At 39.9% G+C, this 46643-nt stretch carries 41 protein-coding genes; 17 read left to right on the top strand and 24 right to left on the bottom strand.

Annotated elements, in window-relative coordinates; genetic code table 11:
* From JWR87_RS07260 to JWR87_RS07270, 3 genes are all read right to left on the bottom strand, one after another.
* Nucleotides 1-851, bottom strand: an 851-nt coding sequence (locus JWR87_RS07260) for a glycosyltransferase family 9 protein (protein ID WP_297817597.1), incomplete at its 3' end; no start/stop codon positions are given.
* Between the two features lie 62 nt (nucleotides 852-913).
* The gene (meaB, locus tag JWR87_RS07265; protein WP_297817600.1) at nucleotides 914-1825 is read right to left on the bottom strand and encodes a methylmalonyl Co-A mutase-associated GTPase MeaB; all 912 of its coding nucleotides are present in this window, start codon (nucleotides 1823-1825) and stop codon (nucleotides 914-916) included.
* 127 nt (nucleotides 1826-1952) lie between these two features.
* The gene (locus JWR87_RS07270; protein WP_297817603.1) at nucleotides 1953-2840 is read right to left on the bottom strand and encodes a glycosyltransferase; all 888 of its coding nucleotides are present in this window, start codon (nucleotides 2838-2840) and stop codon (nucleotides 1953-1955) included.
* 96 nt (nucleotides 2841-2936) lie between these two features.
* Between JWR87_RS07270 and JWR87_RS07275 the strand changes: the two genes are divergently transcribed.
* The 4 genes from JWR87_RS07275 (at nucleotide 2937) to lptC (ending at nucleotide 6325) form a co-directional block, all read left to right on the top strand.
* The gene (locus JWR87_RS07275) at nucleotides 2937-3575 is read left to right on the top strand and encodes an LON peptidase substrate-binding domain-containing protein (protein WP_297817605.1); all 639 of its coding nucleotides are present in this window, start codon (nucleotides 2937-2939) and stop codon (nucleotides 3573-3575) included.
* Nucleotides 3576-3722: 147 nt separating this feature from the next.
* The gene (locus tag JWR87_RS07280; RefSeq protein WP_297817606.1) at nucleotides 3723-4457 is read left to right on the top strand and encodes a type III pantothenate kinase; all 735 of its coding nucleotides are present in this window, start codon (nucleotides 3723-3725) and stop codon (nucleotides 4455-4457) included.
* Nucleotides 4441-5757 carry a hypothetical protein gene (locus JWR87_RS07285; protein ID WP_297817608.1) on the top strand — a complete coding sequence of 439 codons (1317 nt, stop codon included), beginning with the start codon at nucleotides 4441-4443 and terminating at the stop codon, nucleotides 5755-5757. The genes JWR87_RS07280 and JWR87_RS07285 overlap by 17 nt, the downstream gene beginning before the upstream one ends.
* Complete coding sequence (lptC, locus tag JWR87_RS07290; RefSeq protein WP_297817611.1) at nucleotides 5750-6325, top strand: LPS export ABC transporter periplasmic protein LptC; 576 nt, start codon at nucleotides 5750-5752, stop codon at nucleotides 6323-6325. The genes JWR87_RS07285 and lptC overlap by 8 nt, the downstream gene beginning before the upstream one ends.
* A 109-nt stretch (nucleotides 6326-6434) precedes the next feature.
* Here lptC and JWR87_RS07295 read toward each other — a convergent pair whose 3' ends face one another.
* Nucleotides 6435-7316 carry a dienelactone hydrolase family protein gene (locus tag JWR87_RS07295; RefSeq protein ID WP_297817614.1) on the bottom strand — a complete coding sequence of 294 codons (882 nt, stop codon included), beginning with the start codon at nucleotides 7314-7316 and terminating at the stop codon, nucleotides 6435-6437.
* A gap of 350 nt (nucleotides 7317-7666) precedes the next feature.
* Between JWR87_RS07295 and JWR87_RS07300 the strand changes: the two genes are divergently transcribed.
* On the top strand, nucleotides 7667-9316 hold the full coding sequence (locus JWR87_RS07300) for a CTP synthase (RefSeq protein WP_297817616.1): 1650 nt from the start codon (nucleotides 7667-7669) through the stop codon (nucleotides 9314-9316).
* A 533-nt stretch (nucleotides 9317-9849) separates the two neighbouring features.
* On the opposite strand, the gene JWR87_RS07305 is transcribed toward JWR87_RS07300, so the two are convergent.
* Nucleotides 9850-13242 carry a hypothetical protein gene (locus tag JWR87_RS07305; protein WP_297817619.1) on the bottom strand — a complete coding sequence of 1131 codons (3393 nt, stop codon included), beginning with the start codon at nucleotides 13240-13242 and terminating at the stop codon, nucleotides 9850-9852.
* Between the two features lie 62 nt (nucleotides 13243-13304).
* Here JWR87_RS07305 and JWR87_RS07310 point away from each other — a divergent pair, with 62 nt between their 5' ends.
* From JWR87_RS07310 to JWR87_RS07320, 3 genes are all read left to right on the top strand, one after another.
* A complete protein-coding gene (locus tag JWR87_RS07310) occupies nucleotides 13305-13946 on the top strand; it encodes an MBL fold metallo-hydrolase (protein WP_297817622.1) in 642 nt (213 codons plus the stop codon).
* Between the two features lie 214 nt (nucleotides 13947-14160).
* Nucleotides 14161-16575: a hypothetical protein gene (locus tag JWR87_RS07315; protein WP_297817624.1), complete on the top strand. Its 2415-nt coding sequence runs from the start codon at nucleotides 14161-14163 to the stop codon at nucleotides 16573-16575.
* Nucleotides 16576-16756: 181 nt separating this feature from the next.
* Nucleotides 16757-17689 (top strand): TIGR01777 family oxidoreductase, encoded by a 933-nt coding sequence (locus tag JWR87_RS07320; RefSeq protein WP_297817627.1) that lies wholly within the window; start codon nucleotides 16757-16759, stop codon nucleotides 17687-17689.
* Nucleotides 17690-17752: 63 nt separating this feature from the next.
* Here the strand turns inward: JWR87_RS07320 and JWR87_RS07325 are convergent, their stop codons facing one another.
* The 5 genes from JWR87_RS07325 to JWR87_RS07345 form a co-directional block, all read right to left on the bottom strand.
* Nucleotides 17753-18541 carry an ABC transporter permease gene (locus tag JWR87_RS07325; RefSeq protein ID WP_297817630.1) on the bottom strand — a complete coding sequence of 263 codons (789 nt, stop codon included), beginning with the start codon at nucleotides 18539-18541 and terminating at the stop codon, nucleotides 17753-17755.
* A 15-nt stretch (nucleotides 18542-18556) separates the two neighbouring features.
* Entirely contained in the window at nucleotides 18557-19450 is an 894-nt protein-coding gene (locus JWR87_RS07330; protein WP_297817633.1) for an ATP-binding cassette domain-containing protein, read from the bottom strand.
* Nucleotides 19451-19573: 123 nt separating this feature from the next.
* Complete coding sequence (locus tag JWR87_RS07335; RefSeq protein WP_297817636.1) at nucleotides 19574-20455, bottom strand: phosphatidate cytidylyltransferase; 882 nt, start codon at nucleotides 20453-20455, stop codon at nucleotides 19574-19576.
* 166 nt (nucleotides 20456-20621) lie between these two features.
* Nucleotides 20622-20831 carry a DUF2007 domain-containing protein gene (locus tag JWR87_RS07340; RefSeq protein WP_297817638.1) on the bottom strand — a complete coding sequence of 70 codons (210 nt, stop codon included), beginning with the start codon at nucleotides 20829-20831 and terminating at the stop codon, nucleotides 20622-20624.
* A gap of 20 nt (nucleotides 20832-20851) precedes the next feature.
* Nucleotides 20852-21778: a CPBP family intramembrane glutamic endopeptidase gene (locus tag JWR87_RS07345; protein ID WP_297817641.1), complete on the bottom strand. Its 927-nt coding sequence runs from the start codon at nucleotides 21776-21778 to the stop codon at nucleotides 20852-20854.
* A gap of 127 nt (nucleotides 21779-21905) precedes the next feature.
* Here JWR87_RS07345 and dusB point away from each other — a divergent pair, with 127 nt between their 5' ends.
* The 3 genes from dusB (at nucleotide 21906) to JWR87_RS07355 (ending at nucleotide 23382) form a co-directional block, all read left to right on the top strand.
* Nucleotides 21906-22943, top strand: a complete 1038-nt coding sequence (gene dusB, locus JWR87_RS07350; RefSeq protein WP_297817644.1) for a tRNA dihydrouridine synthase DusB — start codon at nucleotides 21906-21908, stop codon at nucleotides 22941-22943.
* A gap of 195 nt (nucleotides 22944-23138) precedes the next feature.
* Entirely contained in the window at nucleotides 23139-23267 is a 129-nt protein-coding gene (locus tag JWR87_RS20260; RefSeq protein ID WP_366090297.1) for a DUF433 domain-containing protein, read from the top strand.
* Nucleotides 23242-23382, top strand: a complete 141-nt coding sequence (locus JWR87_RS07355; RefSeq protein WP_297817647.1) for a hypothetical protein — start codon at nucleotides 23242-23244, stop codon at nucleotides 23380-23382. Before JWR87_RS20260 ends, JWR87_RS07355 begins: the two co-directional genes overlap by 26 nt.
* A 318-nt stretch (nucleotides 23383-23700) precedes the next feature.
* Here the strand turns inward: JWR87_RS07355 and JWR87_RS07360 are convergent, their stop codons facing one another.
* From JWR87_RS07360 to JWR87_RS07375, 4 genes are read right to left on the bottom strand one after another with little or no spacing between them, the layout of a single operon-like run.
* Nucleotides 23701-24639 (bottom strand): L-histidine N(alpha)-methyltransferase, encoded by a 939-nt coding sequence (locus JWR87_RS07360; protein WP_297817650.1) that lies wholly within the window; start codon nucleotides 24637-24639, stop codon nucleotides 23701-23703.
* Nucleotides 24640-24644: 5 nt separating this feature from the next.
* Nucleotides 24645-25790 carry an ergothioneine biosynthesis protein EgtB gene (egtB, locus tag JWR87_RS07365; protein ID WP_297817653.1) on the bottom strand — a complete coding sequence of 382 codons (1146 nt, stop codon included), beginning with the start codon at nucleotides 25788-25790 and terminating at the stop codon, nucleotides 24645-24647.
* Nucleotides 25791-25794: 4 nt separating this feature from the next.
* On the bottom strand, nucleotides 25795-27366 hold the full coding sequence (locus tag JWR87_RS07370; protein ID WP_297817656.1) for an ABC transporter permease/substrate-binding protein: 1572 nt from the start codon (nucleotides 27364-27366) through the stop codon (nucleotides 25795-25797).
* Nucleotides 27363-28328, bottom strand: coding sequence for an ABC transporter ATP-binding protein (locus JWR87_RS07375; protein ID WP_297817659.1), 966 nt, complete (start codon nucleotides 28326-28328; stop codon nucleotides 27363-27365). The genes JWR87_RS07370 and JWR87_RS07375 overlap by 4 nt, the downstream gene beginning before the upstream one ends.
* A gap of 441 nt (nucleotides 28329-28769) precedes the next feature.
* Here JWR87_RS07375 and JWR87_RS07380 point away from each other — a divergent pair, with 441 nt between their 5' ends.
* Nucleotides 28770-32384, top strand: coding sequence for a PKD domain-containing protein (locus JWR87_RS07380; RefSeq protein ID WP_297817662.1), 3615 nt, complete (start codon nucleotides 28770-28772; stop codon nucleotides 32382-32384).
* A 72-nt stretch (nucleotides 32385-32456) separates the two neighbouring features.
* A complete protein-coding gene (locus tag JWR87_RS07385) occupies nucleotides 32457-33476 on the top strand; it encodes a PorP/SprF family type IX secretion system membrane protein (RefSeq protein WP_297817665.1) in 1020 nt (339 codons plus the stop codon).
* Between the two features lie 101 nt (nucleotides 33477-33577).
* Here the strand turns inward: JWR87_RS07385 and JWR87_RS07390 are convergent, their stop codons facing one another.
* On the bottom strand, nucleotides 33578-34069 hold the full coding sequence (locus JWR87_RS07390; protein WP_297817668.1) for a hypothetical protein: 492 nt from the start codon (nucleotides 34067-34069) through the stop codon (nucleotides 33578-33580).
* Between the two features lie 357 nt (nucleotides 34070-34426).
* Here JWR87_RS07390 and JWR87_RS07395 point away from each other — a divergent pair, with 357 nt between their 5' ends.
* The 4 genes from JWR87_RS07395 (at nucleotide 34427) to JWR87_RS07410 (ending at nucleotide 38706) form a co-directional block, all read left to right on the top strand.
* The gene (locus tag JWR87_RS07395; RefSeq protein WP_297817671.1) at nucleotides 34427-35065 is read left to right on the top strand and encodes a hypothetical protein; all 639 of its coding nucleotides are present in this window, start codon (nucleotides 34427-34429) and stop codon (nucleotides 35063-35065) included.
* A 2-nt stretch (nucleotides 35066-35067) separates the two neighbouring features.
* Nucleotides 35068-36429 carry an alkaline phosphatase family protein gene (locus JWR87_RS07400; protein ID WP_297817674.1) on the top strand — a complete coding sequence of 454 codons (1362 nt, stop codon included), beginning with the start codon at nucleotides 35068-35070 and terminating at the stop codon, nucleotides 36427-36429.
* 483 nt (nucleotides 36430-36912) lie between these two features.
* The gene (locus JWR87_RS07405) at nucleotides 36913-37812 is read left to right on the top strand and encodes a hypothetical protein (RefSeq protein ID WP_297817676.1); all 900 of its coding nucleotides are present in this window, start codon (nucleotides 36913-36915) and stop codon (nucleotides 37810-37812) included.
* 54 nt (nucleotides 37813-37866) lie between these two features.
* Nucleotides 37867-38706 (top strand): hypothetical protein, encoded by an 840-nt coding sequence (locus JWR87_RS07410; protein ID WP_297817679.1) that lies wholly within the window; start codon nucleotides 37867-37869, stop codon nucleotides 38704-38706.
* A 75-nt stretch (nucleotides 38707-38781) separates the two neighbouring features.
* Here the strand turns inward: JWR87_RS07410 and atpA are convergent, their stop codons facing one another.
* From atpA to JWR87_RS07455, 9 genes are all read right to left on the bottom strand, one after another.
* Nucleotides 38782-40359 carry a F0F1 ATP synthase subunit alpha gene (gene atpA / locus JWR87_RS07415; protein ID WP_297817706.1) on the bottom strand — a complete coding sequence of 526 codons (1578 nt, stop codon included), beginning with the start codon at nucleotides 40357-40359 and terminating at the stop codon, nucleotides 38782-38784.
* Between the two features lie 206 nt (nucleotides 40360-40565).
* A complete protein-coding gene (gene atpH, locus JWR87_RS07420; protein WP_297817682.1) occupies nucleotides 40566-41165 on the bottom strand; it encodes an ATP synthase F1 subunit delta in 600 nt (199 codons plus the stop codon).
* A 36-nt stretch (nucleotides 41166-41201) separates the two neighbouring features.
* Complete coding sequence (gene atpF / locus JWR87_RS07425) at nucleotides 41202-41696, bottom strand: F0F1 ATP synthase subunit B (protein ID WP_297817685.1); 495 nt, start codon at nucleotides 41694-41696, stop codon at nucleotides 41202-41204.
* A 205-nt stretch (nucleotides 41697-41901) separates the two neighbouring features.
* Nucleotides 41902-42171, bottom strand: a complete 270-nt coding sequence (gene atpE, locus JWR87_RS07430; protein WP_297817688.1) for an ATP synthase F0 subunit C — start codon at nucleotides 42169-42171, stop codon at nucleotides 41902-41904.
* Nucleotides 42172-42201: 30 nt separating this feature from the next.
* Entirely contained in the window at nucleotides 42202-43350 is a 1149-nt protein-coding gene (gene atpB, locus JWR87_RS07435) for a F0F1 ATP synthase subunit A (protein ID WP_297817691.1), read from the bottom strand.
* A 441-nt stretch (nucleotides 43351-43791) separates the two neighbouring features.
* The gene (locus JWR87_RS07440; RefSeq protein ID WP_297817694.1) at nucleotides 43792-43938 is read right to left on the bottom strand and encodes a hypothetical protein; all 147 of its coding nucleotides are present in this window, start codon (nucleotides 43936-43938) and stop codon (nucleotides 43792-43794) included.
* A 61-nt stretch (nucleotides 43939-43999) separates the two neighbouring features.
* A complete protein-coding gene (locus tag JWR87_RS07445) occupies nucleotides 44000-44452 on the bottom strand; it encodes a GNAT family N-acetyltransferase (protein ID WP_297817697.1) in 453 nt (150 codons plus the stop codon).
* On the bottom strand, nucleotides 44452-45330 hold the full coding sequence (locus JWR87_RS07450) for an alpha/beta hydrolase (protein WP_297817700.1): 879 nt from the start codon (nucleotides 45328-45330) through the stop codon (nucleotides 44452-44454). The genes JWR87_RS07445 and JWR87_RS07450 overlap by 1 nt, the downstream gene beginning before the upstream one ends.
* 152 nt (nucleotides 45331-45482) lie before the next feature.
* A partial coding sequence (locus JWR87_RS07455; RefSeq protein WP_297817703.1) for a M28 family metallopeptidase occupies nucleotides 45483-46643 on the bottom strand: 1161 nt, incomplete at its 5' end.

Genomic DNA, 46643 nt, shown 5'->3' on the forward strand with positions numbered 1-46643 from the left:
TGTATCGGGCCGGTACCACTTGCTACCAGGCCGTCAGCAGCAGATATAAAAGATATGAATTCAGGCAAAGTCATTAAACCCGTGACGTCTGTTACACGATCTCCAAGCGCTTCGAAAATAGAGGCCAGTTGTGCTCGCTCTTTCTCAACTCCTGAAATAAAGATTTTAAATTTATCCCCGTCCAACTGACGTATAAGACCGATGAAGTTTTCAAGACCCCACTCGCGACCATTGCCTTGCGACTTGGGGTGCAAAATGAGATTGTATCGATGGTTGTCAAGCAAGTCTGACAACTTCTGCGGCAAGGGGACGATGTTGTTAAGAGCAAATGAACTACCAATCTCTTCAAGCGAAAAACCGGCTGAAATGCCTAAAGGTTCTAACAGCTTTATGTTGAGTTGAGCCTCGTGCAGTAGCGATCTTTTTCTGCTTAGTTTTACCAGGTAGTTACAAGTGAACCAATGATAGATGCGGTTAGTCGTTCCGATCCGCATTGGTATTTTCAACTCTTTAGCCCGTTGTGCAATTTTAGCGATAGGAAGTACATGAACAATTGCAGCGGGCTTCTCTCCAAAAATGGTTACCTCACCTGCCATAAAATCTTCCACATCAATAAACAGGTCAATGCTTGTACAAGCTTCTATAACCGGCCTGGTATAAGCCTTGCCCAGAAAGGCAATTTTAACTGCAGGAAAATGTTTTTTTAAAATCGTTGCAACGGGCAAGGTTAACACAACATCCCCAATGCTATCGGTACGGCTTATAATAATGTTGGTTGGAGTATCGGTCAATGGGTTTGAAATTGTGTTACGGGCAAGTGCAAGTTTTATCAACATCGTTGTGTCACTCACTTGTACTTTTTGTTATTTATCTGCTTTTTTTACGAATGGTAATATCTACAGTATGTTTCTGCTTACTTCAACTTATTTTCTTCTATCTCTTCAATAAACTGGTAAAGGTTAAACTCTTTTTCATCTGCTAATTGTGCTTTTATTAAATCGAAAATCCATTCTTTATGTATTCCTGCCATTCTCTTCGATGCTATAAGATAATATGCTTTCTCTGTTAACAGCCACAAATGCTTATCGGTTCGCTTATCGCTTTCGTTATGTAGTTTAATCTTGGCAAACAGTTCTGCTATCCCCACATGTTGTGATGCTATCGTTTTTACAACCGGCACAGCATAATGACTGTGAGAAGTTCTAAAGACTTTTTTAAGGGTTTTTTCAAAAGCATCTGCATCCGGTCGATCTGCTTTGTTTACTACAAAAATATCCCCGATTTCCATCAGTCCGGCTTTCATCGTTTGTACTTCATCGCCAGCTTCAGGTACTAACACGATAACAGTTGTATCTGCAAGCCCGGCTATCTCAATTTCACTTTGCCCCACACCAACAGTTTCAATAATGATGTAATCGAAACCAAATGCTTTCATTACATCTGTGATCTCAATGATGGACGGATGTAATCCTCCCAGAGATCCCCTGTTGGCAAGTGAACGAATAAACACATTTGCATGGGTGTACCATTTATTCATCCGAATTCTGTCGCCCAACAAAGCACCAAGATTGAATGGAGAAGATGGATCGACACACAAAACACCTACAGTTTTTCCTGCTGAAACGATCTCGCCGATCAACGCGTCTACCAAGGTGCTTTTTCCTGCGCCAGGAGGCCCGGTAATTCCGACGATGGCAGAGGGAGAAGTGGCAGGTAGATTTAGCAAAATATCCGCGAAGCCCCCTGCTTTATTTTCAACTAACGAAATAGCTCTCGATAATGCTTTAAAGGATCCTTTTGATATTTCAGAAACAAGTTCAGTCATTTTGTATAATTGATCTCTTTCAATACGCTGCGGGAAAGAGATGCCAAATGGTTTGCAGATGAACGAAATGCGACGCAACGATGGTGCACCCGGTACGAATGTTCGGTAACAAGACAAGCCACATTACTCACCTTATCAACTTGTAATTTTTGTATTCTCCAATCTTAAAACCTAAAATATCTTCAATCGGTTGCATTACTTTATCCTTTTTTTTCCAGACAGACTTTTTAGGGTCAAAGACAAAGTCACTTTTAGCAGAGGCCACTTTTTCCTGCATTACTGCCGGATGACTTCCTTTAAATATTTCTACCCGGTCTACATCCTGGTAATCAAAATTCTTATAATCATTCTGAGTCGTTTCTGCATTATGCAGAAAATCGAAAGTCTGCATTTTTTTCTTTTGTACGTTGTCTGGACGAACGCCGTTGTAATGATAGACGGGTGCATCAATTTTTCTTACCGTCAGTTTCTCACCTTTTTCTCCCTGCTCGTAAGCGTCATTTGTTGTATACTTTCTAAAACCCTGTGAGTCGGCATAAGACCTTACCAGTTTATCATTCCTGAAAATCCGTATCTCATGTTTGTGCATTCGTCGGGATGTGCGGATATAGTTATAGCTGCCCCAAAAGTGCAGGAAGGGTAATATGAAGCCTTCAACCTGTTCGTCGCCATCATATTTTTTAATAGCTGCAATAATTTTTGGCAGATCGTCCTGGTGTACCACTTCATCGGCTTGTATATGAAAAGCCCAATTGCCGGTGATATTATCCAGTGCAATATTTGCTTGTTGTGCGAAAACTTTTCCTCCTTCACGCAACTTCATGTCCCACTTTGTGTCAATAATTTTTATTTTTTGCGGGTCTAATTTTGCAATGGCTTCCCTGGTTCCATCGGTGGAGTCTCCTACGGCAATAACAAATTCATCACAAACAGGCAAAACAGATTGAATGGCTTCCATAAAGGGATAACCAAATTCAAATCCGTTTCTTACGTACGAGAAGCCCGAAATTTTCATTAACTAATTTTATATCATCAAAGAACAGAATTTTTTTTAACTCTGTGAACTTTTAGAACTTTTAGAGGGTCTTTATTACAAATAACAGCAGTATTTATGACGAATTTTATCCCAATATTTCCACTCGGCATAGTTGTATTTCCGGGCGAAGACTTAAACCTGCATATTTTTGAGCCGAGGTATAAGCAACTCATCACAGATTGTTTTGCAGAGGCGAGGCCCTTCGGCATCCCTACAGTTTTAAAAAATGGATTGAGTGAAAGAGGGACTTTGGTAGAGGTAAAAGAAATTGTAGAAGTATACGACGACGGCAAACTCGACATCAAGACTAAGGGTGTATCAATATTCAGGATTTTGGAAGTAGTTAAAAGTATTCCTGACAAGTTGTATAGCGGCGCGATTGTAAATTATCCTAAGAATGAGGAAAGTAAAAAATCGTTGCTTTTAGAAAAAGTGGTTAAAAGCATAAAAGATTTGCATGACCTTTTGAAGCTTAAAAAAGATTTTAAAAAAGCTGATGATGAACTGGTTGCTTACGATATAGCCCATCATGTTGGTTTGTCTTTAGAAGAGGAGTATGAGTTTGCAGGGTTATTTCGTGAAGAGCAGCGCCTTGAATACCTGAAGCGACATTTATTGAAAGTTTTGCCGGTTGTAAATGAGATGGAGGTTTTAAAAGACCGCATTAAGTTAAATGGCCACTTTAAGAATCTTTCAGGGAACTTTGATATTTAGAACCGCGATCTTCATGATGTTTTGGATTAGACTGAAATATAGAAGTTGCTTTATTCAGCCTGTTTTTGAAATCTTTTCCGTCATGGTTCTATTTATCCATTTAATTCTAATAATCCCTATCCTAACATCTTTTAAATCCCGGTTCTAATGACAACCTTATGTTTTGATTTTGGAAATACCCGGTTAAAATATGCAGTCTTTGTAAACAGGGACTTTGCAGAAGAGTGTGTTTTACAAGATGATTCAGTAGAAGAAATAGAGCGGGTTATAGAAAAACACCAACCGCGGCGCACCATTCTTTCCTCGGTGATAGATCACAATCCGGCTATTGAAGAAGTGTTAGGCGAGCGAACTGCTTTTCATAAACTTTCTTATGACAGTAAATTGCCAATTACTTCGCCTGTTGGCAAACCTCATACAATAGGTGCCGACCGTTTGGCAATGGTTGTAGCTGCGGTGGACTTGTTCCCCCGTCAGCATAATTTAGTTGTTGGACTTGGCACTTGCATTACTTACAACTTTGTAAATAAGTATCACCAGTTTATTGGTGGCAGTATTTCGCCGGGCATGGAGATGCGGTTTAAATCATTACAATATTATACTGCCAAGCTTCCCCTGGTTGAAGCGGACTGGAATTTCCCGCTGTTAGGTTATGATACAAAGACAAATATTCAGAGCGGCGTAATAGCAGGGATGGCCAAAGAAATAGATGGAATTATTGATTTATATAATGAAAGGTTTGTGAACTTTAACGTCCATTTAACCGGGGGAGATATAGGCATTTTTGGTGCGCTACTTAAAAATAAGATATTTGCAGACCCTTCTTTAATATACAAAGGGCTTTACGCCATCAGTGAGTACAATCATGAACCCAAAACTTAGCCTTATTGTTTTTCTTTTATTAGGATCACTTTATACAACTGCACAACAAAACTCTCCCTTTTCTCGCTATGGTCTGGGAGAAACTTCTCCCCGTCAAAACGTAATTTCGCGCGCAATTGGTGGTATCGGTAGTACCTACGGAAACGGTCAAAGCGTAAATTTTGCTAACCCGGCTAGTTATAGTGATCTAAAAATAGTTACTTACGACATTGGTATAACCTTAGATAGCCGCACACTAAAAAGTACTAGTCCTGTTCAAAAATACAGTGCTATTAACCTTACACCTGCTTATGTGGCTTTAGGAATGCCAATTAGTAAGAAACACAATCTTGGCCTTGCATTTGGATTAAGGCCCTTAACAAGGATTGGTTATTCTATCCAGGAAAATAGAAGAATAGCAGGTTCTGGTAGAGACAGTATGTTGTATATATATGAGGGCGACGGAGGATTGTACCAGGGCTTTGTCGGTATCGGCAAGCGTTGGGGTGGCTTACGTATTGGCCTGAATACAGGCTATATGTTTGGTAATAAAAATAATAACACCAGAGCAATTCCTATTGATAGTATGAACACTTACAAGTCAAACTCTGCCACTAATACAAGTTTTGGAAGCTTCTTTTTTAATGGCGGTTTGCAGTATGATGTTAACCTAAGCAAAACTTCGTTTTTGCGTCTTGGGCTAGCTGGTAACCTCAGGCAAAACTTAAAAGCAAGCCAGTCAGCAATCCGCGAAACCTTTACTTATGATGCCAATGGTACGCCCATTACTATCGACACCGTAGCAGTATCGCCGGAAGTTAATGGAACCATTAACCTGCCAGTCTCTTATACCGCCGGTATTAGCATAAACACAAGTCTCGTAGACCGCTTAGGTAATAGAATTGATAAAAGCTTAATTGCAGTTGAGTATGAAAGCACCCAATGGTCTAATTACCGCTTTTTCAATAATGCAGAACGATTTAATAACAGCTCACTTCTTAAAATAGGCGGCCAGTTTACACCCAACCCCTTAAGCCTTAGAAGCTATTGGAACCGGGTGACCTACCGTGCAGGATTTTATTTTGGACAAGAGGCTTTGACTGCGGATAGGAACAAGTTGCCTATTTATGCGGTTACTTTAGGTGCAGGGCTGCCAGTTCGTAAATGGAGATCCTTCGACAATCAATACACCATTGTAAATACAACTTTCGAAATAGGAAGCAGAGGTAATAAAAACAATAATATTTCAGAAGGCTTTTTTCGCTTTTCATTAGGACTAAACCTTAGCGATGTCTGGTTTATTAAAAGAAAGTATGAATAAGCGCTTAAACAAGTTAGCAAAAAGTATAGCAGTCATTACCATTGGCTGCTTTTTTGTTTGGTCCTGCGAAAATGATATTAGGGACGTACAAAATCTAAACAAAAAAGTAATCAATGTAGAGGAGGCCAGGCAAATAGAAAGTTATCTAAGCGAGAATGGAAAGGTTAAGGCAAAGTTGACTGCTCCTCTCATGTTAAGTTATCAAAAAGATACTCCAAAAATTGAATTTCCAAAATCTCTTCACGTCGATTTTTATAATGATAGCACAAAGATCGAAAGTAAGTTGTCGGCTAAGTATGGCAGATACCTGCAAAATGAAAATAAAGTTTATCTAAGAGATAGTGTGGTGGTGTTCAATATGAAAGGCGACACCCTTTTATGTAAAGAATTATATTGGGACCAGGCCAGGGCAGTTTTTTACAGTGATAAGAAGGTAATCATACGCAAGCCCGATTCTAAGATTTATGGCGAGGGAATGATTGCAGACCAAAACTTCAAATGGTTTACAATCACAAAGCCTCACAATAGTTATCTAAACATTCCTGACAGTTCGTTCCTTAGCCAATAAGGAATTTTAAGTAGTTTTTGGTAGCAAACCATTGTTCCCTGATTTATCTTTTGTTGCGGCGCTCCGTTCTACTATATTTCTTTACTCAGCAACTATCGCTGACTTTTCATCATTTTATTCGTGCCTTTAAAAACTCAAGTGTTTTTTGATGCGAGTCGTCTCTTGCTTGTTTGTTAAAAATAGGATTGCTTGGATTTGCAAAACCGTGCCCGGCATCGTAGCGATAAACGGTAAGCTTTTTACCCGCTGTTTTCATATTGTTTTCAAATTCAGTTACTTTTTCAGGCGTTATACTTCTGTCCTGGTTTGCAAAAAATCCTATAACCTCCGTGTTTAATTGTTGTAGTTTTAAAACATTTGTCTCGGGTCTGCCATAATACATTACACATCCAGCCCCTTGTTTACTGGCTAATATAGAGGCTTGTAAACTCCACATACCTCCAAAACACCAGCCAATAGTAAAAATCTTTGCATCACTTCCGGCATACGACATTGCTCCTTTAATAATACTTTCAAGCCGTTCGGAGTTTACTCCCGACATATATTTCATGGCGCTATCAGCGGTTGTAGCAAGTTTGCCGTCGTAGAGGTCAAGTGCAATAACGTTTACGTTGTCAAGCTCATTGCTTAATAGTTCAGCTTCCTGTTTTATGTAGTCATTCAGTCCGTACCACTCGTGAATAACAAATAGAAAGTTTTTTGTATCCTTATTGTTCCTGATTTCATAGCCGCTTCCATTATTACCGTCTGGTGTTTTAAATGAAACTTGCTTCCCTTTTGGATCTTTAGCTTTAAAGTAAAGGGGATCTGGATGTAGTGCCGCAAATTCCTTTGTTGCGGCTTCCATTTTTGCAACCTCCCGAATATCTTCAGCGTAACAACTTACTACTGGTTCCTGTTTTGCAGGTAGAATTTTGGTATCGGTCTTTAATGTATAGCTAAATAGTGCGGCGGTAATAAGGGTTGCTACAAAAAACAGAACAATTCTCATAATGTGACTTTATTTTATTAACAATTTATAGCCCTGTTCGTTAAGATTTTTCTCGTTTTTTTTTTCACCCACAAATAAAATGTAGGTTTGTACGACCTCTGGATGATTTCTATCTTTCTTCACGGTCACATTTGGTAATATTCTAAATTTTTTTAAGCTTTCAATCCCCGAGATAGAGGAACTATGATGAAAATAGGGGATGTGTTTTCAAAGATACATACAGTCATTATTGTAAAACAGTTGAATAATAAATTGCTGTAAAAGAGAGTGACACAACAATGCCGGGCCATTAAATACTGCCTAAAAATAAATCATTAAACCAATAATAAAATAACCTAACCTTATATACTATGGCCAAATTCATTTTTGTTACCGGCGGGGTAACAAGCAGCTTAGGGAAAGGAATTATTGCTGCCTCTCTTGCAAAGCTTTTGCAGGCAAGAGGATTACGTACGACAATTCAGAAGTTCGACCCTTATATCAATGTTGATCCGGGTACTTTAAATCCATATGAGCATGGGGAATGTTTTGTAACCGAAGACGGTGCGGAGACGGATCTCGACCTGGGCCACTACGAACGTTTTTTGAACATTTTTACTTCCCAGGCAAATAACGTTACTACCGGCCGGATTTACCAGACGGTAATCAACAAGGAAAGAGAAGGCGCTTATCTTGGAAAAACAGTGCAGGTAATACCTCACATTACCGACGAAATTAAGCGACGGATGTTATTGTTAGGAAAGGATGATAAGTACGATGTGGTTTTGACTGAAATAGGTGGAACTGTGGGCGATATTGAGGGACTGCCATTTATTGAAGCGGTAAGGCAGTTGCAATGGGAGTTGCCCGAAGAAGACTGTCTTGTAGTACATCTTACGTTGATACCGTTTTTGCGGGCAGCGAAGGAACTTAAGACCAAACCTACCCAACACAGTGTAAGGTTATTAAGCGAAAATGGAGTGCATCCTGATATTCTTGTTTGCCGTACAGAAGAACCGCTAAACAATGATATTAAGCGCAAGATTGCCCAGTTTTGTAATGTAAAGACGGAGGCTGTAATTGAGGCTGCAGATGCTTCAACTATTTATGAAGTGCCTTTAATGATGTTGCGCGAAAAGCTTGATGTAATCGCGTTAAAAAAGATGAAGATCACTGATTACAGGGAGCCCGATCTTACGAGGTGGAAAGGGTTTCTTGATAAATTGAAATATCCGAAAAGTAAGGTAACAATAGGTTTGATTGGAAAATATATTGAATTACAAGATGCGTATAAATCCATTTTGGAAAGCTTTATTCACGCCGGCGCAATGAATGAATGTAAGGTGCAGGTAGTGAATGTGCACAGCGAATTCATAAACCATGAAAATGTTTCTGAAAAACTTGACGGACTTGATGGATTATTAGTAGCACCAGGGTTTGGCCATAGGGGAATAGAAGGGAAAATTGTCGCTGTGAAATATGCAAGAGAACAAGGCCTTCCTTTCTTCGGCATCTGCCTTGGAATGCAAATGGCTGTTATTGAATTTGGACGAAATGTTTTAGGTCTTGAAGATGCTCATAGTACAGAAATGGACCCTCATAATAATAACCCTGTTATTAATATGATGGAGGAGCAAAAGAAGATTACTAAGATGGGTGGAACGATGCGACTGGGTAGCTACCCATGCGAGCTGAAAGAAGGTAGCCTGGCTCACGAAATATATGGAACGAGTGAAATATGCGAAAGGCATAGACATCGCTACGAGTTTAACAACGATTACCTGGAGCAGTATGAAAATGCAGGTATGGTAGCAAGTGGGGTAAACCCTGAAACAGGATTGGTTGAAATTATTGAATTGCCAAATCATCCTTTTTTTATTGGCGTTCAGTACCACCCGGAGTTAAAAAGCACAGTAGAAAATCCCGCTCCGTTGTTTGTACATTTTATTTCAGCAGCTAAAAAGTTTAATGAAAGCCGTGTGTCGCTGAAAGCCCCGGTCTTACACAGTGAGATGATATAAATAGAGCCTTGATTTTTAAAAAAGTAAAAACAGCCAATATGAAATTTCTATTGGCTGTTTTATTTTCGAAGCATCTGTTTAAAAAATAATCGCCAATTCAAAATAATCCTGGTTAAGCTTTTCCTGCCCGACGTAATATTGGCAAAATAATCTTCAAAAGAAAGAAGCGCAAAAAATAGCAGGAGCAGTAAAATTACCGTACCGTTTATAAAGTATGCCATTTGCGAAATTTTGTGTCAATCAATCCCGTAAAAATTAAGCCAGACACATCGTGAGTGTCTCCACCGCTGTAACATGAGGGTTATGACAAAAAAGATGAACTATTATCTTATTTCTAGTTCCAAAAAAGGGAAAAATTTTTTCGGTTTAGGAAGGATGAAATGAGCGCCATGGTAACCTGAAACTGCTTTAGCCTGGCATTATATTGCAGGTGTTGCCCAAACATTCTTCCTCTTTAGGAAGAAATGATTTTAAACAAAACTGCCCGGCCAAAAGCACGGGCAGTTTTGTTTTTTTATTTAGGCATCTCGTTTTTAAAAATCGAGACCAAGAGCAAAGTATAAAATAGGTTTGCCTTTAAATATTCCATTCATTTCCCAGGCTACATCTGCTTTTAAGAAATACCCTAATAACGTACTTCTTGCGCCAAAACCGTATCCTCCGGCAAAAGGACCTATGCCCCCTGCTTTTGTTACAAAAGAAACGGGGTTATTTCCTCCCTCGGTATATGCAACACCAGGACGAGCGAATTTGTCGTACTTACCATTCCATGCAGTTCCCAGATCGAGGAATTGAACCAGTTGAAAATTTCTTATAAATGCGTTATTTACAGGTTTATTTAAAAGTGTTGAAAAAACCGGCAATCTTAATTCACTATTAAAAACAAAAGCGTTGTTGCCATTTGCTACGTTTTGATTAAATCCACGTAGATTAACTGCAAGGGTTTGAAATGCGTAGGTTTGGTCAGGATCAGGCCTGTTCGCATTATTGAATTTAGGAGAAAGCCATCCGTCTACCCCCCCTAAATAATAAATAAGCTTTTGGTTTCCCCAGCTAAAATCTGCAGCCGCCCTTGTTGCCCAGACAAAGTTGCGATAGATGGGTAAGTAGTGCCGTGCATCAAATCCAAAATTGTAAGTGTATGTGTTGTTAACAGATTCGCCACTGACCGGCATGTTAACGTCCATATACACTTTGTACCGCAGCCCATGCCATATATTCATGGTAGGATTGATGGTATTATCATGAACGTATTCTAACCTCGTTAAAGCATATTGAGATAAAATGTCCGGGAAGGCAAGGGCAACTCTATCGGGTGGTAACTGTTGGCCGTTAACATAGGGAGTAGGCTTTATTATTATTCTATCCCGGCGATAAGCCACTGTTAACCTGACACTTTTTACTTCATTTAAAGGATAACTACCATTGAACTGGTAAATGTTTGTGTTGAAACGGGCGCTATAGGCACGGTTGGTTCCTTCAAATCCTGCTGCATTATTGTTATTGGTTCTGTAGTAGGTTAAGCCCCAATCAAAACGTTTACGAAAGTTTTGAAACCCGAAAAGGTAGTCATTGTCCCGCAGGTTAGTTCCTAATCGAAACCCTCCGGTAAACTTAATATCCTCCATCAGGTCGCTAACGCTTGTACGAAAAGTAAAGTTGAGGTTAGAACCATTACCTAGTTGGATTGGTCCATTTCCTCCTGCGTATGGCTGATAGCGATTAATAAGGATGTTGTTAGAAACACCTCCAACAATATAATCGTTGCTAAATTTCCATCGGTAATTCAAAAGTTTAGATTGTTGTAAGACGCTTTCCTGTACAATGCGCGGTACTGCTTCCATTGCCCGCGTTAAAGAGTCCTTTTTCTCATTTTCAAACTCGCTCTGAAATACAGCGCCGGGGTTAGCTGTAGCCGTATCTACACTATTAGCGATTGTTGCTTTACCTTCTTCAGCCTTTCGTTCCGACATCATCTTTCGCATATAATCCGTTGGCCTCGCATTTACATTTCTTTTACGAAGAAGGGTAGAATCTACTCTTAACTTATATAAGAATTTATCATCTCCCTGACGTGTTACTTCTGTTACCTGGCCACGGTCACCCGCAATCCTGGTTTCAAGAAGACTACTTTGATAGTTTGTCATAGGAAAAGTATAGGTAGAGTCTTTAGTAACCTGGAACATACTAATGCTGTCAGGCTCATTTTTCTGCCACGCAACCATTGTAGAGTCTAATTCTTTGTCTGATGGATTACGCAAAACTTCATCTCCTATGTAAAACAGGGTATCTAAACCTTCTCTCTGAGTCGTAAAAAACCCGGCCCACCTGTTGCCTACACCATTCTCATCGGACACATAGGTAAAGTGATTTACGTTGTATTGCATCGGAAAACGGGCATTTCCAAACTTAAGATTAGTTAACTGTGTTATTTGCTTTTTGGTAATGTAGTCGAGCATGAAAATGTTGTAGCGATGGTTACTTGGCAAGGCAGTATCAGAAGTTACTTCTTCAGGACCGGGTCGGTTACTGGCGAAAATAATACCTGTCTTGTTTGGAAAAGCTACGAAGGATGCATCAAGATCGTCGTACACATCGTTAGTCAGTTGCTCCAGTTTTTTGCTCTCAATTTTGTAAGAGAAAATGTCTGTATGGCCATTTTTGACTGCCGTAAGCAAAAAAGTATTTGCATCCAACATAAACTGCACGTCTAATATTTGGTCCAGACCTTCAATTTCCTGTTTGTAGTTTTTGTAACGCCCTATAACGTCATAAACAAACATTTTGATCTTTCCATTTTCCCAGTAGATTACTCCTACACGGGTTCCTTTTCCATCCCAGGCCATAAGGGGGTAAGTAGGATTAATATCAGTTTTCTGTGTTCTAACGCCATAGTTTAATAATGTTGCACTGAGTTCGTAGTTTTCGTACAGCCCTACTGAGTAAACCCCCTTATTATACCTACCAACTACATAGCTCTGATTACGCGGATTAGGATTAGCCTGGAAACGGAAGTAGTCTTTTCTTGTAGACACCGGTTCAACCACAGAAACTGTTCCTTTTGGCACATTTCGGCGCTGGCGAATATCTTTATAGTACTTCTCCTGCTCGTAAGTCATGAAGTCTTTGAGAACCTCTTTAAACTTCTTCTTTGCGATGCGCTGGGCTGCACTATTTAAACTTTTATAAATTCGGGCGAGGTATAAAAAGTATGCAACGTTCTCCTTCTTGTATTTTTCTTCCATATAAAACCAAAACGAAGCGCCGGCTAATTCAGGCTTTTCAAAAGCGAACTGGTAAAAATTTTTGTAGCTGTCACTAAGCATGGCACTTTTTAAGTCATCGTCTTTTTTGGTGCTCCATCTTTCAGCAACATAACTTACATAGCCATCGGTAAGCCACGTAGGAAGGTCGAGTAAAGCCTGGTTGCTTGCAAACTCGCCTATGTCTTCACCAAACAACTGGTTGTCAAGAAGTACCCTTGCAATTCCCTGCCGCACCTGTAAATTTAAATTAGCATGATCGCCGTTGAAATAGACAATCATTTTGTTATTAACCAATTTAGTAAGGCCACCACCTGCGTTGTTAATTAGTTCGTTTCCAAGACCAATATTAGTGCTGCGGAAGTCATTGTAATTATTATATACTACAATATTTATCTGCCTTTGCAGCGAGTATTCCATTTGTGTTTCAATAGATTTCAACTCCTTTTCTGCTGCCTGTGCTACAAATTTTCCAAGCTCAAGACCTCCCTGGTTGAAGTAGGTATTAAAATTTGGCGACTCGTAAAATTTCCAAATAAATTTTTTATGCTGAATCCTATTTTTTCCAAATTCTACTGCATTTACCTGTGATATTCCTTGAAAGCAAAAAAGACATAAACCTAAAAAAGTAATAATCCTGTTACTCATACTATTATCTTGCATATCCGTTCTTTAGAGCTTTAAAATTAAGATAAATACATTGTAATTCTAGTAAATTTACGAATATGCTAACAGTTAAGATTTTCACCTTTAACCCCGTTTCTGTAAACACATATATAATTTATAATAATGCAAAAGAAGCCCTGATTATTGACCCTGGGTGTTACTTTGAAGAGGAGAAACAAACCCTTAAAAGCTTTATTGATAAGGAGCAACTTCTGCCGGTTCAACTGCTAAATACGCACTGCCACCTCGATCATATTTTTGGTAATAAATGGGTTTTTGAAAATTATGGATTAGAGTTATTTCTGCATCCAAACGAAGAACAAGTGCTAAGCTTTGGTCCGCAATCAGGAAAGATGTGGGGATTGCCTTTTGAAAATTATGAGGGACCGCTTCACTTTCTCGAACAGGATGATGTTATAAAACTAGGCCAGCACACCTTGAAGGTATTACTTGCCCCCGGGCATTCACCCGGAAGCGTTTGTTTTTACTGTCACGACCAGAACTTTATTATTGGCGGAGATGTATTGTTTCGTGAAAGTATAGGTCGTACAGATCTACCCGGAGGAAGTCACCAGGCACTGCTGGCCAGTATTAGAGAGCAGTTGTTTCCATTGCCCGATGAGGTAATTGTATACCCCGGACATGGAGAACCAACAACTATTGGACATGAAAAAAAGTTCAATCCTTATTTACAGGTGTAAGTATTTATGTTGCAGGCATTTTCTGGGGGTGCGTCATTAGTTGCGACGCTCCGTTCAACATGCGCTTCATCACGCAACTTTTCATTTTACTTTAAGCTGCTATTGCCATCTCCATCTTGCCAGGTATAATTGTAGTTTCTCTAATTATTGGCAATTTACACATACTTATTTGCCTTAAATTCGCTTCTAGCGTTCCGACGTTAAACACTTATACATGAAGAAAACGCTTCTCCTATCAATCTTCCTTTTCTTGTCAATTTTATCTATACGTGCCCAGGTAGTCGATTCAATGATAAAGGTGTATTCAGAGCAGGTGCCTGATGAAAAAGTTCATGTTCATTTTGATAAAGACCTTTATAGAGCCGGCGAACCAATTTGGTTTAAGGCTTACCTTTTTTCAGGTTTTAGTTTGTCGTCAACTAGTAAGAACTTTTATGCAGAACTGATAAATGATAAAGGTAACATTGTACAACGAAAAGTATATCCCATAGCAGAGTCGTCTGCCAGCGGCAACTTCGACTTGCCTGATTCTCTACGGGCGGGCAATATGATCTTTAGAGGATATACAACCTGGATGCTCAATTTTGACACTGCATTTATTTTTCAGAAAAATATAGCAGTAACTGATAAAGCCGGACTGCCCGAAAAGGGGAAATCTGAGGTTGCTAAAAACTATACAATTCAATTTTTCCCCGAGGGAGGAAACCTGGTAAATAGCCTACAATCGGTGGTTGCCTTTAAAGCAAACGATGAGTTGGGATTGCCAGTTGTTGCAAAGGGAAATATCGTAGACAGCAAGGGCACAGTAATTACCTCTTTTTCATCTGCTCATGACGGAATGGGCAGTTTTAGTTTAACTCCCGCAGCAAGTGAAACTTACCAGGCAGTTTGGACTGACCCTGGTGGAAAAAAACAAACAGTTGCTTTACCTGAGACTAAAGCGCAGGGATTTGTACTAAAAATATCGGGTGCTGCAGGCAAGAAGGTATTTATGCTCACCAGAACCGATGACGTTCCGGATAGCTGGAAGAAAGTGAACGTAGTAGCACTGCTGGGGCAAGAGAGAGTCTATAAAGCTAAAGCTAACCTGACCGAAACTAAAGTTACGAGCGGTACCATTCCTGTTGAAAATCTCCCATCGGGCTTATTACAAATCACTGTTTTTAGTGATACCTGGGAGCCGATAGCAGAACGGATAACAATGGTAAATAATGCTAATTATCTTTTTGATGCAAAGGTGAGTACGCCGGAATTGAATACAAATTTCAGAGCAAAAAATACGATTGAAATTGAGGTAGATGATACACTGTTATCTAATATGTCTCTGGCAGTAACAGATGCAGCAATAGGAAGGCAAACTTCGGGAGATAATATTATTTCACGAATGCTACTCTCAGGCGACATTAAAGGGTTTGTTCACAATCCCACCTATTATTTTGCTAATACTGCAGATAGTACAGCTAATAATCTTGATCTTGTGTTGCTTACTCATGGCTGGCGACGCTACAACTGGGCAACTATGGCAAGAGGACGCAAACCAGTTATTAAGTTTCCGGCAGACACCTATTTAACGCTTGAAGCACGGGTTTTTGGTGTTACAACCGCTTCACCGCTTAGAACAGATGAGCAATTATTGATTTTTATACAAGGCAAAGACTCCTCATCACAATTTCTGGAGATGCCTAAAAGCGGCCCCGATAAATTTACCCTACCTAATGTTGTTTTTTATGATACGGCTACCGTTTTCTACCAGTTTATGAAAGATAAAAAAGCCGAAAGGGAGATGAGCCTCGGGTTTTATAACAACTTCATAAAAGGACCAAGGCGAATCGACCTTTTAAACAGGCCTTTAAACCTGGAGATTGATACTGCAGCAATTGCAAGAACAAAATTTTTTGCAGATAAACTATTTCAGCTAGGCAGCAAGTTTGATCCGAAAGGAAACGTATTGGAGGCCGTTACCGTAAGAACGCGAACAAAAAGTGTTGCGCAGCAGTTAGATGAAAAATACGCCAGTGGATTATTCAGGGGAGACAATGGCTATTCTTTTGACTTAACTACCAACAATGGAGCAGGTAATTTAGACATTTTTTCTTATCTGCAAGGAAAGGTTGCAGGTCTTCAAATAACAGGGGCAGGTTCTAATGCAAATCTCCAGTGGAGGGGAAGCAGGCCAGCACTCTTCTTAAATGAAATGCAAGCCGATGTCTCCCAGCTTTCTTCAATATCAGTAAATGACGTCGCTTATATAAAAGTAATGCGGCCACCTTTTATCGGAGCAATGGGTGGTGGTGCAGGTGGAGCTATTGCAGTGTATACCAAAAAAGGAGGAGATGTGAAAATGGAGCCTGGAAAAGGCTTAAATAAGAGTATGGTGGTTGGTTATTCTGCCCCTAAAGAATTTTACTCTCCTAATTATAAAGACTTATCAGGATCATCACAAGTGGCTGCTGACTTCCGTACTACACTTTATTGGAACCCCCTGATTCTAACTGACGGCAGCAGGAAAAAGGTACGAGTGGAGTTTTATAATAATGATATTACAAAAGCGTATAGGGTTATACTTGAAGGAGTAAATGAAATTGGCAAAATGGTAAGGGTGGAAAAGGTTATTCAGCAACAGCGGTAAAAACTATTCGGTAAAAGGTTGTCATCAACAAAGTTTTCGTTGTCCTAAACTCCAGGCTGTTTTACTTGTTATATCCATTTACTCACATTTCCGTATTTATTATCTCAACTATCTTTTCGTTCAGTCTTAGTTCACGGCAGACAAAAGTCTAACAACAAACTTTTCTGCTCAAATATTATCTATGTCCACAATACTTATTACCGGCGGTACTGGTTTACTTGGATCCGCTCTTACCCGATTGCTGGTTACAAAAGGACATAAGGTTATTATTTTGTCGAGAACACAAAGACATTCAGATGATAAAAATATCAGCTACTCTGCATGGGATGTAAAAGCGCAAACCATAGAGAGGAAAGCTGTAGAGCAGGCTGACTATATAATTCATCTTGCGGGCGCGGGGGTAGCAGATAAAAGATGGACAGCCGACAGAAAAAAGGAAATAGTTGAAAGCCGTACCCAAAGCAGTGCTCTACTTGTAAAAGCGTTGCAGGAAGTACCAAACCACGTAAAAGCTGTAATCAGTGCATCGGCAATAGGGTATTATGGAGATGATCAAAAACGATCTGCTAAGAAACCAGCCTTTACAGAAGAGATGCGTGCAGATACAGAGTTTTTGGGGGAGACTTGTCGCCTTTGGGAAGAAAGTATTGAGCCGGTACAAAAAGAGGGCAAGCGGCTGGTAAAATTAAGAATAGGCATTGTTTTAAGTAACGAGGGAGGTGCGCTTCCTGAATTTAAGAAGCCAATAAATTTTGGTGTTGCAGGGGTATTAGGTAGTGGCAAACAAGTTATAAGCTGGATTCACATTGAAGATGTATGTCGAATGTTTTTGTTTGCAATAGACAACGAAAACCTCAAAGGTGTATATAACGCTGTTGGACCGGCGCCGGTAAGAAACAAAGACTTAACAATACTGTTAGCAGAAAAAATGAAGGGAAGGTTTTTTGTACATGCTCATGTGCCGGCATTTGTACTTAAAGTGATGCTTGGCCAAATGAGCGTTGAGGTATTAAAGAGCGCCACAGTAAGTTCAGAAAAAATAAGAACAGAGGGTTATCGTTTTATATATCCTACAATTGAAACTGCTTTAAATAACCTTATAAGTGCAAAGTGAAACGTGCTTTAGGTTGAAATACTAAGAAATAATGAATGCAAATTGATGCAAGAGAGTGTTCCTCTACAAATCGTCGGACTCGAATTTTTTAACGCTTATAAAATAGTATAGGGCCAGATAAACAGTAGCCATAATTAATAAAGCCGGCGTGTTGAAAGATGCCATAAATTGATTTATGATAGCTTTACCAAAGGGTATGCGAATGAGGTTGTCAGTTGTTTCAAGCGGAAGATAACGACCAAAGTTGTCTGTATAATGATTTAAAAAAGCTGTAAGCATATTTTCGAGGATAAGCGTATACAAGAAAAATACCCCAATAGTAATCCCTGACCTTTTAAACAAAAGACTAAAAAGTAATGCTGCAGAACAATAGCTGACAGCCTGTATAAAAAAATAGCCGATAAATTCAATCTTTTCAAAAGTGAAAGAAGTAGCATTTTCCTGCAAACCAAAAAGCAAGGCTGTAATAAAAACTGCTACTGTGGCAGCAAGGGCAACTATGATGGTGAGTGCTATTTTCACCAAAATAAATTCCTTTCGACTCCAGCCATCTATTATGTTCTGCCGATGTGTTTTGTAACTGTATTCATTAGTAAAAGAAATGATAATAAGGAGTCCCAGCATAAACATTAGAAAGCTACTTATGTAGCTTACCAAATGCCAGATATCAGGAAAGTTAAACAGTGCCCCCACGACCGCTTTAGACATTTCATTATTTTTCGGAGCTAAGGTCCAAATTTGGTGAGCAATATAAATGGCGCCAAAAACACTAACCAGGTATAGAATCGATAGAACCCAAAAGGTTCTGTAATGCTTCACCTTCATCCATTCTACTTTTAAAAGCTGGAACATTTGTATAAAGCGTTTTTAATTATTAGTAAGCTCAAAAAATTTCGCTTCAAGACTTTTTTTCTTTAGCAAAAGATGATTAAGGGTAACTCCGCTATTAAAGCAATGCTGATTAATTGCTTCAAGATTAGCAGTGCCCGAAGGATAAAGGGCTTGGATACAGTTGCTTTGCTTTTTTATACTCGTATGACCAGGCAGGGCGGAAGCAATCAACTCAAGCTGCGAAAGATTGTTTGCAGATATTTCTACGATGTCTTCATTCACCAGTATTTCATCTACCGGTCCGGACGTCAATAATTTTCCTCTTTTCATTATGGCCACGTGCGTACAAACCTTTTCAACTTCATCAAGCATGTGGCTGGCCATAATAATCGTTTTGCCTTCTCCTGCAAGTCGCTTAATCAATTCACGGATTTCTGCAATTCCTACAGGATCAAGTCCATTGGTAGGTTCATCAAAAACCAATACAGTAGGATTACCCAACAAGGCCGACGCTATTGCAAGCCTTTGTTTCATACCTAACGAGTAGGTGCTAAACTTGCTTGTTTTTCTTTCTGCCAGGTTTACTTTTTCGAGCGCTGCGGGAATATCTTCTCTTCCTTTTCCCTTAATTTCTGCTGCAATAGCAAGGTTTCTTTCACCCGATAAGTAGTGATAGAAGTTGGGCGTTTCAAGTAGGGTTCCAATGTCTTTTCGAAGAGTTGATGTAGCAGGCTTTCCAAAAAATTCAAACGTTCCTGAGGTTGGTTTCAAAACATCCATTACAATACCAAGCATCGTTGTTTTTCCACTACCGTTTGGACCAAGAATTCCAAAAACGCTTCCTTCAGGAACGTCGAAGGAAACATTATTTAAGGCTTGAATCTTTCCGTAAAATTTTGTGATGCCATTAAGGCTAAGTACGGGTTGCACAGTTAGTCGCAGTTTATTAAGGAAGTAAAATAGATGGTTTTGGCGGGATGGAAAAATGTTATTTGTAACCGGGAGCCGCTTAATTACACAATGCCTCGATTCCTTATTGGCTCCATCACTTCTTTAAATCCCAAACAGAATAATATACAGCCACACAAAAGGGGTGGCAAGAATCAAACTATCGAAACGGTCAAGGAAACCTCCATGGCCTGGCATTAGTTGTCCGCTGTCTTTTACGCCAGCCATTCTTTTTAATTTGCTTTCAAGTAAATCGCCTGTAGTACCAACGATTGCAGCAATAAGGGAAATGACTATAAGCGTTACAATGTCTTTTACGTGAAAAAGGAAATAACCACCAAGTGTTACCACGGCAACACACAGAATAGCCCCACCTCCTGTTCCCTCCCAGGTTTTTTTAGGTGAAATTTTAGAGAAAGGTGTTTTTCCGATAAAGGACCCAACGATATAGGCCATCGTATCATTTATCCAGATGGAAGCAATCAAAATAACCGGGATAATCCAACCCATATCTAGAAAAACCTGCGATCCCTGGGTAAGAAGGCCAGTGCTTCTAATACCGATCATTAAACCCCAGCTAACGGAAATGTATACAAGGCCAAGAAGTGAGTAGCCTAGTGTTTTTATCGAAAAGTTTTTTGAAAGAAGAACAAGCCATATTGGAAGTACGACCCCTGAGACCAGTAATAGTACTTTACCAACGACGTGAAATGTAAGGTTGCCAATTGCATAAGCATTGCCGGCCATAAAGAGCATAAAAGCCCAGCCCGCTAACATTACTCCATATTTATGTATGGGAGTTATTTTTTGATATTCCGGGTCTATCAAACCTATTAATTTTTGATATTCTACCCAACAACCAAAATGTATAACAGTAAACAAAATGAAGAAGCTCCAATGATTCCAGAGGAGCCCCGCTAACATAATAATAGCAAATATGACAGCAGTTAAGGCACGGGTTTTAAAAGTCTGGACGTTAAAAGCCATATTTATATAAGTTGAGCCGACAGGTTGATAAAGGGATGAAGTGATAATGAAAATGGCTGCGTTTTTGTTGCGGTACAAGTGAGTGACACAACAATGTTGAGGGGAGCACTAATGATGGTAACACAAAAAACTTTTGCATAGATGAAAAACACGGGTGAAAAAGAAATCAATTCAGCAAACCTCTGTCTACCAAATGCCTTGCTATATCTTTTAATAAAACGGGAACATATACTTCAATATCGCCAAAGTTGAGATAGCTGCTATCCTGCTTGTTTACCACCATAACAGGTACACTGTTTTCTTCGAGCATTCCTTTAATGATGCTGGCCTGGGGAAAGTTGCGGGTAGCATATAAAAGAAACCATTTGTGTGTCATACTTATTGTTGTAAAATCGATTACGCAATATAATCATTATCGTCGCCGGTAACAGTAGCCGGCAATACTTCGTCACTTTTCTTTTTAATGAAATAAATAATGCCAATGCCAACAACGAGGCTTATAAATGCACCATACAGCGGAACCGAAATGTTGTCGCTAGCAATCTTTTTTAAAGTTTCGCTGCTATTAGCGTAGTAGACAGATAAAACTGCGAAGGCGTTGTTTACAAAATGAATAAGGATGGTATACCACAGATTTCGGGTTATATAATATACAATGCCTAAAATAAGTCCTAGGGTAAAAATGGGTAGTATTTTAAAAAATGTACCGTGAAGCAAAGCAAACACAACAGATGATATTAATATAGCCAGCCACGGTTTGTGGCTGATACGTAACAGGGCCTTCTGCAACGAACCCCTGAAAAACAATTCTTCACCTATTGCAGGCAGTAAAGCCATGATAAACAGGTTGATTAAAAGGTCTCCAAAGTTTTTCATTTGCAGAAAAACCTGCAGCGCCCTGTTATACATCGCCTCCATTTCGAGCAACGATTTTTGTAGAGAGCCGAATTTGATACGTGCATTTATCTCGCCCAGCCATCCTATAAAAGGTTGAATGGTACATAATAAAAGGAATGCAGCGGCCAATAATATAAGTGATGCATTTTTTTGAATGCCGATATATGGGAGTGATTTGGGCGATGAATAGTAGCCAAAGAACAATGAAGGCAGGATAAAGGAGATAATAGACCCCGCCAGTTGGGCCCATTTGAACTTGTCTATTACATCTGGTGAAACAACCGCACTCTTATTAAGCAGGGCACCCGCAATATCGCCGAAAAAGAAGCTTGAAACAGCAGAATTCAAAATAAGAAATCCACCTGCCAGCCCCAAAAAAGCGAGAAACTGCACTGCCGGAGGTTGATATTTTAAGTAAGTCTTCATAAATCAGCTACAAATAAGAATGTAAGTTTGCGTTTTAAAAAATAGTTGTGCAAGATACAGGATGCAACTTATAAACAACAGGTTGCAACGCTGTGCTGGCAGGCTTTAAAGGATTTTTACAAGTATCATGATTACTATCGGCAACATACAATTACAGGGCTTTCCGCTTTTGTTGGCTCCTATGGAAGATGTAAGCGACCCTCCGTTTCGTGCAGTGTGTAAAGAAAACGGAGCAGACCTTATGTACACAGAATTTATCAGCAGCGAGGGCCTGATAAGAGACGCGATTAAAAGCCGTAAGAAGCTTGATATCTATGATTATGAAAAGCCAATAGGTATCCAGATTTTTGGTGGTGACGAGGATAGCCTTGCCATGGCTGCAAAAATTGTAGATGTTACCAATCCAGATTTACTTGATATCAATTTTGGCTGTCCCGTTAAAAAGGTTGCCTGTAAAGGCGCCGGTGCCGGCGTTTTGAAAGACATAGACCTGATGGTTCGCCTTACAGATGCAGTCGTAAAATCTACGAACCTTCCTGTAACGGTAAAGACCCGTCTTGGCTGGGACGAACAGACGAAAAATATAGAAGAAGTTGCTGAGCGGTTGCAGGATGTAGGCATCAAAGCATTAGCAATTCACGGTCGCACACGCAGCCAGATGTACAAAGGAGAAGCTGACTGGTCGCTTATAGCAAAAGTTAAAAACAATCCACGCATTCATATACCCATTTTTGGAAATGGCGATATTGATAGCCCGCAAAAGACCGTAGAGTACAAAAACCGTTACGGGGTCGATGGGATTATGATCGGTCGCGCTGCTATTGGTTACCCCTGGATCTTTCGCGAGATCCATCACTATATGCGAACCGGTGAATTGCTTCCTTCTCCGACTGTGGAGGAAAGGGTAGAGGTGAGCAAAAACCATCTGCGCAAGTCGGTCGAATGGAAAGGACTGGTTGTAGGGATCAATGAAATGCGGAGGCATTATTCAAATTACCTAAAAGGCTTACCGGGAATCAAGGAATTCAGAAACAGGCTGGTAACTTTAAAAGAAGTAGAAGAGGTAGAAGCAGTATTGGATGAAGTGCAACAACACTACCAGGGATTTGAAGTGGAAAGGGCGCCAATTGTGTTGGAAAATTATCATGAACACTGTGCGGTGTAGGAACCGGGATGAGAGGATGGGTTGGATTATGAGGACATTTTGGTAGTCGGCTTTGGAATGCTCCTGTACCGTCGTTGCGTCGCACTCTTGTACTTTTGCTTTTTATTGAGCGATTAGTCTAAATCTTTAATACTTGCTCAAACAATAGACTCTAAGTCTCTCCACACTCCAATTACTCATTGTTATATTTGTGCGATGCAGACTTTATCCGACTATATTACTGTAGATCAGGAAATACAATTTGGTAAACCTGTCTTCAAAGGAACACGGGTACCGGTGCAAAGTTTGTTCTGGCATTTTGGAAAAGGGAGTTCCTTTAAGTGAATTTTTAGAAGACTTCCCAGGCGCAGATCAAAAGCAGGCTGAAGCAGTTATTAAATGGAGTGCAAAACATTTTGAATTGCCTGAAATAATATTTGATGAAACTATTATTGGATGAAAACCTCCCTTTCAAGCTTAAATATCGTTTCTAAAGAAAAGGTTTTAAAGCTTATACTATAAAAGATATGGGCTGGCCAGGAAGAAAGAATGGAGAGCTACTAGAACTGATGGTAAAAAGCAATTTTGAAGTCTTTGTTTCAATCGCTAACAATCTTTCCACCAACAAAATTTTAAAATTACCCTTTAGGTGTTGCTATCCTTATTGCAAGGGACAACACATACGAGAACTGTAATGGAGTTTTTTGATGAGATTATTGAAGCTTTAAATAGAAGAATTACAGGTACCAGGGTTGTAGTTCATCCAGCCTATAAATAATCATACGCACCTCCAAATTGCATCCAAAAACCACTTCTTCGAGTCGTAGAAATGATGTATAAGTTCAAAGCCTGTTTGCTTTGCTAATTCATCCGTTTGCTCAACGGTATATTTTTGTGAGATCTCCATAAATATTGGCTCTCCTTTAGCGAAACCAAAGGTTTTTTCTCCGATGCTTACCTGCTGTTCCACTTTGCTTACAATATAACTTTTGGTTGCTCCTGTAGCTGGATCGTAGGTAGGATAGTGATAGAAATTATCAAGGTTGAAATTTCCTTGTAGCTCCTTATTGATTCGGAGTAATAAGTTTAGATTGAAATCTCGGGTAAAGCCTGAACTATCATTGTAAGCATCTAAAATTGTTTTCGGGTCTTTCTTTAAATCAAAACCAATTAAGACAAGATCTCCCGGTTTTAAATGTGCTCTTAATGATGTGCTAAACTCACCTGCTTTTTCTAAAGGAACATTGCCAATATTGCTACCTAAAAAAAGAACTACTTTGATTTTATCAGGTAATGTTTTTGCCTTTTCAAGCATTTTAAAATATTCTCCGTTTAAACCCTGCAGCTTCAATGCAGGAAGTTTTTTGGGAAGTTCGTAGTGAAGTAAGTCAATTACATTAGCAGAAATATCAACAGGAAAATAGGTGAAGCTTACTTGGTTGTCTAAAAGACCTTTCAGTAGATGGATAGACTTCGTAGCATCGCCCGCACCTAATTCAACAATATCAAATTCTTTACTTTGCCCGGTTAGCACTGCAACCAGTTCGTTGGTTTGTTGGGCGAAAATTTCCATTTCGCATTTCGTAGGATAATACTCTTTCGATGCCATAATACGCTGGAACAACTTGTCGCCGTTGGCATCATAAAAATATTTTGACTGCAAATATTTCTCTTTGGCAGAAAGGCCCTTCAAAACATCCTCTAAAAATTGGCTCATGTTTTTTATTGTGCTAACCTGATACCGGTGTATTGCCAGCGCAGGTGCGGATGAAAAAAGTTGCGGTAAGTAATACGGCTGTGGCCCGGCGAGGTAACTTCAGAAGCCCCGCGCAATACCTTTTGATTGACCATAAATTTTCCGTTGTACTCCCCAATGGCACCGGGAGCTTTTTTAAAACCAGGGTAAGGGAGATAAGCGCTCTCAGTCCATTCCCAACGGCTACCCCAGGTAAATTTGCCTGCAGCTACTTCCCACTCAAATTCAGTTGGTAAACGCATTCCTTTCCATGCGGCAAAAGCAGCGGCTTCATAAAAACTGATGTGGTTAAGAAGATCGTAGGGATTTACAGGAGTTAAACCGTTGTAAGTATAATGATGCCAAGTCCCGTCAATGTTGTGCCAATACATGGGCGCAGATATGCTGTTGTTTTTTACCCAATCCAATCCCTCAGCGTGCCAATGTCTAAAATCTGTATAACCTCCAGCTTCAATAAATTCTATAAATGCTCCATTGGTCACCAATGTCGTCGCTATTTCAAATTGCGGCACATACACTTTATGCCTTCCCAGTTCATTGTCAAAACAAAAGCCCCTACCATTAAAGCCTATCTCATAAATCGCTTCATCGATTGTTATAAAATTTTCTATTGGGTGGTTTTCAATTGTATCAACTAAGGGAGTGTAAGCTGGAAATAAGGGATTGTTTCCAAGAATATATTTTATATCGGTTAGTAGAAGCTCCTGGTGTTGTTCCTCGTGGTTAAAGCCAAGTTCAAGCAGCTCGTTCAATTCGCTGGGGTAGTTGTCTTTAAGCAATCCCTCCATTGCCTCATCTACATACTTCCTGTATTGAAAAATATCTTTTACAGTTGGCCTGCTTAAGTTACCGCGATCGGTTCTGATAACTCTTGCACCAACGGTCTCATAATAACTGTTGAATACGTAATTGTATTCGGGATTAAACTCTGTATAACCCTGCAGATAATCCATTAATATAAATGTTTCAAAGAACCACGTTGTATGACCAATGTGCCACTTGGGTGGACTTACATCTGCAATGGGCTGAACCACGAAATCTTCCGTTTCCAAGGGTTTGCAAATATCTTCTGTTCTTTTTCTTACTATTTTATACCGCTCTAAAAAATTCATTCTTTTAATTATTATCGATAAACATTTTCAAGTCCGAAATAGTTCGGATGTTTAATTCACCGGCTTGCTTCTTCCGCATCATTAAGGCATAGGCATTATTAAAACCAATAGGTTTCAACCACTTTATTTTGTATTGATTGATGAACTCCTTTTGAACATACTCATACACTTTTTCTTTATTACCTATAATCTGCTGCACAACGTTATTCACAGGCTGAAGGATAACCAGCAAACCTGTACCTGTATATTCGGGATACATGTCGATCTGGTTATTGGTTAAGGCATCAAAACAAATTTTTGTACCGCCTAATCCAGTTTTCGTTTCTACCGTTAAGTCCGTATTCCCTTTTATCAGTATTGAATACATCTGCAACAAAATGTACTGTTCACCAAAAATTTTTGAACCCATCCTTACAATTCCTTTGTTCCCGTTTCGAGGTTCTTTGTATAGATTTTGTCTTATGAGAAATTCCCTGGCAACCTTTTCAGGTGGCTCCTTCAAATGATCAACCCGGTAATTAAGATCGGTCATAATAGAGTCGTTAATTCTACCAGACAATAAGTTTAGTGCAGGCTCAAGCTCGGCATACTTTGTCAAAATTTCCTGCCTTACAATTGGCGCTGCGTAGTAAGGAGGAAATATGGTCTTATCATCGTCCAGTACTACCAGGTCGTAAGCTTTCAATCTTCCGTCTGTACTATACCCGCTGATTACGTCGAGTTGATTTTCGAAAGCAGCTTTGTACATCACTGCATCGCTAATGACTACCGTTCTTATGTTTAATTTGTATTTACTTTTTAAGCCAAGATACCCGTCGCTTCTTCCCATAAACTCGGGTGTAAAGCCCGCAAGCATGTGGCCTTTTATTGTAGCAGGAAGCAGGTAAAAAGAGGAAAGACCAACCAATATAATTGGTATACTAATCAAAGAAATCCGGGCATTTTTAATATTAAGCTGCTGAACCCGGGCAAGCAAAAAATCAAAAAAAATCGCGAGTAAAGCAGCAGGAATTGCACCGGCTAAAATCATGTTGGTGTTGTTTAAAGCAATTCCTCCAAATATAAATTCACCTAACCCTCCTGCAGCGATATACGCTGCAAGGGTTGCCACACCAACGTTAATGACGGTTGCAGTTCTAATGCCGGCAAGTATTACTGGCATAGCCAGCGGTAGCTCTACTTTAAAGAGTATTTGGTAAGATGTCATTCCCATGCCTTTTGCGGCATCGGTTACCGAAGAATTAACCTGGTTAATACCGGTGAAGGTGTTGCGAATAATTGGAAGAAATGCATACAGCATCAACGCAACGATTGCAGGTTTAGCCCCGATACCTAGCAGGGGGATCATAAACCCAAGCAAGGCGATACTTGGAATGGTTTGAAGTACACCTGCAATGCCAAGTATTGTACCACTCCACTGCTTTTTTCTGCTAATCCAAATACCTAGAGGAATTGCAATTATGATTGAAAGGAGCAAGGAGATGAAGGTTAGTCCAATATGAGCAAGCGTTTGTTCGAGCAACTTGTCAGATTGCTGCTGTATAAAACTCCACAAACTTTGTTGCTGCTCATTCATGCTTTAATTGAATTTTTATAATTGGTGTAAGCAGCCATCAAAGAACCTATCTCAATTTGTTTCTTTTGATTGCTTACTGTCGTAGCAAATCTTTCAGCTTCCGGGTGTTTTGCCTGGGAAATTGTTTCTATTGCCTCCCACAAAGTAGTTTCGGGCACCAGCAACTTTTCGTCTGTGCCTTCAATTGCCTTAGGCAAGAACCGCCAAACCTCTTTTAACTGAATACTTTCGAGTTCCAACTGAAAACGTTGCTCTTTTATAAATCGGGAAACAAATTCGTCAGACGGATTGAATAACAATTCCTGCGCCGTACCGATTTGCACTATTTTTCCTTCATTCATCAGGCAGATGCGGTCGCCTAATTCAAAGGCTTCCTGCACGTCGTGCGTTACCAGTAGTATGGTTTTTCGTTTCAATTCGTCAAGGTTATTAAACTCTTTCCGTATGCTTGCACGAGTAACGGGGTCCAGGGCACCGAGCGGCTCGTCCATTAATAATACCGGAGGATTTGCTGCGAGCGCTCTTGCAAGTCCAACACGTTGTTGTTGTCCTCCGCTTAGTTGTGCGGGGTAAAGGTTAGCAACTGTTGCGGAGAGTTGTAACTTTTGAAGTAATTCATCCGTTCGACGTGCAGTTTTTTCCTTGTTCCATTTCAGCAGGTTTGGAACGATGGCAATATTTTCTGCTACTGTATAATGTGGAAACAAGCCATGATGTTGCAGTACATATCCAATTCCTCTTCTAAGTAATTCGGGTGGTTGTGTTTTTATATCCTGTCCGTTTACAATAATGTCTCCTTTGGTTGGTTCAGTTAAGCGGTTAATCATTCTGAGCGTAGTTGTTTTTCCGCAACCACTGGTGCCCAAAAGAACCAGGGTTTCACCTTCTTCGATAGAGAAGGAGATATCATCTACCGCTTTGCCATTTGCGTACTGTTTGCTTACATTTTGTAATTGGATCATTCAAAAAACTAGTCGTTTGATTTTTCGAGTGAAAAAAGTAAGATACATATTTTCAACTTATTGCCGGTGACGCCCCGCATTGAAAATGTCAGCAACAGTTTTCAAATTTAGATCGTCTCCTTGATAAACGTGTAAGGAAGGTTAGCCAGGAATAGCTTCTTTATAATTTACAGTACAAGGGAGCGTCGCAACTATGATGCTATTTAACCAACTGCCGGATCTTAAAGAAATATAACGGTTTAACCAGTGTTTAAAGTTGGAATGTATAAGGTGTATTCCCACTTTTTAAGGAGGTGTGCCGGGGATTAGAATAATGAGCATTTTCTATTTAAAATACAACGTTTTATTGCCGATGTAGCAACTAATTTTAACAACAATGAAGCGAAACAGTACATAGCTTTAATTAGTAAAAATCTGTAACTCTTTTTAAACATAACCTGCTTGAAACTACCTTTTTCAATTGCCTTCACAGTTCTTATTCTTTGTAGCAGTTTATATAGCTTTTGTCAAAATTCTAACCTGGAGTTCGTTGAAAATAGAGGCCAGTGGGAAAATAATATAAAGTTTAAGGGTGTGATGAATAATGGAGCTTTTTTTCTACAGGAAAAGGGCTTTACTGTTGTGCAACACAGTGCTAATGATCTCTCCTTCTTACAACAATCGAATCATGGAAATGCCCAAAACCACAAAAGAGTTGCGGGAAAAGTAATAGCTACTGGAGCCCCCGATAATAATGTGATTGTTCATTCTCATGCTTATAATGTACAATTTGTAAATGCAGTTGCTCCTGTTATTACGGGCGATAAACCGCTTGGTACTTATAATAACTATTTTGTTGGCAACGACCCGGCAAAATGGAGAGGTAATTGTAGTATTTACCAGGCTATTACTTATCGAAATATTTATCCTGGCATAGACGTGAGATACTACACAAACGAAGGGCGGTTGAAGTATGATATTGTCGTAAACGCAGGTGCAGATCTGTCCCCTATTGCCATGAAATATGAGGGGGTAGATGGCCTGGAGGTAAAAAACGAACAATTGATTATAAAAACCTCGGTAGGTAATGTACGCGAATTAGCCCCCTACGCTTACCAGTTAGTGAACGGGCAGAAAAAGACGGTTAATTGCCGCTTTAAGGTGATAGGTAATACAGTGAAATTCGCCTTAGGTAGTTACTCCGCATCTTCAACATTAGTTATAGATCCTACACTTGTTTTTTCGACTTTTACGGGTAGCACAGCCGACAATTGGGGCTATACGGCTACTTATGGAGCTGATGGAAGTTTTTATGCCGGAGGAATAGTGTTTACGACAGGTTTCCCCACAAGTACAGGTGCTTTTCAAACAGCTTATGCCGGGGGAGAAAACGACACGGAAGGACTGGGAGGTTTTGATATGGGCATTATGAAACTTTCTCCTGATGGCAGAGACAGAATTTATGCAACCTACATAGGAGGATTGAAAAATGAACATCCACATAGTTTGGTTGTAGATGGACAGCAAAACCTGGTGATTGCCGGAAGAACCACATCTGATGACTACCCTGTAAGGTCTACGACTTTTGGTACTGGTGGAGGTTATGATATAGTGTTGACCAAGTTGAACGCGGCGGGAAATGCCTTAATTGGCTCAAGGAAAATTGGTGGGTCACAAATGGATGGCGTTAATATTGGCCCTAAGTATTCTGGTGGAAGTCAACTATCGGTGGAAAGCTTAAGAAGGAATTATGGAGATGATTCCAGAAGTGAAGTTATTTTAGACAATGCCGGTAATATTTTGCTTGCTTCAAGCACCCAGTCCTCTAATTTTATAACTACTGCCGGTGCATTTCAAAGAACCATCGGAGGCAAGCAAGATGGTGTATTTATAAAAACAAATTCAGACATCACAAATATTATTTACAGCAGTTTTATCGGGGGGAGTGAAAATGATGCAGCTTTTGTTTTGGCAATTAATCCCTCAAATAATAATATCTATCTCGGCGGCAATACTGTAAGTACAAATTTGCCGGGTGATAAAACCCGTACACTGCATTCCACTTTCCAGGGCGGTGAAACAGATGGCTTCGTTTCGATTATTACTTCTGCAGGGCAGTTAGTTAAAACGAGTTATATGGGTACGCCCGGCAATGATATGTTGTATGGAATCCAGTTCGACCGGTTTTCATTTCCTTACATTATGGGAACAACGACGGGAGACTGGCCTGTTGTAAATGCAGTGTTTCGTCAAGCGGGTGGAAAGCAGTTTATATCAAAGTTGAAAGCTGACCTTACCGGTTATGAATATTCCACCATTTTTGGAACTAACAACCCGCTCCCCAATATTTCACCTATTGCATTTCTTGTTGACCGATGTGAAAACGTATATGTATCGGGGTGGGGCGGTTCAGTAGACCAGGATGCAAAATATCCTAATGCGGGAACCTCGGGTTTATCTATAACTCCGGACGCTATTCAATCCAGAACCGACAACAGCGACTTTTACTTCTTCGTACTGGCAAAGAACGCTACTCACCAGTTATATGGAAGTTTCTTTGGTCAAAACGGAGGGGTTGGTGAGCACGTAGACGGAGGAACAAGCCGATTTGACCGTAATGGCGTTATTTACCAGGCATTGTGCGCTAACTGCAACAAAGGAGTTTCATTTCCAACGACTCCCGGAGTTTGGTCGCCTGAGAACGGTTCTGATAATTGCAACCTTGCCGCTGTAAAAATTGCATTCAATCTTGCTGGCGTAACGGGAAGTGTAAGGTCGTCTATAAAAGGAGCTGTCAATGATACAACAGGTTGCGTACCTCTTACTGTTGACTTTTCTGATACGCTGGCCCAGGGAAATAGTTATGTTTGGAACTTTGGAGATAATACCGGTGATATGGTTACTACTACCCCTAATCTCAGTCACACCTTTACCAGTGTGGGAGATTACCGGGTCAGGCTTGTTTCTATTGATAGTCTAAAATGTAATGTTGCAGACACCGCTTATACAAACATTCGCGTAACAACTTTTAGAGCAAACCTTGATTTTAGTTCAACCAAGCTGCAGCCATGCGATTCGTTTAATTATAGATTTACAAATACTTCGTTTGTTTCACCTGCTGCAAGATCTTTTTCTGCCAGCTCCTTCCGCTGGAGTTTTGGTGATAATTCTGCTCCTGTTATTGCAGGCCCCAATGCGGTAAACCACAGCTTTCCCGGTGCCGGTACTTATGTTGTAAAACTCTTTTTAAACGATGCTACATTTTGCAATTCTCCTGATTCAATTGAAAAAACAATTAGAATATCGGCCAATGTAAAAGCAGGTTTCAAAACGGGTGCAAGTGGATGTGCACCATACAATGCCATTTTTGAAAACACTTCTGCCGGAGGGCAACAATTCAATTGGGACTTCGGCGACGGCACCACATCAACGCTCCCAAATCCTCAACATTTATATTCTGCACCCGGAACTTTTGTTGTAAATTTAAGAGTGATTGACTCTGCCACCTGTAACCTGCAAGATTCTGCCAGTTTTACTATTACTGTTGCAGGAAAGCCTGTTGCTTCATACACCTTCACACCCAATCCTCCACAGGAAAATACACCTGTCAGGTTCTTCAATAATTCGATAGCAGCAAACCGATATAAATGGGTTTTTGGGGATTCCGACTCTTTGCTTACATCGTCCTCCGACCCAATACAACATATTTATACAGAAACAAACACTTTTAATACTTGTTTAATTGCAATTAATAATGTTGGTTGTGCCGATACTGTTTGCCAACCAATAGCAGCATTGATTGTTCCTATACTTGATGTACCTAACGCCTTTACCCCAAACAATGACGGGGTTAATGATAAAGTGTTTGTAAGAGGTTTTGGTATTAAGAGATTAGTATGGCGGATTTATAACAGGTGGGGGACGGTGGTATTTGAAACGAGCGATAGAACGCAGGGATGGGATGGAACATATAAAGGAAGCCTGCAACCCAAGGAAGTATACCACTACGTGTTAGATGTAGAATATTCAGATAACACAAAATATCAAAAGAAAGGAGACATAACATTATTAAGATAAAGAGATTAATAAAGAAAAATATTAAAGATTGAGGTCGAAATAACATTATTAAAGAAGACGAAAACGAAGAGAATGAATAAGAAATTTTATTATTGGACTGTTATAATTTTATTACTGGGCTTGCAGTATAATGCCTCTGCCCAGGACTTGCATTTTTCACAATATTTTCATTCGCCGCTGCTTGTTAATCCTGCAAATACAGGGTTTATACCTGATGGAGAATATAGGGTTGGAATAAATTACCGAACGCAATGGGCTAATATTGGAAACCCATACAAGACCTTTAGTGCTTTTGCCGATGGGCAGGTTTTTGGAGACCGTTTTGAAAATGGATGGATAGGTATTGGCGGCGCTTTGTTGAGAGATGTTGCAGGGTCAGGAAATCTTACAAGCACACGCGCCTTTGGCTCTGTGGCTTATCACCAGGCTGTTGGGTTGGGAAGTCTGGTTAGTGCAGGATTTAATATTGGATGGACAAACAAGAGAATAGATTTTTCGAAGCTGACTTTCGATAACCAGTGGAACGGTAAATTTTTTGACATTGGTGCGCCCAGTGGCGAGCCTTTTGCTGCAAACCAGGTCAATTATTTCTCTTTACAGGCAGGCCTTAATTACGCTTACTACCCTAATGAAAATACCTACCTCAATGTTGGTTTTAGTGCATCTAATATTAACAGGCCAAGCGAATCTTTTTTTAGTCCGGGTTTGGTTGATACCCGAATCCCTACAAGGCTGACAACTTTTGTTAACGGAAGTTTTAGAGCGGGAGATGCATGGATAGTTAATCCGAATGTATATGTTAGCAAGATGAGTACTGCATGGGAAGTAGTAGGTGGTGTTAACGGCCAAAGAAAGTTGAGCGAAGATGGCAGTACGCAATTAATCATGGGAGCTTACTATCGGGTAAGTGATGCTATCATACCTGTGGTTGGGTTTCAGCAAAGCGGTTATAGAATGACATTTAGTTACGATGCAACCGCGTCTGCCCTAAAGAATTATAACCAGACACGCGGAGCTTACGAAGTGTCTATTATAAAACAAGGATTGATTGATAAATCAAGGGATCTTAAATGTCCGGCGGTTAGATTTTAGATAACAAGGTGGAGAAATAAGATGTTGGTTTCGACAGTAATAAAAAAAGTAGAGTACAAACTCTACTTTTTTTATTACTGTCGAAACCCCAAAACGAATTTTTAAGAAACGATTTGAAGGTATTTTTGATTGAGGTTAGAAACGTCCACAGAGGCATCTTCGTTTACGAGATATATTTTAAAGTAAAGATCATTTATAGTAAAGTAGTCGTTTAGGTTTTTGATAATAGCCTGGTATCGGCCAACATTGGGAACAGCCATTGCTACCTCGTTATTTTCGAAGCTGCTGAAATTGACAAACGAATTGAATAACGCTTCTGTAAACCAACTTTTCGCCTGAACTGCTTTAGGAGCAACAGCATGTAAATGGTTTGGATGATAGTAGGGAAACCCTTTCACCTCAATAATTTCTTTTTGAAAAAACTTAGAAGCGATGATTATTCTTTCTGGTTTTTCTCCCTCTTTTTGCCTGTTTTCTTTCTGTACTTTATAACCGTTTTCTTTGAGGTAGCGTACTACGCTTGCGTATATAAACTCTTCAGAATACCAGTCATTATTTGTTGCTGCTGAAGTGAAAATTTGGTTCGTTTCCATGATATTGTCTAAAATTATTGCACCGAGTAAAATGGCAGATGCATGTCTTATAAGACAAAAACACAGGCATTTCCGTTGCATGAAATAAATACTTCTTATACACTTTTTGACTGAATGTGTTTATATGTTTTCTGCACTCCAGTATTAATCAACAGGGAGAAATTGTAACGCAGTTTTTAACGATTACGTTTTTTTCAGGCAAGAGTAAAAGCGCAATAGCGGGTTGCAGATGAACGAAATGCGACGCAACGAAAGCATCATCATGGCTCCTATTGTCTGTACCAAAATATCTTTCTATCTTGATCATAAGGGCCTTTTTCCTTGTTTTCAATATTCACCTTAAAAATTTTGACAAGTATGTATTTAGAAGAAAAGCGTTGCATACCAATCTCTTCCTTTTTCTTCCTTTTTGCATCGGTTGTTTTTGGTTCATGTTCTTGCAAACCCGTTATCAACTCGTTTAAAGTAACCACCCATGACACCACGCAAGTAAGAAGAATGACAGCGGACGATACTTTAAAAGTTACCTGGGATGTAAAAGGAAAGCCTACTTTATTATTAAATGAAACCGAGTTGCCAGATTCGGGAGGTAAGATGCTGGAAATGACTTTGGTTGTTGAAAAAAATGGAAAGGAAGTTAACCAGGTGGTACAGGTAGAAATGCTTCCTAAAAACACAATAACTGCCATTGCATTTAATACAGAACTGCGCGGAGATACTCTGGTTGCGGAAGATGACAAAAACCCGGGAGTGTGGGGAGACCGTTTCGAAGTGCTTTCTGTTTCAAATGCATCAGGCAGACCTTTGTCTGTAACCCATGCAAACCGTACCGCTTCACTGGATAGAGATAGTACACCTTCACCAGCATTTGCCGGAACGCCGATAGAAGGAAGATGGATATTTAAATCGCTGCTAACGGGGGCCGAGAAAGCTGACCATTCTTTATTACCCGAAAGGCTTACAATAAATACAACCATTACCTATAAAAGAAGATAATAATGGCAAACATGCTGGAACGAGTAAAGACGGTGGTATTACTAATGTTTGAGAACCGATCGTTTGATCACATGCTCGGGCATCTCAGTTACGAGAAGATAAGTAGCCAGGTAGATGGATTGAAATCGCCTTTAGGCAATTTCAATAATATTTATAAGGGCGATACTTACAATGCTTATGCAATGAAAGGCGATACGACGTTGCCTTCTGATTTGCCTCATGAGTTTACTGATGTTGCTGTTCAAATGGCAAAATCGGGAGTAACCGGAAAATTTACAATGTCTGGCTTTGTGAAGTCTTATGCTGATACAACAAAACTACCTCCTAATCCCCAGTGCCAGCCGATGGGTTTTTTTAAATCAACACAGGCGCCGATTTCAAGTTTTTTAGCAAGCCGGTTTTGCACTTGTGATCGTTGGTTTACTCCTGTTCCTAGCAGTACACAACCCAACAGAACAATTGCTTTTTTCGGCGATACAAAAAATCATTTCACCCGTTCGGGTCTTATTGATGCAGACAATAGCCTTTTCGATTGGATGACCAAGGCGGGTGTAAGATGGCGGGTTTATCATGACGGGCTATCGTTCTTTGCTTTATACCCTAAGCTCTGGCATTTCGTTTTCGGAGATAATTTCAGAAAGTATGAATACCTCGCCCGCGATATTCTGCAGGAGCCTGAAGAAACTGCACCGCAGGTAATCATTATAGAACCATCTTACCAGGATGCGCCTCATATAGGATCAGACAGACCAAACGACAACCATGCGCCGTTGGCGATTGGATGGGGCGAAGAATTCTTAAGAAATACGTATCGTGCGCTGATAGCAAACGCTAAGAAGTGGGAGGGCACTGTAATGATTACTTATTACGATGAGCATGGAGGTTTTTACGATCATGTTCCTCCGCCAAATGTTACATATCAAACAAAGGCAAATCCCCCTTTTTTGTTTGCCAGTCTCGGACCAAGAGTGCCAGCAATCATTGCGTCTCCGTTAGTTAAACCCGGATCAGTTTGTCACTCTCAATTTGACCACACTTCAGTTCTTAATTTTTTGTCTGAGAAATTTGCTCCAGGGATACCTGTTTCGCAAACGGTTGTTAAGCGGGCGAAGCAGGGAATAGCCAGCATTTCAGATGCACTAACGAACAACGTTCCCTGGCTGCCTCCGGAACCTCCAACAACTCCAATTATGGTACAAACAGTTCTTGGCCGCAGTATTCAAACAGCTCCACAAAGTGAAGTAGGTAAGTCTTTTGAAATTTCCGCCAACGAATTAATTCGTAAAAATCGTGCTGACACTATGAGAGTATATCCCGAACTTTTTCTCTGGAAAGAAGCTGTATCAAAAGCAAGGAACGGTTAAACACGAAGAAGGATAATATTCTTTATTACATCATTAATTTTTGATGGGAATTGGGCTTAGGCGCGATTCTGATGTCCCTATTACTTCTGAATTTTGATAAAATTTAGCATATGCACACTGAATAATATGTCCGGTTTCCATTTATATCACTTTTGCTTTCGTTGATATTAAAACCGGTGCTAAATCGTAAAAATAGAGGGAGAGAATGAAAAGCAACAAGGAGCAATCATTCAAAATATTCTAAAATAATCTTTTGTTATTCGCCTTTTGTAAGAGCAATTCTCCCTTCCACTCTAAACGCTGCCTTTTTTAAGGTTTTATTCTTATTACAAACAATTTCATATAATCGTAATAATTGCTTCCACTTTTTTAAGAATCAACTACTTATATAATTGCCTCTTTTTTTTTGCCCCGGAAATAATTGTTAGGCATAATTTCTGTTTTGTCGCTGCTGAATTCAAATAACAACTAAAAACTTAGAGTATGAAAAACTTGCAACAAGGATTATTAGCAGTTTCTGCGCTATTGCTTAGCAGCGGAGTATTTGCACAGGTAGGATTAGGCGTAACAGGTAAAGCACAAGGATCGGTTAATACTAATGTAGTTAACCAGGCAGCAACTAAAGCAGCAGCAGCTTCGCAGCAAGCAGCAGCGAAATCCGCATCGGCAGCACAAAATGCAACATTACGTGCATCGGCAGCCACACAAAATTCGGTTAACGCAGCTACTTCAACTTCTGCTAATGCAGCTACAAAAGCTGCCACAGGGGTAAATGGAGCTGTTAACAGTAACGCTACCATACACGCAAATCAGTCGGCACAACAAAGGGCAACCGCGCCCAACGGTGCAGGCTCAACGAATATTAAAGTTCAGGCAGACGCTACTGCCCCTGCCGGAGTCTTACAATCTGCCACAGGTGTAACAACACAAGCGGCCGGACAAGTTCAGAGTGCCGGTCAACAAACTGGTTCATCAGTAAGAGAGCAAGGAAGAGTAAATGGGTCAGCTAATGCGAATCAGAATGCACAAACCAATGCCAATGGAAACAGTGTTTTAAGTGGTTCAGGTAATGGTAATATTCAAGCTGAAACAAACGGGCACGAGCGAGTGCAAGCAACTGGTGGCCAGGTAAAAGACAGAACAACAACAACTGTTGACGAGACAAAAGCAGACGGAAACCAGGTTAGAGAACGAGCAAAGGCTCATGGGTCAGTAAATGGAAGCGTAAACGCCAGTGCTAACGGAAAGGCAAATGCTGATGATAATAACGTTTCAAATTCTGGATCGGCTTCTAATCATACCAAAGTAAAAGCAGATAACAATAAGGTAAGGGCAAAAACTACAACAAAGGCGAGTAATCAAACTTCTGTAACTCCACAATAAATTCTGATTTCAATTGTCAGAGACAGAAACTATAATTTTTAGAAAGGATATATTATGAAAGTCAGGAACGTAGTTTTAGCTTTAATGGTTAGCGTACCTTTTTTGGGGATCGCCCAAAATGATACAAGTGCACCGAAAAAAAATGTTTTTACGGCTGGAATTAATTACCAATCGTCGTTGCACTATTTCGGTCGTACCGATAGTTTAAGAAGTAGTGGTGTATTTCCAACAATCGGCTTTCAGCTTAAGGAGGGGTTTTACGTTAACTCAAATTTTATTTTTGTAAATAACAAGGCTTCTTCTTTAGGCTATAATGGAACTATTTTAGAAGGGGGGCTTAGATTTCCGGAAACAAAGAATTTCTCCGGAAATATTTTCTATACCCAATTTTTGTATAAAGACAAAAGTCAGTTGGTGCAATCTTCCATCAAATCACAGACAGGCATCAACCTTGTCTACAATAATAAAATTGCAAATGTGACTGTAGGTGGTGACGCAAAGTTTAGTGACAAAACAGATTTTGGAGCTACTGCAGGATTGGATCATTTATTCCTTTATTTAATTCCAAATTCTAAAAATGCTATAGCAGTTAACCCATCTGTTTATGTCAATACAGGCACTCAAAATTTTACTAATACGTACTATAAAAAGCAGAATGTGCTGGGTTTACCAATAGGAAGCCAGCAACAGGTAACGGAGACTTCAACGAAGTTCAATATTCTATCGTATGAGTTTTCAGCTCCGATTGTTTTTGTAGCAGGAAAGTTTAATGCATCCATCACCCCTTCATATGTACTACCACAAAATCTTGTTAGAGTAGCAAACAGACCAGACCTTTCAGAAAACGGGAGAAATATGTTTTATGTCTCGGCGGGTTTGGGCGTAAGGCTTTAACAATTTTATTAGCAAATAAAAGAGGCGCCTCAAAATTAATTGAGGCGCCTCTTTTTTATATCCTTTGAAATTTACCTATTTGTAAGTCGGTATTATACTTTTTGCCAGGTCAGTCATTTTATTGATTCCTTCCTGCGGCAAGTTTCCCTTTTTAAATTCAACCAATAATTCCGGCATCTTGTTCTCTAACTCTGTTAGAAAATGTTCTTCGAATTGCTTGATTTTTTTTACAGGCACGTCTCTTAATAAACCTTGAGTACCTAAGTAAATAATAGCTACCTGCTTTTCAACCGGAACGGGTGCATATTGCAACTGCTTTAAGATTTCCACATTACGTGCGCCTTTGTCAAGTACCGCCTTGGTAGCGGGGTCAAGGTCACCACCAAATTTAGAGAAAGCTTCCATCTCACGATAAAGGGCCTGGTCAAGTTTCAATGTACCAGATACTTTTTTCATCGATTTAATCTGCGCATTACCCCCCACACGGCTAACAGAGATACCTACGTTGATTGCAGGACGAATACCGGCATTAAACAGGTTACCTTCAAGGAAGATCTGCCCGTCGGTAATAGAGATCACGTTTGTTGGAATGTAGGCAGACACATCACCCGCTTGCGTTTCAATAATTGGTAAAGCAGTCAGCGAACCCCCACCTTTTACCAAATGACGAATACTTTGTGGAAGATCATTCATCTTAGCAGCAATTTCATCCTTTGAAATCACTTTTGCAGCTCTTTCCAACAAACGGCTATGAAGATAAAATACATCACCGGGATATGCTTCACGTCCGGGAGGTCTTCTTAACAACAAAGACACTTCACGGTATGCCACGGCCTGCTTCGACAAATCATCAAAAATAATCAGAGCTGCACGACCAGTATCTCTAAAAAACTCGCCCAATGCAGCACCGGCAAACGGAGCATAGAACTGTTGAGGAGCCGGGTCACTTGCAGAGGCAGCTACAATAGTCGTGTAAACCATTGCTCCATGCTCTTCCAAAGTTTTCATTACTCCCGCAATCGTACTTGCCTTTTGGCCGATTGCAACATAAATACAATAAACAGGTTTACCCGCTTCGTAAAACTCTTTCTGATTAATGATGGTATCAATACAAATAGCTGATTTACCAGTCTGGCGGTCTCCGATAACCAGCTCACGCTGACCACGACCAATAGGGATCATGGCATCAATTGCTTTAATACCAGTTTGTAACGGTTCTTTTACCGGCTCCCTGAAGATTACCCCTGGCGCTTTACGCTCCAAAGGCATTTCGTATAAAGTGCCTGTTATCGGACCTTTACCATCTATCGGTTCACCAAGCATATTTATTACACGTCCGGCCATACCGTCGCCTACTTTGATAGATGCAATCTGACCTGTACGACGCACAGTTGAACCTTCTTTTACTTCATCCTGGTCACCCATCAATACCACACCCACATTATCTTCTTCCAGGTTTAGTGCAATGGCTTTTACGCCACTTTCAAACTCAACCAGTTCTCCACTTCTAACCTTATTTAATCCGTATATCCGGGCAATGCCGTCACCTACCTGCAACACGGTGCCCACTTCTTCTAGATCAACAGAAGTATTAAAGCTGCTCAACTGCTGCCTTAATATTGCTGATATTTCATCTGGCTTAATTTCAACCATATTACTATCGTTTTGCCCCTCACTCATAAAGAGATCGGGAATTTAGAAAATTATTTTGTTCTTAACTTTTTGTTGTTTGTTCATCATCCTTGCGTCGCACTCTTGTACTGTAAACCAGTATTGTCGAAGAGCTGCATTGTTTAATGGTTCTAATACAACCTGCTGTAGAAAGCAACAACTAAACAGTAACACAATTAAACCATTCACTACCTAATCTGCTGCACATACATATTCTTATCAAACTGCTTTTTAATGTCTCTCAACTCGCGTTGTATACTTGCATCAACAAGGTTATTATTAAATTCAAGAATAAACCCTCCAATCAAATCTTCGTTCACTACTGATTCCAGTTCTATTCTTTCGATAGGAGTCTGTGTTTTAATTTTACTTATAATCTCGCTTTTTACCTCGTCGCTTAAGGGAGCCGCCGTGGTTAACCTTATCTTATTTATACCCTTAATAACGTTGTATTGATCTATAAAGGCATCAACAATTTCGGGCAGGTAAAATTCCCTGTTTTTATTTATAAGTAGCTGATTAAAAGCAGCCGTTAACACACTTATTTTTCCGGTTGTTACTGCAGTTAAAGCATGGCTCTTTTTATCAATTGGAATAACAGGACTCTTAAGCAATGCGACAAAAGGTCTGCTTGCTTTACAAACCGCCTTAAGATACTGCATATCGTTGTATACAGCTTCCAACTCATTTCTTTCAGTTGAAAGGTCAATAAGACTTTTTGCGTACCGGCCAGCTAAACGTGGATTAAGCATATTGTTGTAAGCTTTAGCTATTGCTGTCAGCTGCAAGCTTTTCGCTTGCAGCTGACAGCAATAGCTATTTTTTTAATTAAGTTTTACGGCTTCTGCCTGTTGTCTGATAAACCCTTCCTGCTCTGTTCTGTTTGCTAATTCACGGCGCAACACTTTTTCACTCACCTCTATCACAAGTTTGCCCACCTGGTTCTTAACATCAATAAGAGCAGCATTTTTTTGTTGTTGAATAGCTACCTGAGCTTCGGCTAATATGCGGTCATACTCTACTCTTGCCTTTTCTTTTGCTTCACTAATCATCTTAGTGCCTGTTTCCTTTGCTTCCTTAATCATGATAGCTCTTTCCTCACGGGCTTGAGCCAGTAACACTTCATTTTCACTTTTCATTAAGGCCATTTCTGCTTTCATATCGGCAGCAGAAGAGATAGCTGATGCAATGCTCGTTTCTCTTTCTTTCAGAGAGGTTAAAATAGGTTTCCATGCAAACTTTCTTAAAACAAACAAAACGATCAAAAAGGCAATGAAAGTCCAAAAAATTAACCCTATTCCCGGTGACAACAGTTCCATATAGTGACCCTCCAGCTCCCTAAAGGGAGAGTTTTTTTAAAAACCTTTAAATAATTTTTTTCTATTAATCCCCATCTGTGGATTTGCTGGTTAAATACTGCATCCTCCGCCCTGTGCTTTAGATGCAGTAAATACTTTTGTGCACTGAATTAATATCCGCTCATCTTCTTCCTCCGCTCCTTGCGGGGCGAGGCCGGGTGAGGGTTTACTTCAAAACAGCAAGGATACCTGCGATAACTGCGAAAAGGGCAACACCCTCAACGAATGCAGCAGTCAGGATCATGTTAGCACGGATATCGTTTGCAGCTTCTGGTTGACGCGCAATAGACTCCACTGCACCACGACCAATCTGACCTATACCGATACCTGCACCAATTGCTGCCAAACCTGCACCAATGGCACCACCCAGGTGAGACATCGAAAAATTAGCTGCAGCATCATTAGTTACCTGCAAAAAAATGGTCATTAAAGACATACTGTGTGTTTTTTGTTATGAATAAAAAATTTATAAAGCGTATTCTTTTTCTTGGTGATCATGGGTTGGATGAGGATCATGTGGATGCTCGTTATGATCTGCATGTCCCGTTTCAAAAGCCTGTCCAATAAATACTGCCGTTAAGTTAGTAAATATAAAAGCTTGGATAAATGCAACAAGAAGCTCAATGAAATAAATGAAAACAGTAAAGGCAATTGATAGTGGCGAAAAGCCAAGCCCGGCAACAGTATTCATTGCGCCAAATATAAATATGAGTGCAATGAAACAAATGATTACGATATGACCCGCTACCATATTAGCAAAAAGACGTATCATTAAGGCAATAGGCTTAATAAAAATCCCTGCAAATTCTACCGGTATTAAAATAACTTTTACAAAAAGGGGAACTCCGGGAGGCCAGAATATGTGACCCCAGAAATGCTTGTTAGTACTAAAGAGAATAACAAGCATTGATATAAAGGCAAGAACCAAAGTAAAGGCTATATTACCAGTGACATTAGCAGAGCCGGGTATTAATCCAACCAGATTGTTAATCAATATAAAGAAGAAAACACTAAGCAGGTAAGGCATATACTTTTCGTATTTGCTTCCCAAATTTGGTTTACCTACTTCGTCTCTAACAAAAGTAATGACAGGCTCTACAGCATTTTGAAAACCAGAAGGTGCTTTGGTTGTACCATTAATTCTGTACTTTTTAGCAACATTCGTCATAACCAATATCAAAAGAAGAACTGCTAGAAACATCTGCACCACATTTCGCGTCAGCGACAAATCTAACACACTAGCCGATTCGTCTATATTTCCACTCTCATCTACGGGTAGAATTTTATCGTTTACCATTTTATAGCCATTGTACTGCGCTTGGCCATGTTCAAACCGGGAAGACATAAAGGCATCAAAACCTCTTTGGGGAGAATATAAAATTATAGGCAATGGAATAGAAACAGGATGTCCCCCTATTTCCGCCAAATGAAACTCGTGGTTGTCGAGCACGTGTTCCATAATTATCTTAGCTGCATCCATCTTTTCCTCATGATGTACAGTAGTACCTTTTTCTGTAATCTCAGCTCCATGTTGGCTAAAAGCCGTATTAGAGAATAATGATATAGAAAGACTGAAAACCGCCACCAGAAAAGAGTTCACGCATTTTGCTGACATACCCATCCTAAATTTTGCGCAAAGATAGGGGTAAGAGAAAGAAAAACGGAAAATGAAAGAGGGAAAAATGCGGGATATTACAACTTGTTTTGATCTTTAAGAAGCTTTTTTATTTTCTCCAAATAAATATCATCAACCTGGTCTTTACGCCGGTTTGCTGCTTTTTTGTTTGAAATTAATTGGTTGATTTGAAGAAAACGGACGGAAACATTATTTAGTTTCTTCTATTTTCGACAGTGTCCTTTAACCATAAATCCCAGGTCATTCGGTTGATCGGTTGTGTTCATAAGAACGTATAGCTAATCCACCTACCATTATATATCTTACATATTCTGTTTAAGCTTTTCCCAAAACCTTAATAATGCTTCGTCAAGAACATCCATATCTATTGAGTAGGAGGGGTAAGGAAGATAGCTTTATTTAGTGTTGCATTTCTGCGGATCATTTTTGTAAATAGCTGAAATTTCTAATGTCGATACGAAGAGCATCGTGTAATAATTTATCTTCCTCGGACTTATAAACGAAACCGGTATATGAAACAGGTGGCTCGTTAACCTGATTTGTACTATCGTTGTCATTATTTTTCATACGATCACTTTAGCCTTTATACCGTCACTACTGAAATTGATAATTTAAACGGAGAGAGTAGTTATAACCGCAGCATCTCTATATGCGGAATGTCATCTTCAAGGTACATGTCGCTTATTTGCTTAAAACCAAAAGCCTGGTAAAATTCTTTTAGGTATAACTGAGCTCCTATTTGAATGGATTGTTTTCCGAAAAGTCGGTCACATTCTTCAATAGCTTTTGTCATCAGAGATTTTCCAAAACCGGCCTTTCGATGATCAGGTGAAGTAATGACTCGTCCAATAGAGATGTGTGAATAAGAAACACCTGCAGGAACAAGCCGTGCATAAGCAGCAATTTTGTTATTTGTAGTCAGGCCACTTAAATGATAACAGACTTGATCCTTATCATCGGCGTCTTGAAAAACACAGTTTTGTTCAACCACAAATACTTCATTGCGAAGTCTTATAATAGCGTACAACTCATGTGGGGTTAATTCAACAAAAGGCTTACATACCCATGTTAGCTCGAGCATTAATTGACGTTTTCCTTTATAAATTGAATAGTCTTTGCATATGTATCCAACAGATTTTTGCCATACCAACCATGTCCTTCTGCTGCATAAGCGGTCATTTCAACTTTTACATTATTTGCAAGCAATTTAGCCTTCAGGGCATTTGACTGAGAAATGGGAACGATCATATCATTGGTACCGTGAAAGATACACGTGGGAACTGTTTGTGCATTTACAAAGTTAACAGGGCTTGCCTGCTGGTAAAGACTCGCATCGGACGCAGCACTTTTACCTAACAAGCTGGTTAGGATATACCGAACTTGTTGAGGAACGGGATGATTGTTATAGAGATCTTTCAAATCTGTCGGTCCAAACAAATCAACCACGGCTTTGATTTTCCCTTCGCTATTATTTTTATATGCGTGTAGCAAGGCAAGATGCGCTCCCGCACTGGCTCCTACCAAACAAATTTTATTTGCATTTATTTTGTACTCTTCCGCTTTACTCTCAATAAAGTTCAATACGCTTTTTATGTCAGTTATTTGGTCCGAAAGTCCATCTGCACTGTTATTAACCAAACGATAGTTCGTATTAAATATAGCATAACCCTGAAGCTTTGGATGGATGGCTGCAATAGCTTCATTAAACTCACTTTTGTCACCACCAATCCAGCTTCCGCCGTGTATAAAGAGTAGCACTTTTGTATTGGATGTATCTCTGTTTGCCGGTAAATAAACATCTAACTTTTGCGCTGTATCACTTCCGTAAGAAACATTTTTCATATCTAGTTCCATCACCGCTGTATCTTTTGTTTCGCCCGTTTTATTTCCTTTGTTGCAAGAGGTAACTGCCGAAGAAAAAAACAGCCCAATGAGCACAGTTATAGCAGCGAAATTCATTTTTTATTTTTTTTGCCTGGGAGCGGCAAAAGTACTGCCAAAACCAGGGCTTTTTCCTGCGACAAAGAACTATAGATGTTAAAGTATGATAAACAAAAAAGAGGGGAATGCAGATAATTGAAACTGCATTCCCCTCTTTAAAAATTCCTCTTTTACCTGCCGACAGCAGGTACAACGGGCAGACTTTCGTTGCCGTTTTCTGATACAGACTGCACAGCAAAAAAGTAATTATCTTTTGAGTACGGCAGCTTTATATTAGTATCAGCAGTAAAGATCTTTTTTTGCCACGTAGGCCACGTCGTTTCACGGATTAGCACATAATAGCCTTTAACCTTTCCTGAAACCGGTGCTTTCCAGTTGAGGCTGGTATAGTTGGTTAAGTTTTTTACATCGACTTTTACTTCCTGTGGCATTGAGGGACCTTTTGCTAAATTGGCAAGATTACAAAGGTTCATCGCGGTGTTTTTTCGCAGGTATTCAAAATCCATAAACTCTGGCAGATCGCCATATTGAATGCCATTTTCCTTTCTTACATTCTGATGCTGGTGATAGTAGTTCTCATTCATTTCAGTGATGCGAACTGCAGCATAGCCATTCTCTACATAAGGAGTATGATCGCCGCCGCGCAAAAAGCGATCGTTACGATAGATCATCACAACGTTAAGGTTGTCTACATACCGTTCACCCACTTCTTTTACATAACGGGCCAGTTGCCGGGCCTTGCCATCATTTTCGAGGCCTAACTGCCTGATCATCTTGCCATTTTTATCGAGTTCAAATGCGGGCAAGCCTTCGCTAAAAATCCTAATTCTTGTGTTGTCAATAATATTGGTTTCGCTGCTATTGTTGCTGCCCATAATATCGTTGTTCAAAACAGCTTCAATGTTCAGGTTTTCTTTTTTAGCCTTATTTGCCATAAAAGCTGCCCCCAATAAACCTTGTTCCTCACCGGCAACTGTTATGAATATTATTGTTGCAGGAAATGAATGCCGGCTCATAATCCGTGCACATTCCATTACCGCTGCAGTTCCGCTTCCATCATCGTTTGCGCCGGGTGCGTCACCGATGCGATCCATCACGCTTGTACGCATGTTATCCATGTGACCACTGATTAAGAAAATACGGCTGTCGTTAGGGTCAGTGCCTTTTAAAGTGGCCACTACATTACCTAAATTAATAGCAGTATCTACTCTTCTTCCATCAGGTGCGTAAGTAGTGGTGTCAATAATAGCGGAAAGCCTTCCATTAGATTGTTTAGCAAACTGGTTAAACCTGCTTAAGATCCAATTTCTGGCAGCGCCGATACCACGTTT

It is taken from the genome of Segetibacter sp., from assembly GCF_025963695.1.
Taxonomy (GTDB): domain Bacteria; phylum Bacteroidota; class Bacteroidia; order Chitinophagales; family Chitinophagaceae; genus Segetibacter.

Excerpts from the sequence above, each read along its gene's own strand:
- JWR87_RS07395 (WP_297817671.1), top strand. The coding sequence starts at position 34,427 with ATGTATTTAGAAGAAAAGCGTTGCATACCAATCTCTTCCTTTTTCTTC.
- JWR87_RS07345 (WP_297817641.1), bottom strand. The coding sequence starts at position 21,778 with ATGAAGACTTACTTAAAATATCAACCTCCGGCAGTGCAGTTTCTCGCT.
- JWR87_RS07325 (WP_297817630.1), bottom strand. The coding sequence starts at position 18,541 with ATGTTCCAGCTTTTAAAAGTAGAATGGATGAAGGTGAAGCATTACAGA.
- JWR87_RS07440 (WP_297817694.1), bottom strand. The coding sequence starts at position 43,938 with ATGAAAAATAATGACAACGATAGTACAAATCAGGTTAACGAGCCACCT.
- JWR87_RS07270 (WP_297817603.1), bottom strand. The coding sequence starts at position 2,840 with ATGAAAATTTCGGGCTTCTCGTACGTAAGAAACGGATTTGAATTTGGT.
- JWR87_RS07360 (WP_297817650.1), bottom strand. The coding sequence starts at position 24,639 with ATGAGCCAATTTTTAGAGGATGTTTTGAAGGGCCTTTCTGCCAAAGAG.
- JWR87_RS07295 (WP_297817614.1), bottom strand. The coding sequence starts at position 7,316 with ATGAGAATTGTTCTGTTTTTTGTAGCAACCCTTATTACCGCCGCACTA.
- JWR87_RS07310 (WP_297817622.1), top strand. The coding sequence starts at position 13,305 with ATGCTAACAGTTAAGATTTTCACCTTTAACCCCGTTTCTGTAAACACA.
- JWR87_RS07275 (WP_297817605.1), top strand. The coding sequence starts at position 2,937 with ATGACGAATTTTATCCCAATATTTCCACTCGGCATAGTTGTATTTCCG.
- meaB (WP_297817600.1), bottom strand. The coding sequence starts at position 1,825 with ATGACTGAACTTGTTTCTGAAATATCAAAAGGATCCTTTAAAGCATTA.
- JWR87_RS07280 (WP_297817606.1), top strand. The coding sequence starts at position 3,723 with ATGACAACCTTATGTTTTGATTTTGGAAATACCCGGTTAAAATATGCA.
- atpA (WP_297817706.1), bottom strand. The coding sequence starts at position 40,359 with ATGGTTGAAATTAAGCCAGATGAAATATCAGCAATATTAAGGCAGCAG.
- JWR87_RS07370 (WP_297817656.1), bottom strand. The coding sequence starts at position 27,366 with ATGAATGAGCAGCAACAAAGTTTGTGGAGTTTTATACAGCAGCAATCT.
- atpB (WP_297817691.1), bottom strand. The coding sequence starts at position 43,350 with ATGTCAGCAAAATGCGTGAACTCTTTTCTGGTGGCGGTTTTCAGTCTT.
- JWR87_RS07410 (WP_297817679.1), top strand. The coding sequence starts at position 37,867 with ATGAAAGTCAGGAACGTAGTTTTAGCTTTAATGGTTAGCGTACCTTTT.
- JWR87_RS07300 (WP_297817616.1), top strand. The coding sequence starts at position 7,667 with ATGGCCAAATTCATTTTTGTTACCGGCGGGGTAACAAGCAGCTTAGGG.
- JWR87_RS07335 (WP_297817636.1), bottom strand. The coding sequence starts at position 20,455 with ATGGCTTTTAACGTCCAGACTTTTAAAACCCGTGCCTTAACTGCTGTC.
- JWR87_RS07315 (WP_297817624.1), top strand. The coding sequence starts at position 14,161 with ATGAAGAAAACGCTTCTCCTATCAATCTTCCTTTTCTTGTCAATTTTA.
- JWR87_RS07285 (WP_297817608.1), top strand. The coding sequence starts at position 4,441 with ATGAACCCAAAACTTAGCCTTATTGTTTTTCTTTTATTAGGATCACTT.
- JWR87_RS07405 (WP_297817676.1), top strand. The coding sequence starts at position 36,913 with ATGAAAAACTTGCAACAAGGATTATTAGCAGTTTCTGCGCTATTGCTT.
- JWR87_RS07320 (WP_297817627.1), top strand. The coding sequence starts at position 16,757 with ATGTCCACAATACTTATTACCGGCGGTACTGGTTTACTTGGATCCGCT.
- JWR87_RS07340 (WP_297817638.1), bottom strand. The coding sequence starts at position 20,831 with ATGACACACAAATGGTTTCTTTTATATGCTACCCGCAACTTTCCCCAG.
- JWR87_RS07385 (WP_297817665.1), top strand. The coding sequence starts at position 32,457 with ATGAATAAGAAATTTTATTATTGGACTGTTATAATTTTATTACTGGGC.
- lptC (WP_297817611.1), top strand. The coding sequence starts at position 5,750 with ATGAATAAGCGCTTAAACAAGTTAGCAAAAAGTATAGCAGTCATTACC.
- JWR87_RS07305 (WP_297817619.1), bottom strand. The coding sequence starts at position 13,242 with ATGCAAGATAATAGTATGAGTAACAGGATTATTACTTTTTTAGGTTTA.
- egtB (WP_297817653.1), bottom strand. The coding sequence starts at position 25,790 with ATGAATTTTTTAGAGCGGTATAAAATAGTAAGAAAAAGAACAGAAGAT.
- JWR87_RS07450 (WP_297817700.1), bottom strand. The coding sequence starts at position 45,330 with ATGAATTTCGCTGCTATAACTGTGCTCATTGGGCTGTTTTTTTCTTCG.
- atpF (WP_297817685.1), bottom strand. The coding sequence starts at position 41,696 with ATGGAACTGTTGTCACCGGGAATAGGGTTAATTTTTTGGACTTTCATT.
- JWR87_RS07400 (WP_297817674.1), top strand. The coding sequence starts at position 35,068 with ATGGCAAACATGCTGGAACGAGTAAAGACGGTGGTATTACTAATGTTT.
- JWR87_RS07390 (WP_297817668.1), bottom strand. The coding sequence starts at position 34,069 with ATGGAAACGAACCAAATTTTCACTTCAGCAGCAACAAATAATGACTGG.
- dusB (WP_297817644.1), top strand. The coding sequence starts at position 21,906 with ATGATTACTATCGGCAACATACAATTACAGGGCTTTCCGCTTTTGTTG.
- JWR87_RS07445 (WP_297817697.1), bottom strand. The coding sequence starts at position 44,452 with ATGCTCGAGCTAACATGGGTATGTAAGCCTTTTGTTGAATTAACCCCA.
- JWR87_RS07375 (WP_297817659.1), bottom strand. The coding sequence starts at position 28,328 with ATGATCCAATTACAAAATGTAAGCAAACAGTACGCAAATGGCAAAGCG.
- JWR87_RS20260 (WP_366090297.1), top strand. The coding sequence starts at position 23,139 with ATGCAGACTTTATCCGACTATATTACTGTAGATCAGGAAATACAATTT.
- atpE (WP_297817688.1), bottom strand. The coding sequence starts at position 42,171 with ATGTCTTTAATGACCATTTTTTTGCAGGTAACTAATGATGCTGCAGCT.